We start from the raw sequence: 57,671 nt of genomic DNA, 5'->3' as shown, positions 1-57,671 counted from the left end.
GACACTCGAGGAGATCATCGACGAGATCGCAAAGGCCCATGAGAAGGGGCTGGATGTCGCCCGTGTCCATTCCGGCGACCCATCCATCTACGGCGCCACCGCAGAACAAATGCGTCGTCTGGATGAACTGGGCATCGACTATGATGTCACCCCCGGCGTGCCGGCGTTTGCAGCAGCAGCTGCAGCACTGAAAACGGAACTCACCATCCCTGAGATCGCCCAGAGTATCATCATCACGCGCACTTCCATGCAATCCTCGGGTATGCCGGAAGGTGAGGATCTGGAAACACTTGGTCGTTCCGGTGCCACGCTGGCAATTCACCTGAGTGTCAGAAACCTTGGCGAAATCTACCGGAAACTGGCACCGCTCTACGGGGAAGACTGTCCTGTCATCGTTGCCTACCGCGTTGGTTGGCCGGATGAAGCGTTCATTCATGGAACACTGGCAGATATCCGCGAAAAAGCGAAAGCCTCCAAGATCACCAGAACAGCTCTTATCTTTGTAGGACCAGCCCTGAAAGCAGGGAAGGAGTTCCGTGACAGCGCTCTTTATGACGCCAATCACGTACACGTCCTTCGCCCAAAGAAGAAGACCAAAGCGCCAGCATAAATGATCAAATCAGGAAGAAGCGGACCACCATTCTTCGCTTCTTTCTGCCACCACATGCGCAAATGATCCCATCACACGACCATTGATGTGGCCAAGAGGATCTAGTTTGTGATGCTCGGCATCCTGCGCCTCAAACAGTGACGACGCCTCTGATTTCACAGTCAGGGTCGAATAATGGAACTCATGGGCTCCCAGAGGGTTAAGCCATGGGAAGCCTGACTGTTTTGCATCCTCGGTTGCCTTCAGTTTCCGGTAGCCAAGTTTCAACTTTCGCTTTGCAAAACTGGTTTCAATCGGCAGCAGACCAAGCATCTCGTGGGACTGTCCGCCCTTGTCAGTCAGCCCGTCTCCCAGCATCATATAGCCGCCGCACTCACCGTAAATCAGCTTACCTGCACCCGCTGCCTCTCGGATCCCGCGCTTGAAAGTGTCAGCCTGAGAGAGTTGCCCGGCATGTAGTTCCGGATACCCACCACTCAGGAAGATCGCATCAGCCTCGGGAGAAGGGGTCTCATCACCGAGCGGAGAGAAGAACGAAAGCGTCACGCCTTGCCGTCGCCAGTCACTCAAAAGGTGCTCATAGCAAAACGCAAAGGCGATATCCTTAGCAATTGCAATATGTTGTCCAAGAGGAGGCAAGTGCGCAACGCCCGTCAGCTCTTTGTTTTCTCGGGCAGGAATTGCAAGCACCTTAGCAAGCCGCATTAGCGCGGGAATATCGACACTATCGCGCGCGACGTCTCCGGCAGCATTCAAGAATTCTTCCAGATCGGCCCGTTCGCTGGCTTGAACAAGCCCAAGATGGCGCTCTGGCAACTCCAGTTGTTTTGAACGGTAAAATGCCCCCAGAACAATCACGCCAAGCGGCTCCAGCGCGAGCCGCAATATGCGCTCATGACGCGCAGACCCAACGCGATTGAGGATGACACCGGTGATATGGCAATGCGGATGAAAGGTCAGAAAGCCATGCACAAGCGCCGCGACCGATTGCGCCTGAGACTTGCAATCCACCACCAGAATAACAGGTAAGCCCAGATGAACCGCCAGCTCAGCAACAGAACCAGACCCATCTGCCGCGCCATCAAACAGGCCCATCGCGCCTTCAATGATCACAACGTCCGTGTGTTTTTCCTGCTCCGTTGCATTGAGTGAAAGCTGAGTCAGTGACATCGCCCAGGCATCATAATTGAGGCATGGATGCCCGGAGGCAGCACTATGGAAGGCAGGATCAATGTAATCAGGCCCCGACTTGCCAGAGGCAATCCGAAGTCCGCTATTGCGAAGAGCGCGCAGCAGCGCCAAGGTGATCGTGGTTTTTCCCGATCCTGAAGATGGTGCTGCAATTACGAACCCCTTCGCAACGGTCATTAGTCAGATCCCTCTTCCAGTTTAGTGCCTTGCGATGTGCGCGCAAGAGCTGGCTCAATCCAGTTCAACTGCTCCCGCAGGCTTACAACATGGCCAACTACAACAATGGCAGGCGGCTTGAGACCACTCGTGGCTATATCCTGAGCGCAGGAGCCAAGCGTTGTTTCTAAAACATGCTGGTTCTGCTGCGTTGCATTACAGATCACAGCGACAGGTTCTGATCCGCTGCGACCACCATTCATCAGCTTCTGTGTGATCAGCGAGATATGCTTCATAGCCATATACATCACGATCACAGGGGAGCCTTTAGCAAGAGCATCCCAGTCAAGCTGGTCCGGCGCAACCCCATTCTGGTCATGACCTGTCAGGAACGTAACCGCTTGATTAATCCCGCGGTGCGTTGAAGGAATGCCCGCATAAGCCAATCCACCAACGCCCGCTGTGATACCGGGAATAATGCGGAACGGTACACCAGCATCTACCAACGACAGAGCTTCCTCACCCCCACGCCCGAAAACAAACGGGTCTCCTCCTTTAAGGCGCAGCACGCGCTTGCCGGATTTGGCAAGCTCCACCAGCTTGATGGAGATACTTGACTGCTTGGGAGAAGGCTTGCCGCCACGTTTGCCAGCGTAGATGATTTCCGCATCATCTCTGGCAAACTTCAAAATGCGTTCATCCACCAGCGCGTCATAAACAATGACATCTGCTTGACGGAGGCCGTTCAAGGCATTCAGGCTCAGGAGGCCGGGATCACCGGGACCTGCGCCAGCCAGCCAGACCCAGCCAGCTTCTAGCGTCGGAAGATCGAAATCGGGGAGGGAGAGATCAAACAAATGGTTCTCGTGGGTTACGTGATTTTGCGAGGCAATTTAATGGGAATCCTATCGGAAGTCCAAAGTGTTCTACTTGGTATCTCCCGCTAAATCTGTATAGTCCCCGGATGGCTGAAACTGGGCAGAAAAAACTAAGAACAGGATGGACGACTGGAGCCTGTGCCACCGCCGCCGCAAAGGCAGCGTATGCCGCTTTGTTGTCCGGCGAATTCCTTGATCCGGTGAGCATCACCCTCCCGCGCGGTGAGGCGCCATCCTTCGCGCTTGTCTTCGAAAATCTGGAGGAAAGTGCAGCAACTGCAGTAATCATCAAAGATGCAGGCGACGATCCCGATGTAACGCACGGTGCGCGCATTCAGGCAAAGGTAACATCAAATCCTTCGGTCGAAGGGATTCGGTTTCTTGCCGGTTCCGGAGTCGGCACGGTCACCAAACCGGGCCTACCGATCCCCGTTGGTGAGCCAGCCATCAACCCAGTCCCCCGAAAGATGATGGTAGCTGAACTACAAAAGCTTGCCGATGCCCACGGCGTATCTCTGGCTTTGGATGTTGAAATTTCCATTGAAAACGGCGAAGAGCTTGCACAAAAAACAATGAACCCCCGCCTCGGTATCGTTGGCGGCCTCTCCGTCCTCGGAACAACCGGTATCGTACGCCCGTTCTCCTGCGCTGCATGGATTGCTTCGATCCATCGCGGCGTTGATGTGGCACGCGCTACAGGGCTGACCCACGTTGCAGCCGCGACTGGCGCAACCTCGGAAGATGTACTGCGCGCTTACTATCCCGATTTGACAGAGCAAGCCTACATCGACATGGGAGATTTTGCCGGAGGTTTGCTTAAATACCTGCGCGCCCATCCGGTTCCCAAACTGACGATCTCCGGCGGCATTGCCAAGCTGACAAAGCTTGCACAAGGAGCCATGGATCTTCATTCAGCTCGCTCATCTGTCGACTTTGCTGCCCTCGCAGACGTGCTGCAGCAAGCTGGCGCATCAGCTGAGCTGCAGCAGGAAACAAGAGAAGCCTCTCTGGTCTCCTACGTTGCGCAGCGGGCAGCCGCTGAAAATCTTCATATAGGAGAGCTCATCGCACAAGGTGCAAAACGCGCCGCCTTAAAAATCCTCCGCGGTGCTCCGGTGAGCGTGGAGATCATGGTGACAGACCGCCAGGGGCAGATACTCGCTCATGTTCCCGCTGACGAACCTGCCGAGCTGGAGCCGCGGTAATGCCTGTCCCCCATAAAATACTAGTGCTGGCTGGCACGCGGGAGGCAAGAAAGCTGATTGAGCGTCTCGCGCTTATGAGCGAATACGAGGTGATTGCCTCCCTTGCAGGAGTGACGAAGCACCCTGCCGATCTGGGGGAGAACACGAGGGTTGGTGGCTTCGGCGGGCCAAATGGCCTTGCAGACTATCTTCAAGCTCAAGGCATCGCCGCAGTTGTTGATGCCACCCACCCATACGCCGCCCAAATCTCCCGCAATGCGGTTGAAGCGACAGAGTGTTCCGAAACTCTATTGCTCGGTTTTGAGCGAGCACCATGGGAGAAGACTTCAGGAGACATCTGGCATCAGGTTAAATGCGTCGAAGCAGCTTTGGAACTGATCCCAACCAAAGCAAAGGTCTTCTTTGCAGCGGGCACGAAGGTTGCCGCGCCACTCAAGCAACGACCTGACATCACATTCATCATCCGCACCTTGAACGCTCCGACTGACGCGGTTGCCATGCCTAACGCACAATACATTGAGGGGCTGCCCAATGCAGATTGGCGTGCAGAATATGAGCTTCTCAAGAAACAGAATGTGGATTGGGTGATCAGCAAAAACAGCGGTGGAACAGCCTCCTACGGGAAGATCAGAGCTGCTCGAGAGCTGGGTCTTCCGGTTGCCATGATTAAGCGCCCGGAAAACCCTTGTTCCATTCAGTGTGCCTCGATCGACGCGGTCCTCGCAAAACTGCAGGCAATCCTAAACTAACCGCTATCAGCGCTCTGCTTAGTCTTCAGAGCGTTGATAAGGCGCAGTTGTCATGCGATCAAAAATCCCGTCTTTTCTTATGAGCCAGTGATAAAATGCCCCACAGATGTGGAGCAGAACCAGGAACGTAATGAAGAGGCCGATAGCGGCGTGCAAAAGCAGAACATTGTTCGCAGCAGTCTGGTCCTGTGCGGCAATGCTCGGAAGATTAAAGAAGTCAAAAAATGGCACCTGTGCGCCAAAGAGAGACACACCGTACCAGCCGATAAGCGGATTCACGATCAAAAACAGATAGAGCGCCCAATGAACTGTCGCCGAGAGAATGCGTAGCCCTGCTGGAAGTGAGGCTGGCACCGGAGGAGGAGGGGTTATCCAGCGCTGGATCAGACGTAATACAACAAGTACGAAGATCAGAACACCGATACTCTCGTGATAAAAGTATAATGTATTCTGGAGGTCTCCAGGCCCGATCGTTGCCATGGTTATGCCGATTGGAACTGTTGTGAAAACCAAAATGACGACCAGCCAGTGATAGGTCTTCGACATTGCGGAGTATCCGGCAACTTGCTCGCTCATACTCGTTTCTCCTGACGCTTACGAAGGTTCGTGAAGAGCCCCTGCAATCTCCTGATCGACAGATTAATCAAGGTTCGTTACCACTAGACTTACCTTAGGTGATGTGGGCTGTGAACTCGGTAAAACAAGGGGGGCTGATGGATAGGGGCCATACAATGCCAGCACATTTGGACGAAAAATCGAAGGGCTCTCAGCTAATCTGCGAACAGCCATCAACCCAGCCTTCTGGCATATTGTCTAAAGATGAATGGCAGGAAGTCTTGACCGCCTCTCATGAGAGGCGCGCACCAGATCTTCAGGGCTATGGCAGTGTGTTCGCACCTCTTTGCATGGCGGAAAAGCAATTTGTCGTCGGCCAGCTTGGCCAATCAGTTGATGGCCGCATCGCCACCGTAACCGGAGACTCCAACTACGTAAGTTGCTCTGAAGCGCTGATCCACCTGCATCGACTTCGGGCTCTGTGTGATGCAGTTGTGGTTGGGGTTGGGACTGCTGTCGCTGACAACCCTCAACTAACGGTCAGACACGTGAACGGACATCACCCCGCGCGTGTCGTTATTGACCCTTATGGTCGGCTGCCAAAAGACAGTACCCTACTGCAAGACGCCAGTGCCCGCCGGATTGTCATCACCCGCAACGACGCCCATGCACGCTATCCCGAAGGTGTCGAATGTGTTCAGCTGCAGCCGGATGCAAAAGGCAGGTTGTCTTGCGCTGATATTCGCCATGCATTGCGGGAGTTTCGCTGCATTCTTGTGGAAGGCGGAGCGTGGACCCTGTCGCGCTTTATCGAGCTAAAGATGATCGATCGCCTGCATCTCATGATCGCACCACTGATCATCGGATCCGGCCCGCGCGGACTGCAGTTGCCAACCATTGATTATCTGGCACAGGCTATCCGCCCTGATGTCATCTGGCACCCGCTCGGCGTTGACATGCTCGCGGACTTAAGTCTGAGAAACTAATCCTTGCAGAAGGTGCAAAAGCAATTCCTTTCGATAGAAAGTGCTTTTATAAACTTGCGTGTATTTCCGAATAAGGACACACGCATGCCAGAGCTCATCAGACGTACCACCCTCCTCGAAGCTAAAGGTCAAATCGAAGAGGTTCAGGTGCGTGTCGTTCATGATGACGGGCGAGCGCACGTCACCACAGATCCAGTCTGGGTTTACGGCGATTCCATTGCCGTGCTGGCGTTCGATCCTCAGGCAAAGACTGTTTTGCTCGTCAAACAGCTCCGTGTTGCGCCCTACATCACCGAGGAAGAAATCATTCTGGAAGCTTGTGCAGGTGGCATTGAGATCAGCGATCTGTCGATCGAAGAGGCATGCAAGCGCGAAGCGCAGGAAGAGTTGGGCTGCGAACTAACGAACCTCTCCAAAGTTGCCAACGTTTTCATCAATCCAGCACGTCTGGCAGAACGCGCGCACCTCTTCCTGGCTGAATACACCGCTGGTGGCCAGAATATCGATGGCCGTAATCTGGATGAAGATGAAGATATCGAAGTTGTAGAGCTTTCATTCGCTGATCTTCGCAAGCTTTACGACGAGCAAAAAATCCGCTGCCCACGTCTGTTTATGCTCACACAAGCACTGATCTTGAACAAGGTTGGTCTGTAAAGACCTCCGGCAAACCAGTGGGTTGGCATGGCCTCAAAGAGGTGGAAGGCCAACAATATCCAGATGCCCGACTTGCAGCTGCGAGGTCCCCTGATCAACCGCATCTAAGCGGAACGCCAGCCAATCATCCACAATTGCAACGGGCACCCCGACCTCGCGCGCAGCCTCAGCCCATGCATTAAGCAGTTCCAGCTGCAGAGCACGGTCTTCTGGCGCGCACACCCAGTCTGAGCGGCCGGTGAAGCAGGTATAACCCGCCTTGAGTAGGCGCTCGTGGGCATGAAATCCACCAAGCGGTCCCAGTGCAGAGCCAAACCCCTTATCGCTTGCCTGATGTTGATTGAAGGCGCGTTGTATAAGCCGGTCTGTCGGGTGGTGAGGCTCGCTGAACAAGATGCCGTTATAAGACAACCCGGCCAGAAACGGGAGCTGCAGCTGCCGCATGCGAGCAACAAAACTGTCCAACCAGTTTGCGCTGACAAGGTCGAGAAAGGCCGACGTAACCACCCCGTGATGCCCCTCAAGAATATCCAGCGCCCCCGTGTCGGTCAGATCGCAAACAACCGTCTTGGTCCGGGTGTCAGGGAAGGGGCGGGGAGCCGCCTTGGCAACTCGCAAAAGCTCTGGGTCATTGTCGATCAGCACCCAAACCTGCTCTCTGTTCGGCCCAATATGTTCGGCCAGATCTTGTAGAAAAGACCCTGTCCCCGCAGCAACATCGATAAGGCGGAGTGGCCCGTCTTCAGGTGCATGCTCCACCAGCCAGTCACAGAACATCTTCATGATGTCCTGATTACGTGCGCGCCGGTCAGCTTTGCGTCGAAGGAAGAGCCATTCTGAGGAAAATTCACTCAACGGTGCGCCTCCAATGTGCAAGAAAACGCTTTCGCGCTATCGCTCCAGTTCGGCAAGGCCCGCGCTGCGGAAAGGGCACCCTCGGCCAGTTTGGACCGCAAGTCATCACGGGTCAGCAGTGTTTCAATGGCCTTGCCAAGAGCAATAGGATCTCCCGCTCTCACGTGAAAACCCGCCGTTGGCGGAACTGTTGAAGTCACCGCACCATCGCCGCTTGCAATGATCGGAAGGCCATAACTCATGGCCTCGGCAAAAGCCATTCCGTAGCCTTCGTAGTAAGTCGGCAGCACAAAAATGTCTGCAGACTGGTAGAAATCCGAGAGTTCAGCTTTTGGAATACCCCCGCGAACCTGGATACGCTTCCCAAGATCATGACGCTCAATCTGCCCTCGCACCTGCTGAGCATACTCCAGATCGAAACGGGTCTCGCCAATCATATCCAGATGCCAGTCAAGGTGCTTCAGCTGTCCCAAAGCCTCCACCAGATCCAGCTGCCCCTTGCGTGGAACAAGCGAGCCGACACACAACAACCGAGTGGCAGCATCCGGCCTCCGCGAGGAACGCGCGACCTCTGAAACATCCGGACGCTCAATACCCGGTAAAACAACACTGATCTTGTCAGCTGGCACCTTCATTTGGGAGACAAGTGCCTTCTGTGTCGAAGGGCTGGTCACAATCACATGCTCTGCATGTTGTAGAGCGTCAGTCTCAGAGGCTCGCAGGGCTTTTGCGAGTTTTGGATCAATGCCACTTTCCAGAAACAGCGGGTGATGCACCAAAGCAATCAGGCTGCAGTACTCAGTGATCTCTTTCGCCAACTCGGGCAACACCCCCAGCGCCAAACCGTCCACTATGACCAGCGCCCGCTCTCCGACCTCGCCAAGTGCCTCAAGTGCCAACAGTTTGTCCGCTTCCGATGGGGCGGGATAGTCTCCTTCAAGCGCAATGAGCGAAATATTCCACCCGTTCTTTTGCAGCCCCCGAATGATCTCACGGTCATATCGGTAGCCCCCCGTCGGAGTGTTCAGGTCTCCTGGGAACATGAAGTAGCAGGACTTTCCCATAGTTGTTGCGGTCTGTTCGATTGAAGGATGCAAGTTATTCATGAGCCTCGGATGCTGTGAGCGGTGCCTCATAAGAAGCCCGCGCAATTGGGTTTTCCGTAATCGTTACCCGCACCTTGCTCAGTTCGCGCGGCTCGCGGCCAAGTTTATGCAGATAAGCCGCATCGCACACGCGCTGGTAAATGTAGCTGCAAAGAAAATCGACGGTGGTGTTGTGGCCCCTGAACTGAGGCAGGTCATCAAGGTTTTTGTAATTGAGAGGCTGCAGGATTTCGCCAAGAACCTCAAGCGCATTGCCAATGTCGATGACAATTCCGTTCTCATCCAGCTCTTCGGCAAAAATAGCGACGTGCACGTGTGCAGTAAGTCCGTGAAGCTGCGAGGCTGGACCAAAAACCTCTCCCTTCAAGCTGTGCGCAACCATAATATGATTGCTGATCTCAACTGAATACATCTCAAAATCCTTGCAAAACTAAGAGTAGACAATGGGTTGGCAAAGGGTGTCCCTCTTGCCTGAAAGAACATCCCCCAAGCTTTGTGGAGCGTCTTCAAACTCGATGGGAGCTGCAAGCAAGATATCAAGCACGTCGTCTTGAAGCAGGGAAATGGCCGCCTCCATCCGCCTGCGATGCGTCCAGCGCGGCCTCATAACTGGGGCAACCTGACCAACCTGAGAGGAGACGAGGCTCAGTCGCTGGCTGTGAAATCCACCGCCTAGATAAAGACCGGAGGCTTGTGAGCCAAACCAGGACGCCTCCACAATTCTGGCTTCCTTTCCAGCAACTCGGAGTGCCGTGTTCAGCCCGGCTTCCGAAGCACTGCAATGCACCACAACATCCTGATTTCTCGGAGCATCTTCCGGCAGTGCGAACGCGCAGGAAAGCGCATCCGTGATGTCCTGCCGTTTGGGATTAACGTCAACAAGCGTCACCTGAACGCCGGGCGTGCGCGCGCATAGGTAGCCAACAAGCGCGCCAACGGTCCCTGCACCAACCACCGCAATACGAGCACAGGGCAAAACACCTGCGTCCCAAACGATGTTCAGAGCCGTCTCCATATTGGCGGCCAGTGTGGCGCGGGTACTGGGCAAATCTGCGGGAATTGGATAGAGCGCATCGGCTGGGAGCAGAAAGCTACACTGATGGGGAAAGAGAGAAAATACCCGCTGCCCCGCCTCTAAATCTGCTGTTGTTTCAATCACTTCAGAAACATTTGCATAACCGTATTTGACGGGAAAAGGAAACGTTCCTTCCTGAAATGGAGCCAGCATCCGCGCGCGCTCACTCACCGGCACATCACCACGAAAGATGATCGCTTCGGTGCCTCGGCTAACCGCTGAAGCGTGGGTCTTTAAGTAAACACGGTTACCAGTTGATTTAGAGAGCTTTTCCTCTCTTATTTCAATGGTTTGAGGCGCAGTGTACCAAAGCGCTCTGGCTATTTCAGACAAAAAACGCGCTCCCCCGATCGCTTAGTTTTCACAAGTATACTCCAAGGAAACGTGAACAAAGGAAACTAGCAGAAATGTAGGTGCCATAAAAAATAATCATAATTTGGGTAGTACATGACTGAACAAACCCCGGTTCCTGAAGAGAATGCTCGTACCAGTCTTGTTGGTCTGCTGCTCTCTACCAACATCATTGATAAGTATGAGGAAAATCAGCGCTTATACTGGCGTAGGCTGTTTTTCGGGGCCCTGGTTCTCGTATCCCTTGCAGTGCTCATAACCTTGATGCTTCTGACGTTGTTCACCACTGGCTTTACAATCTCAAAACTCGTGATGTTTCTTGCATTTCTGGTCACCTTGCCGCTGCTTGTCATTGGCTTTTGGCATGCGTTCATTGGCTTGCTATTGTTGAAATTCTCGGAAGACCCCGTAGGTCATGTTTACGCAGGCACACCTCTGGAAACGTTCGACCGCAGCCCCCCCTTCAAGGACAAGCAAACAGCTTTGCTCTCATGTGTCCGAAATGAAGATTTCCCACAAGTTGCTGCCAAACTGGAAGCAATGCTTCAGGAACTGGACCGTCTGGACAAGCTCAATGGCTTCTCGCTGTACATCTTGAGCGACAGCAGCGAGCCTGTGCACATACACGAGGAAATGCAGGGTTTCACGGCGCTTAAGGCCCGCTGGGAAAAACGGATTGACGTGCACTACCGCAGGCGTGAGCACAATGTGGGCTTCAAAGCAGGCAATATCGAAGACTTCTGCCGCAACTGGGGTGATCACCATGACTATGCGATCACATTGGATGCAGACAGCTTCCTGTCGGCAGAAGCCCTGTGCAATCTTGTAAGCAAGATGAATGCAAATCCTCGTTTGGGGATCTTGCAGACCCTAATGCCGGGCCTTTCCACCAGTTCGTTCTTTGCCCGTGTCTTCCAGTGGGGCATGCGTCTGGGCATGCGCTCCTTCACGCTGGGGGCCGCGTGGTGGCAAGGACCTGCCGGTCCGTACTGGGGCCACAACGCTATCTTTCGTATAGAGCCTTTCATCAAACACTGCCTGCTGTCGCCCTTGCCGGGAAAGGACGCTCTGAGTGGACCAATTCTCAGCCACGATCAGGTTGAAGCAACCATGATGACAAGTGCCGGCTATGAGGTCCGTGTCTGGCCGGTGGAAGACGGCAGTTATGAAGAAAACCCGCCCCACCTGATTGAGTTTATTCGCAGAGACCTACGCTGGTGTCACGGAAACCTGCAATACAGCAAATTGCTCGACGCTCCGAACGTGAACCGGCTGGGCCGTCTTCAGCTGTTTCTTGCAATTCTTATGTTTGCCAGCTCTCCTGCATGGCTCCTCTTTATAGTGATGGCCATTTTGACTGGCTCACTCTCTGCGTCGGGAGTGGCACCGTTTGACCCGTTCTACGGAAGTATCCTGTTCATTGTGATCATAACCATGATCTTTGCGCCCAAGCTGGTGACACAGTTTCATATACTAACATCCAGTAAGGAACGCCGCAGCTACGGCGGGTTCTCAAAGGTCGCCCTCAGCGCATTCTTTGAGTTGATCTATGCCATTTTGCTCGCACCCATTATGGCGATCGCGCATACCATTTTTATTGTGCAATTGTTCGCAGGTAGAAGGCCCTACTGGGGTGGGCAAGAAAGACAGCCGCATGGTATTCCTTTGCAAGTGGCTGTTCAAAAATTCTGGCCTCAGACGCTCTTTGGTCTCTGTAGCGCTTTCTGGATGACAGGATATTCGCTCTCGAGCACATGGCTTCTTATTCCGGTTATTCTCGGACCATTGCTGGCAATCCCTTTTGCGATGATCACATCGAAGCCAACGCTGGGGAGATACTTCAAACATTCCGGGCTCTGGGCATTGCCCGAAGAAATTGATGTGCCACAGGAACTGGAAACTCTCGATAGTGCGCAACGCAGAGTGGCTATGGAAACAGCAAGGGCAAAGCGATTAGCTGATTTCGAGTAACGACACACCTGCAGGCGCAAGCGCTTCAGGCTACCGAACAAAAAAAGCCGATTGCGGGATGTTCAAATGCGCAATCGGCTTTTGTATTTTAAGGTGTCTGTTGTGTCAGGAAAGACTAGGAAGCAGGCTCTTGCTTTAGCTTTCTCCAAGGCTCACTCTTGAACCACCCAACGAGGTAGGCAACCGCAATCAAACCAGCGAAGCCAAGTAGGTTCGCCAATGCATCCCCGGCAACCGTACCGCTCAAACCCAGCTCATTGCGGAGAATGGCGAGCGCCTGACCAAGAAAAATGCTGGCCAGGAACACAGCAAGAGATTGCTGGCCGACCTTCTTAATGGTGCGTATGATCTTACCACGAATACCACCTACAAGCAGGCGTTGGCCACTGACACCTACAGCCACCCATGCCACATAGGCAAGAGCAAGGAAGTGGATGAAACGCAGAATACCCATCTCGGTTTTCGCGGTCAGTAAGCGGATCTCGTCGGCGATTGCCCGCAATTCCGGCACTTCGTTGAGAATACCATGATAAGCGAATGGAACGGTCAGAATGATGATCGCAGCACTAAGGAACATCAAACGTTTCTTGATCGGAGGTGCCGGGATCCAGCCTTTGATGAATGCAAAGCCCGTAAAGAACAACAGTTGCCATGCAAACGGGTTAAAGAACCAGCGGCGATCAGACCAGGGTTCTGCGGGAAGGTCGACCAGTCGAAACGTCGCAAGCAACCAGAATGTCAGGATAAGGGCTGCAACAGCACCTCGCCCAACCTTGTAATAGGCAATCATCATAAGCGGCATCATCGCCAGGATCACCAGATACATCGGTAGAATGTCAAACAGGTTTGGTACGTAGGTGAGCGTCAGAAGGCCCGGTAACTGCAACAAAGGGTTCGCGAAGAAAGGCCACAGGTTTAGCCTCCCCACGTAATCATAATCTACCCAACCACTGTCATTCACGAAGGCTAGCAAACCTGCAACAGCTAGGAACAGCCCAATATGAGCCCAATAAACTTGCCAGACACGATAAAGAACGCGCGCGCTCCCCATAGCAAGCCCATGCAATTCAAACACGCGCCCAAACGCGATTGCTGAGGCCATTCCAGAACAGAACACAAAGATCTCGGTGGAATCAGAAAACCCAAATCGTGCAGGAATCCAAAGCGTCCACTGGTTGCCCGGCAGGTGCGCTATGAAGATGATAAACATCGCGATGCCTCGAAAAAAATCGAGGCGAGGATCTCTTGGGCGGCTGGCCGGTTTCATGGGGGGCGCCGATGTGTCTTGTGTGTTCACGGTATCTCTGAAACTATAGTTGATGAAACCCTGCTTCGAAATCCCACGAAGCCGGACCTCAGTTTATCCTGTACGAAATCGTAGGTGGTCACTTTGCATGAGGTTTGTGGCTTCCATCATGCGGTTTGCCTGAGCCATGCGGGTTTCGCCATATGTGTCTGGCCCGCCTCTCAAGCGCGTGCGCTCGTCAATCATCCGCTTCGCTTCCTGGCACAGGCCTGCGCGCAAAGCAGCTTCGATCGTCAGCCTCTCAAATACATCCCGTTGCGCATGACTGCCACCAACAGTACGTAGCAATGGGCGGGCTTCTGCAAGGTGATGATAAGCGCTGAAGAAATTTCCATTCTTGAATTGCATCAGACCAGAGGCTGTGGGTGAACCGGCAACCTTGGTCACATGGCCCATCTCGTTGCTGTCTTCTTCCCCAAAGGTCCTCATACGCGCCAGCAGGCGATCAGAGGCCTGACGGCGATTGTCGCCAAGCAGCGCTAGCATGTAGTGCAAGTCTGCGAAAACATTGCAGGAGTCTTCAATATGCTTCTCACTGATGCTCGCCAACTCCTCCCAGCGGTTTCCAACCTTGAAGCCCTCAAGCTCAAGGCGCACCAGCATCGAAGCCGCATTGGAAACATCGCGGTAGTCGTCCGTGTGGTCCTTGCGGAATTTCTGGTCGTAAAGCTCGAAAACGCGCTCCACATTGCCACGGTCCAGATGTAGCAGCGCCAGATGCCACCAGACATGGTAGCCAAAGTTGTTGCAGTGTTCCCAGGCTTGCGGCTGGTCATCAAGCCATCTGATGCCTTCCTCGGCCTTGCCTGTCATGTCCAGCACGTGCGCAACCGCATGCAAGCCCCAGGCATCATCTTGTTGAAGGGCAACGGCTTCTCTGCCGATCCGCTCGGCCCTCTCAAAGTCTCCGCTCTCTTCCAGAGCGAAGGAGTAGCAGCCGTGCACATATCCCTTCGCCACATGATCCTCTTCGTAAGAGGAAAGCACGCCCTCAATGGAAGACCGCATGCGCGAAGGCTGTCCGAGAACAAAACGGATAGCGTGGATGAGCTTCAGGATGAATGCATCTCGTGGATACTTCAAAAGCACATCATCAAGGCGATCCGCAGCTTTGCCAGGAAAACCCTGTAGCCAGTCGTTTAGCGCCTCAATGACGGTTTCCTCGCGGCCTGTAATCTGATGATTTTTGCGGCATTTGTTTGCGACAACGTAGGCTTCAAATGCAGTTGCAGTCATTTCTCGTCTGCCCAGCAGAAGGCAGAACAGGCCGCGTGCCGCTTGGCCAAGAGCAAAATCAGGGTCGGCTTCCAGTGTCTTCGCAAGATGCTCAGGCGTTGCCGCACTGTGTGCGAGGAACGCAAGAACAGTGTTGTTCCAGTGTTCTATTGCGCTCTTGTCGGAGAGCGTTACCGCGTATTCAAACTGGTCATCAATGCGCATGGATGCGACCCGTGGTTACGGCGACCGGTAACTCGTGCACAACGTATTTTCTCCCGAAAAAAGCTATTGGGTACGCACTACGCTACGAACGATACAGGTCTGCCTGGAAATCTGTTGCACAGAACCCTTTCAAAACTGGCGATGACGTTCAACACACAAAAAGGTGTTTAATATCAGCAAGCTTTGCCTATGTAGAAAATATAGTTCAACCTCATGAATAAATAGAAAACAATGTTCTTGTTTTTAAGAATAGGCGCATAATAGGAAGAATTTTATTCATAAAATACTACTACTATTATTGGTATTTATAAGTAAAATTTTATATATTAACACTCTTTATTATTGTACTTCGTAGTTCCTAGGCTGCTTTCTGTTTGTAGATTAGGGTTGTGTTCACCGTTTCTTGACACTCCTGCAAGCCTGAACGGTGTAATCTCCTGTCTGCAACAAAGACCAAGTACGTGGCGAATTCATGGCGGATACGCGTAGCTATCAACAAAGAACAAGTGATCAACAGCTTCCAGCTCCACAGGTAGTAATCGTTGGTGGAGCGCTGCTTGTACTGGCGGGCGTGGCATTGCTCGGGCTTGAAAATAACGGATGGCGTGTTTCCGTAGGCGCCCTGATCGGAGGTCTGGCAGGCGCCGCACTATACCACACCAGCTTCGGATTTACCGCTGCTTGGCGCCGCGTTGTCACTCAGCGAAGAGGGCAGGGGCTGCGTGCCCAATTCTTGCTTATCGCATTGGTTTGCTTGATAAGTTTTCCTCTCCTGCAATACGGATCCAGCATCGGTTTGCGTACCGGAGGCTTTGTGTTTCCATTTGGAGTGGGAGCCGCCGTCGGTGCGTTCATGTTTGGTATCGGCATGCAGCTGGGTGGCGGGTGCGGCTCCGGAACCCTGTTCACCGTTGGAGGCGGTTCCTCGCGTATGGTTATCACGCTTGCTTTCTTCATTCTGGGCAGTGTAATCGCAACAGCCCACCTTCCTTACTGGAATTCTCTTCCTCAATTACCAGCGTTTTCGCTCCTGCGCGATTTTGGGGTGGTCCCGGCACTGCTCATCACACTTCTCCCACTCCTCGCTCTTGCCATATGTTCGGTGTTTCTCGAGAAAAAACAATGGGGTGAGCTGGAGAAATCCCGCAGGACAACCTCCTTTTGGCAGGGCGAATGGGGCTATGTTCTGGGTGCGTTGGTATTGGCGTTGGTTTGCGTTCTTACGTTCGTTGTTTTGCAGCGCCCATGGGGCGTGACCTCTGGCTTCGCCCTGTGGGGCGCAAAGTTTTTTTCCGCCCTTGGTATCCCGGTAGAGACTTGGCCTTACTGGCAATGGCAGGTCGGTGCGATCCAAAGATCGGTCTTCGCCGATGCCACCTCCGTGATGAACTTCGGAATCCTGCTGGGCGCTTTGATCGCCGCAGGGCTGGCGGGTCGGTTCAACCCAATTAAGAAGATCAGCCTCAGAGATGCTGGAACCGCGGTCGTTGGGGGCCTACTACTCGGCTACGGCGCGCGCCTTGCCTACGGATGCAACATCGGCGCTTATCTCGGGGGAATAACCTCCGGCTCGATTCATGGTTGGCTCTGGCTTGTTTTTGCCTTTGCCGGTTCCATGTTTGGAACCCGCCTCCGATATGTGATCGGTATGGACCCGGCGCCAATCAACGTAAAATAGCAATCCACCTACGGAACAACTAAAATCCCAATTAAAAATAAGAGAGCATACGCAACAGGCTGTTCAACTCCCGCTCTTAAACTCCTCTCATTAAGAGAAGGAATGAACTATGAAATTTCTGACGGGGATGTTCGGTTTTGTTGGAACGCTCATGTTCGTGATGGCCGCGTTTTACCCATCTCAGGCCCAAATCACCGCAGAGCAGGCGCAGGAGGGCAAAGTCCTTCCGCGCAACGGCTGGCGTGTCATCGAAACCACGAAAACAATCGATGAGCTGCTGGAGTCTCTGAAGCAAGTCATTCGTGACGAAGATATGCTGCTCGTCAGCATGGCGAGTGCGTCTCGTGGTGCGAAAGCCAATGGCTTTGAAATTCCCGGAAACTACGTGATCGGCGTGTTCCGCAATGATTTTGCAAGACGCATGCTGGCGTCCAGCGTTCAGGCAGGCATCGAAGCGCCCATCCGCTTCTATCTGACGGAAGACACAAACGGTACAGCAACGCTGTCCTGGAAGACACCAAGCTTCGTCTTCCAGCCGTATCGTGATGCGGCCTCAGTGGATTTGATCTCGTTAAGCGAAGAACTGGACGTGGTCTTCCAGCGCATTGCCGATCGTGCCACAGGCAATACCTGAGGCACGATCAATTATCCCGCTCTTAGAGCTTGCCGTCGTAGGCCCGCCGGTCAATGCGGCAGGCCAGAATGGTAAAGGTATCACGCTCCAGCGCTGCTGCCGCTTCACGCTCCAGAGACGCGGCATCATCCACCCAAACACCATGACCACCATAAGCATCAGCGAGTGCTGGAAAGTTCGTAGCAGAGAAATCAACGCCCAGATTAGGGTTCTGGTTGGCGCGCTGCTTCAGCTCAATCAGAGCCAAACTTTCATCCACCAACACGCAGACAATGAACGGCACCTGCATGTCGCGCAGAACTGCCAGATCGCCAAGTCCCATCTCCAAACCGGCATCTCCCACGAACACAACAACCGGATCCTCCGGCTTCGCCATCTTATGTCCGATGCCAAGCGGCAGCGCACATGCCATTGTACAAAGCGCGGAACTCTGCAACATGGTACGAGGCGACACGCACTCCCAAATCTGACTGACCAGAATGCGATGCGCTCCACTGTCAGCGGTGGCCACCGTTGCATCCGGCAGCACATCACGAAGGGTTCGGAACACAGTCGCCGGCCCCCAACCACTTTCCTCAGCTGCAAAGTCAGCCATCAGACTATCTCTGGCAGGTGTGATCCGATCTCGAAGCCATTCGCTCTCATCCGACACAATGCCCGCTTCCTCCTCCGGCATCAGAGAAAGCAGCGTCGGCTTGATATCGCCTTCCAATGTGTGGCTCACATGATGCATGCCGTGGCTGCGTAGAACAGGCGTCAGCTCAATCACAGAGGTCTTGATGCTCCACGGGTTGCGCCAGTTCACACGCATCTCAATTGGGTCATACCCAATCAACACAATCAAATCCGCATCGGCCAGCAAAGGCATCAGGCTCTGGTCAGCCTTGGGCGACAAGCCTGCACCGCCAAGTGAGAGCCGATGCCACTCAGAGATAAGCCCCTTGCCCTTGTAGCTGGTAATCAGCGGAATCTGGTAGGCCTCGCAAAAATCCTCGACCTCTCGGCCAGCATTCGCATTCACCGCATCAACACCGGCAATCGCGATGGGGCGCTGAGCCGAACCCAGCAGCGCGCGCGCCTGCTCCAGCACTTCGCCAGACGGCACCTGATCCGCACGAATGCCATAATTCGGGACTTTCTGCGTTTCCGTGCACTCGCTTTCTGCTACCGAGATCGGCACATCAATATGTACAGGTCCCGGCTGACCGGACATGGCAATGGAAATCGCCTTATCCATCATGGCATTCAACGCCCCCGGGGCTGCTTTGAAGCTGGCCTTCACAATTGGCCGCAGCAGCTGCTGGTGGTCCATCACCTGATGGGTGTAGGTTTCTGCTTCTGCACCGTCCACGCAGCCGGTCATAAAAATCAGCGGAACCCGATCCTGAAAGGCATTGGCAATCACGTTGACCGCGTTGGTCACACCCGGCCCGAGTGTTGCCAGCAAAACAACTGGAGCATCAGTGCCTTGGCGGGCAAGGCCATGCCACGCCCCCTCAGCCATAAAGCCACCTGCGTTTTCGTGCTTCACCAGCGTGAAGTTCAGGCCTGCAAGGTTCAGCGCATCCATAAGAGCCAGCACTTCACCGCCCGGAATACCAAAGGCATACCGGCTGCCAGCCTGATGCAGTTTTTGAGCAATAAGATCAGCGCCACGCATACTTATATGTCCCCCACTGAGATGATGCCACGAGCCGCGAGATCGTCAATATCTTGCTTTGATTTCTTTAGGTGTCTGGTGAGCACATCAAGACTGTCCTCCCCAAGCGTTGGCGGAGCCTTCCGGTATGTTACCGGCGTCTTGCTATAGTTGATCGGGTTGCCAATCAGATTGACCTGCCCATCATGAGAATGAGTATGCGGCAGGGAAATCTTCATGTTTCGGTAAACCACCTGCGGATCACTGAACACCCCTGCCAGATCATTCACCGGACCGCACGGCACGCCAACAGCTTCCAGCTCACGCGCCCAATGCTCGGCCTCTTGTTTGATGGTGTATTGCCGAAGCTGTGGCACCAGCTCTGTGCGGTGACGCACGCGGTCTGCGTTGGTCGCAAAACGTGGGTCGGTGCTCAACGCCGGACAGCCAAGAACCTCGCAGAACCGCTGATACTGCGCGTCATTGCCTACTGCCACCATAAAGTCCTTGTCCGCAGCGGGAAAGGTCTCATAGGGCACGATGGTTGGATGAGCATTGCCAAACCGTTTCGGCACGTTGCCGTCCGTCAGAAAAGAGAGCCCTTGGTTGATAAGCCAGGCCACCTGACAGTCCAGTAAGGAGATGTCGATGTATTGGCCTTCGCCGGTTTTCTCACGGTGGTGCAGGGCTGCCAGAATGGCGTTGCAGGCATACATGCCGCACATCACATCAGCAATGCCAACGCCGATCTTCGTCGGGCCGCCTCCGTCTTCCTCTGGCAGTCCGGTCAGGCCCATAATCCCGCCCATAGCCTGAATGAGCGCATCATAGCCGGCACGATGCGCATAAGGGCCAGTCTGCCCAAATCCGGTGATGGAGCAGTAGATCAAGCGGTCGTTCTGAGCGCGTAGATCATCATAACCCAGCCCTTTGCGGGCAAGGTCGCCAACCTTGAAGTTCTCGATAACAACATCCGCCGATGCCGCCAGCTCCTTCAGCATCTGCACCCCTTCTTCCGAGCGCATGTCGATGCCAAGTGAATGCTTGTTGCGGTTGGAACTAAGGTAATAGGCACTCTCGTGGGTGTCGGTCCCATCTTTCCCTTTCAGGAAAGGGGGGCCCCACTTACGGGTGTCGTCGCCGCGCTGAGGGTGTTCAATCTTGATGATCTCGGCACCCATATCTCCCATGAGCTGGGTACAGGTTGGACCTGCCAAAATGCGGGAAAGGTCAAGCACCACAAGACCATCCAAAGGTCCCTTGGCGCCAGAGGACTGGTGCTGTTCACCGTCTGCTAGAGAATTCAAACCGTCTAATCCATTGGTATTGAGGCAAGATTGGTCGCAAGTGAGGGTGACTGACCCTCTCGCTTGCAGCAATCCAGCAAATCTTGGAGAGACGTTAAAACACGCATAAAAAGCCTACCACCTCAAACTGAGAAAGACACGGCATCGTGATGGCCCGTGAGAGGTGTAAGGAGTGTCGTGATGGGGCCGTGGGTCCTACCAGTGTTTGGTGTTGGCAAGATCCAGCCAGGCACGGCGGATCCAGTTGGCTTTCATGGAGTGCCCGCCATCATGCAGGCAAAGCTCCAGTTTCTCGCCATGGGCCGACCACACATCGCACTGTAAATCACCAGCGGTAATCGAGGTGGGCGTAATTCCATAAAGACCCGCCTGCCGCTTCCATACATCAAGGCTGTCAAACACATCGGATTGGCGCCAGTTTGCACCAATTGCACGGCCCACCATCGGGACGGTTTTATCGTCAATGCCGTGGGTGTGGTAAAGGTTGGTCAAGGGAGAAGGGCAGGCAGCAGGGATCGGATCCCAGAAGGCTCCTGCAATGGGTGCAAAGCCAGCGTAGTTCTCGCCCTGGTAACAGGCAAGGTTCCAGACCATGGAACCGCCCATGGAAAAGCCGGAGAGCATGATTTTGTCCCGATCAATCGGGAAGCGCTCGGAGATATCATCGACCAGCTCGTCAAAGAACTTGAACTCGTCACGATCCTGACTTGGCGATCCCGGATAAGACCATGAACCGCCAACCCCTTGTGGCACAATGAGAGCCACACCAAGGTCGTCTGCCAGAGAGCGAAGCGCATGGTTTTGAACGGTCTGATCGGCTTTGCCCTTCCAGCCGTGGAGGTAGATTATGGCGCCAATGGGTTCGTCATCTGCAGGTGAATCCGGAAGTGCAACGTAATACTGGCCGCTCTCGACTTCACAGGGAGAGCTTACACCGCAGCTCGCTTCCTCTGCCATTGTGGCATTGGGAACCAGGCTGGAGACAACCATAGTCGTCAATGTGATTGCACCTGTAAGTAGGCCCATGCGCATTCCATTTCTTGCTGCTATCCCGGATTAAGCCCATTGAATTTCATGGAGAATTCCAAGGAAAGCCGAGAATATTCTTCAATATGCTAACATACGCTTCAGAGCCGGTCTTACTCTCAAAACTTGTGCCGTCATTTACGACCTGCGCAAGTCGCCCTAGTGCCATTCCCCTTCTGTGGGAATGTGCAGGGTATTGCCGCAATGCTTGCAGTGAACGGCGTCATTATCGTGACGATTAAGGCCACAATCAGGACAGGCGTATTTTACCTTGGAAGGGCGGAAGATGGTCTGGATCAACCGCAGGAACAACGCAACGCCAAACACCATGATGATGATGGTAATCGTGCGGCCAACCGTATCTGTCATGGTAATGTCGCCATAGCCGGTTGTGGTCAGCGTTGTGACTGTAAAATACAGCGCGTCCATATAGGAATTGATGTTCGCGTTCACCTGCGCCTCAATCACATAAACAACCGCGCTCACCATGAAAACGAAGACCAGCAGGTTCATTGCCGAGTTGATGATCTCTTCATGCTGACGAAACCACGAAAACGTCTCCCGCAAGTCTTTGACCACATGATAAGAGCGCAGCAACCGCAGCATACGGATCACTCGCAGGAAGCCGAGGTTCGTAATAAAGGCTTCTGCAAGCAGAGACAGGATCACAATCAGGTCTGCAATGGCCGTACTATCCATGGCAGCCCTCATCGGACGCTGCGCAATGGCAAGGCGAAACCCGTAATCAAGCAGCAAAACAAAGCCGATAGCCCAGTCAACGCGTGGGTAGCTTTCAAGCTGGGGAAGCGTTGCAGACAGCACGAAGTAGAGAATCGTGACCACATCAAAGATCAATAGGCCAACACGCCAGGAGCGCCCAATTGTGGTCTGTCCGAAGTAGAGACGTCGCAGCGCGCCTCTGAAATCGGCTTGTGCATCTTGCATAAATTACCCCTGTGTCAACAATGACTTACTATCAAATATGCGTGACTCTGAACAGCCGGACAAGCGCTCCGCCCATGCTCTCATTGTCGAATATTCTGTCCCTTAAGAGCCAATTGGGCCGTTCCGAGGCACCCCTTGCGCATTCCCTTTGCGAGTTTATCTAAAGGTTCTGTAAATGATTAAAGGCTTTCTGCTGTAATTTCGCTATGATGAATACCAAGGCTATTCCAGTGCCGCCTCCTCCAGGGTACTTGGAGGAGTGGCGGACCACAAACCACACCTGTCTTGTGACCGGCGCAACCGATGGGATCGGACGTGCGTTGGCCATTCGCTTGGCTGATGCCGGGCAAACGCTGGCCATCGTGGGCCGTTCTGAGGAAAAGGTGCAAGCCGTCCTCAGCGACATCAACGATGCTGGCCCAAGATACCCGCACTGCGGCTTTGTCGCAGATCTTTCGTGCATCGCAGAAGTTGACCGTCTCGCAAAAGAGCTTTCCCAAAAGCTGCCGGATCTCAACCGCGTTGCCTTATGCGCCAGTGCGATGCCCGGGTTCCGTGGCATGACAGCTGATGGGGTTGAGGCTGGGTTCTCTGTCAACTGTCTGAGCAGGGTTCTGCTGCTGGACAAACTCACCCCACTGCTCAAGAAGCAGGAGGAGCCGAGAGTGGTCTCCTTCGCCAGTCCCGCAACGCGGTTTGAACCTCCAGATCTGAAGGTGCTCAACGATCCTGACGGCAACCTCAACAACTGGGATCGCAACGCCGCCCACACCAACTATAATCTGCTCTTTGTGGCGCAGTTGGCAAAAAGGCTGAAAGACACACAAGTGTGCGTCAACGCCTTTGGCCCCGGTTTGGTCCCCACCAGACAGGTGAACGGCTACAGTGCTATGAGAAGGCTCTGGTTCAGCCTGCAAAACACACTCATAGGCCGCACACCCGCTTATGCGGCACTGCCTGCAATGCACATGCTGCTCTCGCAGGATTTCGCAGAGAAAACCGGCGGGTTCTATGAATGCTCCAAAAAAATACCGCTTGATGAGTCTTTCCTGAACGAAGAAATACAAACGAGACTCTGGGACGAAACCGCTCAGCTTGTGCAGCTGGCTCAGGCAAATCAGAGAGAAAAAATTTCCTGAAACCTCTTTTTGTGACACCAGTCACGGCTTTTCAGCTGAAAAGTGAGAGGAGGACTCTACCACAAAATCTGTCTGGAAATTTCGGTTGCCATGAGACCTTGGCAGCAGACGCTCGAGCTATGTCTGCCCCCATCAAGGATTGAGTCACTTCCCTAAGGTAAGGTTAGGTAAGTGCTGCCAGCAGTTCTCACTGTGTAAGAGTAAAAAATGAAAAATAAAATAGAACTCTATGCCGGTCCTGATCGAAGCTCGACGTCATCTCTGCGCCAGGCTGTCCTATCATTCCTGACGCTCGCTCTTGGGACCGTCATGATTGCAGGATCAGTCTCCGCGCAGGAAACACCTCCGCCTCCGGGTGTGATCGTCGAACCGGCGCGCATGGAAGTCATTGAAGAAGAGCGCGTGTTTGCCGGGCGTACAGAATCTATCAGTCAGGTCGATCTGATCGCCCGCGTTGGTGGATTTCTGGAACCGCTGGAATTCAACGAAGGCCAGACCGTCAAACGGGGTGATCTGCTCTTCGTAATTCAGCAAGAACCTTACGAGTTTGCAGTCGAGCAGTCCCGAGCCACGCTGGAAAGCGCTCAGGCAAGGGTAGATCTGGCACAGGTAGACTTTGACCGTAAGCAGCAGTTGGTCAACAGAGACACTATCTCAGTGTCAGAGCTCGATACCGCCCGCGCCAATCTGAAAGAAGCCAACGCCACACTGGCTCTCCGGCAGGCAGACCTGGAACTGTCGCAACTGGATCTGAGCTACACCGAAATTCGCGCCCCGCTGGATGGCCAGATCGGGACCGCAGTGTTTCAGGAAGGCGCCTACGTCAATGCCAGTAGCGGAACTCTGGCAACCATCACGTCTCTGGACCCCATCCGTGTTGCGTTCCCCGTTCCACAATCACTGATTATACAGGCCCAGCGCGCCAACAACCTTAAGACAGACGAGCTTCTCATCAGGCTGCGCCTTTCCGACGGAAAATACTATGAGCAAAACGGCAAGCTGGAGTTTCTTGAAGCTGAAGCAAATCCTGGCACGGACACAGTAACGACCTACGCAACTTTCGAGAATCCGGACCACGTCCTTTTTGATCAGCAACTGGTTGATGTTGTTGTCAAAGCCAAGGATGCCGCGGCGGTTCTGGTCGTCTCCCAATCCGCCTTGCTGCTGGATCAGGAGGGCCCTTATGTTTTGAAGGTCACTCCGGAAGACGTGGTTGAGCAGCAGCGTATCACCGTGGTCGACCAGATCAACGGCCTCGTTGTAGTTGGCAATGGGTTGGATGACGGCGATCTGGTCATCACCTCGGGCATTCAAAAAGTGCGTCCGGGGATCAAAGTCAATGCGCAGCTGGCAGGTCAGTAAACCATGATCTATGACGTCTTTATTCGCCGACCGCGGCTGGCGATGGTGATTTCGATCCTCATAGTCGTGGTCGGCATGATCTCGATCTACTCAATTCCGGTCTCGCAATACCCGACGATTGCACCGCCAACCGTGCAGGTGAGTGCCACCTACATTGGTGCTGATGCGTTGACGGTGGAAGAGAGCGTGGGCCAGCTCATTGAAGGGGCTGTGAATGGCGTAGATGGCATGCGCTATATGAAGTCCTCGTCCTCCAGCGATGGCACATATAATCTGACAATCTATTTCGACCTGACAACCGACCCGGATATCAACTCGGTGAACGTGCAAAACCGAGTGAGTACGGTCGAGAGTCAGCTCCCGCAAGAGGTACGCGATCAGGGCGTCAACGTCACAAAAAAAGCAGGCGATCTTCTGCAGGCGGTGTCCTTCTATTCGCCGGAGCAGACCCACGACGGCCTCTTCATTTCCAACTACGTCACCATCAACATTGTCGATGAACTGAAACGTATTCCCGGTGTTGGTGACGCAACTGTTTTCGGTGCGCAGGATTACTCCATGCGCATCTGGCTGGAGCCCACCAAGCTCAGATCCCTGAACCTGACGGCAGAAGACGTCATTGCGGCAGTCCGCTCACAAAACAGGCAGGCTGCTGTGGGGCGCATCGGCGCCGCGCCGCTGGCGGAAGATCAGCAGCTCCAGCTGACCGTGACTGCGAAAGGGCGTTTGAACACGGTTGAGGAGTTCCAGAACATCGTCCTGCGCGCAAACCCTGATGGGTCCATCGTGCACCTGAAGGACGTGGCGCGCGTAGAACTGAGCAGCGCCTCCTTTGACGTACTGGCCGAGTTCAACCAGCAACCAACTGCCATGGTCGGGATTTACCTGTCCCCGGGTGCAAACGCAGTAGCCGTGTCCGAAGCGGTCAATGAGCGTATCGAAGTCTTAGCAGAACGCTTCCCGGAGGATCTCACATACGTTTCAATCTTCGACACTTCGCTCTTTGTGAATGAGATGATCTCGAAGGTGATCCATACACTGCTGGAAGCATTCGTGCTCGTTACCATCGTGGTCTTTGTCTTCCTCGGTAGGTTCCGCGCAACGCTGATACCGCTCATTGCGGTGCCCGTATCCATTATTGGGGCGGTCGCGGTGGCTTACATAATGGGCTACAGCGCCAATACCATCTCGCTGCTGGCACTGGTGCTTGCCATCGGCATTGTGGTGGATGATGCGATCATCGTGGTGGAGAACGTTGAACGCATCATGCATGAGGAGCCCGACCTCACACCGGCACAGGCAACCTCAAAAGCTGTTGGCGAAATTGCAGCCCCCGTACTCGCGACAACGCTGGTGCTGCTGTCCGTGTTCGTCCCGGTGGCCTTCTTGCCGGGATCATCGGGCGTGCTCTTCAGAGAGTTCGCTGTGTCGATTTCCGCAGCAATGGTCATCTCCACCATCAACGCGTTATCGCTGTCTCCGGCACTTTGCGCAGTCTTGATGAAGTCGGAGAACTTGACGGGCGTTATGGCCAAGGTCTCCAAGAAAATCGATGACATCGGCCACGGCTATGCAAACCTCATCAAGCGCATCGCAAAGATGTCCTTGCTCTCAATTCCCGCAGTTGTTCTGTTCGCACTTTTTGGCTTCTTGATCGTCTCCAACACACCGGATGGTTTTGTTCCGGATGAAGACAAGGGCTACGCCATGGTACTAGTCAACCTGCCTCCTGGTGCTTCTCGTAACCGGACTGAAGAGGTGATGATAAGAGCGGATGACATCATCCGTCAGGACCCGGCAGTTGACTCCACAACGATGATCTCTGGGCTTGATCTGCTTGCCGGTGGTGGTTCTTCCTCAAATGCAGGTGTTTTCTTTGTTAAACTGAAAGACTACGAGGAACGCCCCACGCGTGACTTGTCCTCTTTTGCCTTTGTCTATCGCATGTACGGAGCCTTGGCCGGAATTCCGGAAGCAACCTTCTTCCCGGTTAACCCAGCTGCCATTGATGGCCTTGGAAGCGTAGGCGGGTTTGAGTTCATCATGGAGGCTCTGGAAGGTCAGGACCCAACGGTACTGGCGCAGATTTCCCGCTCGCTGACGGTTGCCGCCAACGAAGCACCTGAAATTGCGTCCTTCTTCACCACCTTCAATGCAAATACCCCGCAGTTGAACGTGCAGCTGGACCGTGAGCGTGCACAGGTGCTCGGCCTGAACATCGCAAGCGTGTACAATGCACTACAGGCCACGCTGGGCGGCTACTATATCAACGACTTCAACCTCTATGGTCGTACGTGGACGGTGAGGCTGCAGGCAGAAGAGGAGTATCGTTCCGGTGTTGAGGACATTGACTCCATCTTTGTCCGTTCAGACACAGGCGAGATGGTTGAACTTTCCGCCGTCCTGCAAACAGAGTTGTCTCGCGGCGCGAATAACATCACCCGCTATAACAACTACCGTGCCGTATCCTTTAACGGGAACGCAGCACCGGGTGTAGGTCTGGGTGAAGCGCTGGATGCAATGGATCAGGTAGCAGCCGATTCTTTGCCAAGTGGTTATGCCTATGAGTGGACCGGTCTGGCACTGGAGCAAAAGGAAGCGGCGGGACAAACGGCTATTGTGCTTGGACTGGCATTCCTGTTTGCCTACCTGTTTCTTGTGGCTCTTTATGAAAGCTGGAACACACCAATCCCTGTTCTGCTTTCCGTTGCCCCGGCATTGGCAGGTGCGTTGCTGAGCCTATGGGTCTTCGGTCTGGCGTTCGATTTGTATGCACAGATCGGCATGGTCATTCTGATTGCGCTGGCGGGCAAGAACGCGATCCTCATGAACGAGTTCTCGCTTGAAAAGCGCATTGAGGGCATGGGGATCTATGAATCAGCAATCGAAGGTGCTCGCTTACGGTTCCGTCCTGTGATGATGACATCTCTTGCCTTCTCCGCAGGTTTGGTGCCGCTGGTAATCTCCACTGGACCGGGCGCTGGCGCGATGGTCGCCGTGGGTGTTCCGGTGTTGGCAGGTATGCTGTTCTCGGCAACCATCGGTATCTTCCTCATCCCGACGCTTTACGTCAGCTTCCAGTGGATGCGCGAAAAGGCAGGGTGGACCATTGAAGAAGGTCAGGCCGCAAAAGGCACCGGCGGTGAACTGGCGAAGGATCGCGATCAGGAAAAGCCATCGGAAAGCTGATCATCACTCAAGACAGTTGAGAATGAGAAAGGCGTTTGAGGCGCCTTTTTTGTTAGACCATGCGCAAGAGCGCAAACCAGTAAAATGCCGCGAGACCGGAAATGGCATGACTGGTAGACACCGCCACCCACGATCGACGGTACTGGAACATGATCCCCCAATAAAAACTCACCATAAACGTCAGCAATACGGCCAGCTGGGAGTAGGGCAGGTGGATAATTGAGAAAGCCACAGACGCAGCAAAGTTTCCCCAAAACATAGAGGAAAGCCGGTCTGGCCCCAACGCTGCCGTCACCGGAACCTGCATCCCGCACCTTACGATAAACTGCTGGATAGGGCACATCACCAACGCATAAAAGACAGCAAACGCAAACGCTGGCCAACCCATCGAAGGCCCCTGCACCTGATGGGTGAGAAAATACAGAGTGAATGTTCCCTCTGAGGGGTACACAAGGTACCGCACCGTCGCCATCACAAAAATGATCGGGATGGTCATCAAGATCCCGTAGAGGATCTGGCTCGGCAGGTGGCTGAACTCAAGCCCGAACACACGGGGCGGCAGATAAAGGTTCTTCATGATGTAAAATAAAATGGCTGCCAGAATAAAGTTCAGGCTCAGGCTGTAAACTGACATGGCAATAAAGCCATAGCCATAATCATCAAACGTATTCTTGTAGAGGCTGATGAACAGCGCAAACGACGACATGGCGATCATATTCGCCACCAGCAGCACAGCATAGGCCTGCAAGCGCCGCGACCGGATTTTGATCTCTTCCAGAACGCGGGAACTGCTTTGCTCCAGCTGATGCGCCGCTTGCCGTGCAAAGTAGCGAAACAGCAGGGAGTTGGTTTCCGTCGAAGTCGGTAGCGTGCCATACCGGTTCCAGCTCAGCGCCGCAACAACAGTATCGCGCTTGGCCCGCACGGTTGCAATGTAACACTGCGGTCCCATGTGAGCGCGAATAAAGGCAAGTTCCCCGGCCACATCACCCGCCTTCAGGTGACCAAGCACTGTATCCGCCCCGTCCTGATCGTGTTTGATGACCTCCAGATCACCTTCCAAAATGATGAAAAACCTGTCAGCACTTTGGCCCTGTACAAAAAGATCTTCCTGCGCTTTCAGCGAGTAGAACTGCGCGCAATCCAACACCTCACGAATAACCGGATGGGTCGGCAGACCAAGGTCGAGAAGCCGCTGATGCAGTTGCGTGCGGTGTCGTGGGATATTGCCGTAGCTCACCTCAAGCTGCGACTTTGCAGGTTTGGGAGGCTGTTCCTCATCGCGCTGGTACAGGAAGCGCATCAATGGGCCTTCTTTCGGTAAATTTCTTTTCAGATAAACACTGCAACTAAATTTACTGCGCTTGCCTTACTCTGCATGCACTTTGGCAAATCATGGTAATTCTGCGCCAATGGGAAACCTCAAATTCCCCTCAACTCTAAAGCTTAAAGTGGCATTCCCAGAAATAGTTCGGCAAGATTGCAATGCTCTGGGTAAGGTCTGCTGGCATGAGGAAAGATGGTCAGCACTTGCTGGGGGCGATTTGTTCTGGTCCTCACTTGGCAGCCAACGAAAAAAGCCAGAGGAATGAATCCTCTGGCTCAGGTAAAGGGTCGTTAGCCCTTGGGAGGAAGTTGTGCTTCATGCGCGGCCTGCCGAAGGTGTCCGAACATACATTGCAAGAAACAGCAAAGTTGCAAATCCCACACTAGCCCGACCTGCTTATGCGGAGCTGACGCAGAGCATCCGTGTCAGATCGCCAAATAGGCTTGCCGAAGGTCTTCGTTATCAAGCACGTCCTGCGCGGTGCCATCAAACACCACTTCGCCCATATCTAGAATGACTGCACGGTCTGCAAGGTGCAGCGCTGCAACCGCATTTTGCTCCACGATAATCGTCGTGATGCCCAGCTCCTTCACATTCTCCAGAATGCGCTCAATCTCCTGCACGATCACCGGAGCCAGTCCCTCATAAGGCTCATCCAGCAGCAGCAACTTAACATCGCGAGCCAAAGCCCGCGCCACAGCCAGCATCTGCTGTTCTCCACCCGACATCGTCACCGCTTCTTGCTTGGCACGTTCCCCAAGCCGCGGGAAGTGATCATAGAGCCGCTCGATGGACCAGCCATGCGGCTCTGAGATTTGGGCCAGCTGAAGGTTCTCTTCCACAGTGAGACCCGGAATAATCCGGCGATCTTCCTGCACCAGTTGAACCCCATTTTGAGCTGCCAGATAACTTGGCATCTCGTGGAGAGGTTTATGGTCCAGCCAGATTTCGCCATGTGTCAGCTGCGGGTCGCTGGCACGGGCAATAGCCCGCAGCGTCGAAGTCTTCCCGGCACCATTGCGCCCCAGCAAGGCAAGAATCTCACCTTCACGAATATCAAAGCTAACGCCCTGAACAATATAGCTTTCACCGTAGTACGCATGCAGGTCCCAAGCCGAGAAATACGCCGGAGCCCCGCCTTTGGAGCGAACCGGCGTGACACCGGGAGCCGTGGCTCCTTTGAATTGATCTTCCAGAATGCTCATACGTGCGCCCCTCCCAGATAAGCTTCCTGCACACGCGGATCGCCCTTAATGTCCTCAGGCTGCCCCTCGGCAATTACTGTGCCCTGTGCCAGAACGCTGATTTTGCTGGCTAGCGAGAACACCACATGCATGTCATGCTCGATGACAATCTTGGTAATACCCCGCTCACCAATTCGCTTCAGCAGATCAATGGTGTTGTTGGTATCCGCACGGGACATCCCCGCCGTCGGTTCATCGAGCAGCAAAAGCTTTGGGTCCTGTACAAGACACATCGCCAGTTCCAGCCGCCGCTTGTCGCCGCGAGAAAGCGCGTCTGCGTTCATGTCCTTCTTCTCGGCAAGCCCCACGTCCTCAAGCATATGCATGGCCTTGTCGCGGATCTCTCCCTGCCCATCCACGCGGGTCCAGGCGTTCATGGTGAACGCCCCATCCCGCTTGGCCAGTGTCGGGATCATCACGTTCTCCAGCAAGGTCAGATCGCCAAAGATCTCCGGCGTCTGAAACACCCGTGAAACGCCTGCCTGATTGATTTCATGAGGCTTGGCACCAATAAGATCTTTGCCCAGAAAGGTCACCGAACCGGTATCCGGGATCAAGCGCCCCACAAAGCAGTTGAGCAAAGTCGATTTGCCAGCCCCGTTCGGTCCGATGATCGCATGCACATTGCCTTGCTCAACGGAAAGGTTCACGTCATCGAGAGCTTTAAGGCCACCAAAGCGTTTGTTCACGCCCGTAACACTAAGAATTTCCATGGTCGCCCCTCTCTATTCCGCTGCATGCGCGGAGGCTGCACTATGCGAATGACCCGCGCGTTTGGTAGGCTGTGAAGGCCTGCGGCGGAACAGTTTGCCGATCCGGTTAAAGCCCTCCATGATGCCACCGGGCAGGAAGATCACGATGACCATAAACAGCAGCCCAAGCGTCAAATGCCACCCTTCACCCACAAACAGGCTCGCGATACTCACCACCGGCCCCTCCATAAAGTCGGGCAGGAAGGAGAAAATGGCGTGTAACGTCTGCTCGTTATAGGCGGAGAAGATGTTCTCGAAATACTTGATGAGGCCAGCACCAAGAATAGGCCCAAGCAGCGTACCCGCACCGCCAAGAATGGTCATCAAAACCACCTCGCCAGATGCCGTCCACTGCATGCGCTCGGCCCCGGCAAGCGGATCAGTCACAGCCAGCAGACTGCCCGCAACACCTGAAAAGATGCCGGAAATAACGAAGGCTGCAAGCGTATAAGGCCGTGTGTTGAGGCCCGTATAGCTCATCCGGTTCTGATTGGACTTTACCGCCCGCAACATCATCCCGAACGGACTGCGGAAAATACGCTGTGAGATGTAAAACCCGATGATGAGCAGCGCAGCACAAAAGTAAAAGCCCGGATACCCGGTCATCTCAATGCCAAACAGGTTGGAAATGAGCGGACCGGAAGCAGCCGATGCCCCATCGAACAACCGTGGATCAGACTGCAACACCCGCAATCCTGTCTCACCATTGGTGATCGGGGTTAGCACCGAATACGCCAGATTATAACTCATCTGCGCAAACGCCAGCGTCAGAATGGAAAAGTAGATCCCGGACCGGCGCAGCGAAACATAACCAATGGCAACAGCAAAGAGGCTGGAAAACACCACGGAGAAGAGCAGGGCCGGGAGTGGGTTCATGCCCAGCAACTTAAAGCTCCATACCGCAGCATAAGACCCGATCCCCAGAAAGGCAGCATGACCGAAGCTGAGATAGCCAGTCAGGCCAAACAGAATATTGAAGCCCAACGCGAAGAGCCCGAAGATGGCAAACTTCTGCAAAAGATCCGGATAACCGGCCCCGATTGGCGCGAGCCAGATCGGCATAGTCAGGATCGCTGCGGTGAAGAGCACGAACATGAGCAGGTCGGAGCCTGGAGAAAACTTGGTCATCATTGGCTCAGGTCTCCATCACGCCCTTGCGGCCCATCAGTCCACGCGGACGAACCAGAAGGATAATAACTGCAACAAGATAGATAATGATCTGATCGATCCCCGGCAGAATGGTCTTCACCTCGTTCATGCTTGCAAAACTCTGCAGGATACCCAGCAGAAAGCCCGCCGAAACCGCACCGGGCAGGGAACCCATGCCGCCCACAACCACCACCACGAAGGAGAGCACGAGGAAGTCCATGCCCATGTGATAATCCGGCGGCAGAATCGGCGTGTACATAACGCCTGCAAGCCCCGCGACCACAGCCGCCATTGCAAACACCAACGTAAAGCGCCGCTCAATGTTGATGCCTAGGAAGCCAACTGTTTCACGGTCCGCCATCCCGGCGCGCACAACCATGCCAAAGGTGGTGAACTGCAGGAACGCAAAGACAGCGCCAATCACACTCAGCGAGAAGAATAGGTACACAATGCGCCACTGCGGATAAACAACTGTGCCCGGATCAAACCCCATAAGCACACCCAGATCCATCGCACCGCGCACCATATCCGGCGCCGCTTGCGGAATAGGGTTGGCTCCAAAATAGGATTTGATGATCTCTTGCAGCACAATCGCCAGCCCAAACGTCACAAGAATCTGCTCTGCATGTGGGCGCTTGTAAAAGTGGCGGATCAGACCCCGTTCCATCACATAGCCAACCAGCAGCATGACGGGAATAGCAAGCAAAATCGACAGCGGCACTGAGTAGTTCAGCATGGCAGTGCCCGTATCTCCGAGCCATGCTTCAATGTAGGGCACGCGCGTTTCCAAAGGCGTTCCCCACGCCGTAGTCTTGGTTGGGTCCACAACAACCTGCTCAAGGCCGATGAGGTGGTTGAAAGCAACGGCACAGAACGCGCCAAGCATAAACAAGGCCCCATGGGCGAAGTTCACAACTCCAAGCGTGCCAAAAATCAGCGTAAGCCCAAGCGCAATCAAGGCGTAGGCACCGCCCTTATCAAGGCCGTTGAGAATTTGAAGAACGATGGCGTCCATCCGCTCTTCTCCCTTTTAATCCGTGAGAAGGTGCAAGGCATCCACTGCGGAACAGCAGCCGTTCGTGCAGGAGCCATTACCCGGCTGCAATGACAGCGCAGCCGGGTAAAAGATGCAGTTAGACCTTGTAAGGCCCAAGCTCGCCGCCAAAGATCTCCGGATCATACGTGACCTGAGAAGCGGGAGTAACTTCAACAACTTCCAGAAGGTCAAACTGGGAGGTTGCGTTCTCGTTCCCTTTCACGACCAGCACATCCTTAAAGCACTGGTGATCGGCGCCGCGGTATAGTGTCGGGCCGTTACCCATGCCGTCGAATTCATGATCTTCCAGTGCCTTGATAACTTCTGCCGGATTAAAGGTGCCCGCCCGCTCACACGCATCTGCATAAAGCAAGGTCTGCACATAGCAGGTGTGTGCTGCCTGAGAAGGCGGGAAGCCATACTCCTGACCGAACGACTTAACAAAGGCTCTGGACCCTTCGTCCTGCAAGGACCAGTTCCAGTTGGTCGTGCCATAGATGCCTTTGATGTTTTCGCCCGCACCCTGAGCCATCAGGCGGGAATACAGCGGAACAATGATCTCGAAGTTCTTGCCGTTCACAAGCTTGTCGCGCAGACCAAACTGCACAGCCTGTGTCAGCGAGTTGATCATGTCCTTTCCGTAGTGGTTCAGGATCAAAACATCTGCGCCGGAATTCAGGACCGGAGCAATGTACTGGGAGAAGTCACCGGCACCCAGTGGGGTGCGGACTTTGTTGACGGTTTCCCAACCAAGGCCTTCCGTGGTGTTGGCAATCGACTCTTCCTGTGTCCAGCCCCAAGTGTAATCAGCTGTTAGATGATAAGCGCGGCGGTCCGTGCCCATTTCCTTTTTCAGCACTGGCCCAAGAGCCGCCCCAGACATGTAGGCGTTGAAAAAATGGCGGAAGCCATAACGACGTCTGTCCTTACCGGTGGTGTCGTTGGAGTGGGTCAAACCGCACATGAACACGACGCCCATTTCCTGCGCCAGAGACTGCTGCGCAATCGCCACGCCAGAAGACGAACCGCCAGACCACATGACAACGCCGTCTTTCTCAATCATGCGCTTTGCTGAAGCCCGCGCCGCGTCAGACTTGGTCTGCGTATCACCTGTAACGTACTCAACCTTTTTGCCAAGAATCCCGTTACCATTGAGTGAGAGCGGTTTCATAGTACTCAGCATACCGCCATCACCTTCACCATTCAGATGTTTGACAGCCAGCCGGTAGGCGCGCAGCTCGTCAGCACCTTCATCTGCATACGCCCCTGTCTGTGGCACGTTAAATCCAAAGGTGACGGTTTTGGAGTTGGTCGGGTCATTGCGGAAATTGGTTTCAGCCCATGCGCTGCGGCTGATGATGGTTGGCGTTGCCAGAACCAGTCCACCCGTTGCACCTGCCTTCAATAGCCCACGTCGATTCATTGGCCTGCGAATAATGCTCATGAAATCCTCCCGACTGAAAAATGCCCAAAATACCGTGCTTGAGGTCCCGTCCTCCTAAGAACCTACCGTCGTCCCTGTCCCTTGTTCACGAGAAACAGTTACGTCAGCTCACGCAAAGGAAAGCCTAGTTCGGAAGTAGAATGAATCGCAATTCGACTTATGTTTTTTAAACTAAAGGTTGATGCAAAGTAAGAATGTACTATTTTTCGTAGTTCTTTTGTGGTGCGTATGTTTTGTGGGGTGTTGCAGCGCAAAATGACTTGTCTTGTGTAATTTTAGATTGGGGAATATGCGTCCCTAATCCAAATAATACTGAATTACTGTAGTGAATAGAGCGAGATATCAAAATAGGATGGAGACGGATGTTTATTATATGAATGAAACACAAACATAAGTTATAGTCACGCAATATATGCAACTGCTAAGGGAATTTTGTCTCGGACTGCAAAGCGACGTCTCGACAGATGAACGCAAGTCAGCTGACTGGTTTGAGAGAATCTGTCCAGCATCCAGTACAGCAGAGCCCGCTTGACCGGTTCAACGCTCTGCGAAACCTCAAGCGTCAAATGTGCCGGTAAAATTCATCCAAGACCTCAGGTATAATCACTATGATGATACTCTGAGAGTAACCGGGTGCTTCAAACTCCGTCTAAGAGGTACAGTGCTACCAAACGCGATCATCGATAGTTTCTCTCATTAAAAACCCGCACCAAACAATCCCAGTCTTCGCTTCCTTCAGTTGTTACGTAGGGATTTATTGGGGTCACGAAAGAAAAAAACGAGAAAAGGCTTACCTGCGCTAATCGGATAAGGAAAATTCCAATCGCCACAGCGTAAAAGTCCGGATGTGGTCATTTAGCAATTGTATCTATATTTTTAGAGCATTTGACGAAAATCAATGTTCCTGCATGAGTACTGCTCTTTTCTAGTATATGAGCGGTGTCTATCAATAAAAACAGTACTCCAAATGTTTTTATTTATTGCAGTTAGATGAAGAAATTTCAGCTTTAGAATGAGGTCGAGGTACCTATGAAATTAACTGGGATGACAGATGTAGCGGTACGCATTCTGATGCTCATGGCTGTCAACCGGAATGACAAGTGGACAATTGACCGCTTGTCCGAGGCAACCAACAGCGGGCGTCCTCAGGTCGCCAAGGTCGTTCAGATTCTCAACCGAAAAGGCTACATCAAATCTCGACGAGGGCGCTTGGGGGGACTGATGCTTGCCCATGCGCCAGCTTCCATAAACATCGGCAAACTCATTCGCAATGTGGAAGACAACTTCGCGCTGGTGGAATGCTTTGCCTGCAATCCAGCCAAGCCGTGCCCGCTGTCCGGCGTCTGCCGCTTCAAAGGCAAGCTGAAGCATGCGCTGGGGTCATTTATGGAAGAACTCGACTCTGTAAACCTGAATCAAATTATTGAAAACGCTGATGAAATTAGAGATTGCGTCGGTACAGGTTTTGAACGGAAAATTGAGCCTCCCACCGAAATAAATGCAATTTAAGCGTATTCAAGCAACTTGCTAGAGTGAGCATTAACCGACAAAACTCATAGTTTGCTAATGCTCACGGCTGCTTAAGACAGTTTCGCGACAATTCCCCTTCGTTCAGATATAGGATCAATGCCCCATCAATCATGGGGTTTTTGTTCATCTGGCGAGTTGTAAATTGTTCGGCGCAGGCATTTTTTTATGAGACGAGTCCGGCACTCAATTTCTCTGAAACTGGCAATCATCTCTGTCGTCGCTATTGCTTTATCCTATTTTGCACTGACATTTCTTGTTGTAATTCAATGGAAAAGAACGCTTCAGCTTCAAAGCGAGCAACTCTCCCAGATCGCCGTAAGCCAGTTCTCCAATACTCTGGAGCGGGATGTTGCGCTGGTTCGACAGACAATTCAATCTCAGCTATCGGAAACCGCATCCAGCCTGTCTGCCATTGGTCAGCGCGGTGATATCGTCACCGCCGCCGAAATGCGCGTCTGGCCGGGTGACGTTAATCTCCTGTCACTGGTGCAGGAAGGAACGCCGCTAGACGCCATTATCCTCTTAAACCATCGCGGGCAAATCGTTGGCGCCTCCAAGCGCGCCGATCCGGGGCTCATCCAGAAACAGCTCCTCAAAACCGACCTTAAACAATCGCTGAACATCGTCTGGACCCCGCCGAACGATGACGGTCCCGCCGTCAGATATACACTCCTCCCTTCAACCCAGTTTGGGCCGTTGTTGCCGGGAGAACCGGACGCTGGCGTGTCGCAGGTTCTCTACTCCGAGCTTGTTGATCCGGGCACGGAATGGCGCGGCGCTTTGTTGGCGCAAAGGTGGTTCCCCTTCAACTCCACCGTGATTGACGAATACAGCGAGATCTCAGGCGCCGAAGTTGCCATCTTCTATCAGGACCGGCTGGTTGGAGCGTCGCCCAACGCGCCGGTCGAAGCACTGCAAAATCCCGGAGACCTGCGGCGGCTCAAAATCCTGAACACGGCCTTTGAATACTGCGACAACGGCCCTTCGCCACTCATTGTCTGCGCATTCAAACCGTTGGAAGCGCTCCTTGATGCCCAGGAACGCCTGCGCATTGTTGGGGAGGAAACCAGCTCTCAAACCTTTGAACGGCTTATCGTTTTAGGTTTTGCAGCTTGTTTTATCATCTTCATTGTCGCCTTGTTTGTCTCTCGTAAGATGTCCCAGCCGCTGCAGCGCATTGCCGACGCCCTTTCTGATGTGGCAGGCGGCAACTTTGATATGCGCGTGGAAGGCACCAGAAGAATGGATGAAGTGGGTGAGATCGCCCGCGCCGTGAAGGTACTGCAAGCCTCCGCCCGCGAGCGCGATAGCCTGCGCCTCAGCATCCAGCGCAAGAACAAGGAACTCCGCAAGCAAGAACAGGCATTGGTGAAGCAGAATACGCTATTCGACGCTGCTCTCAACAATATGTCCCACGGACTCTGCATGTTCGATACGCAAAAAAAGCTGATCGTGTACAATCAGCGCTTTGACGATATCTTCGGCTGCGAGCAAGGTATCGCAAAAGTTGGCATGACATGGGACGAGATGGTCGAGTTCATGCCACTTGCACAGGAGTTCCGCGATGACCCGGGTGATAACTCCGTGGCCCAGCAAGACTGGCCCAGCTCCGTACGCAGCACCTTCACGCTCACCCTGCAAAGTGAGCAGGTTATCCTGATGACGCTTGAACCGCAGATTGGCGGCGGATGGGTTGCGATCTTTGAAGACATCACCGACAGGCAGCGCATCAGTGATCACTTGAGCTATTTGGCGACCCATGATGCCCTTACCAAACTGCCTAACCGTCTGCTCATGAACGAGCGCCTGCAGGAAATGAAACAGGCCGCACTTGAGCAGGACGAACACTTCGGCATTTTGTGGATGGACCTTGATGAGTTCAAGACCATCAACGATTCACTGGGCCACGCCGTTGGCGATAAACTGCTTGTGCACGTGTCAAAAATCCTGCGCGAGCAGGTCACAAACAAAGAAATGGTCGCCCGTCTGGGCGGTGACGAGTTCGCGATCCTCTCCAAGCTGCCCGCCTCCCGCGAGGAACTGGAGGATCTCGCTAAAGAGGTGCTGAAAGTCGTGGCCTCACCATGCTTCCTTGAGGGGCACGAGATTGTGGTTGCCGCCAGTGTCGGCATCGCCATGTTCAGCAAGGAGCACCAGAACGTGGATGAACTCATCCGCTTTGCAGACCTTGCCTTGTATCAGGCCAAAAACGATGGCCGAAACACCTTCCGCTTCTTCGAAGATGACATGGCGGCCAAGATCAAACAGCGCCAGACCCTGATCACCGACCTCTATCGCGCCACCGCAAACCGTGATCTGGAAGTCTACTTCCAGCCGCAGGTAACACTGGCAACCGGCGAAATCTCCGGGTTTGAAGCACTGTTGCGCTGGAACCATCCACGCTACGGCTTCATCTCGCCATTCGAATTCATCCCTCTGGCTGAGGAAACCGGCCTCATTCTGGAAATCGGTGCATGGGTGCTGGATGAGGCCTGCTCGCTGGCGGCAGGTTGGCCAAAGCGCGTCAATCTCGCGGTCAACCTCTCACCACGCCAGATCTACTGCGAGCAGCTCCTGCCCGTTGTCGATGATGTGCTGAAGCGCACCGGCTTGGACCCTGGACGTCTGGAATTGGAAGTCACAGAGACCGTGCTGCTGGCTGATCACCTGCGCGTGCGTCAGACGCTGGCAAAGCTCCAGAAAATGGGCCTGAAGATTTCGATGGATGACTTCGGAACTGGCTACTCCTCACTCAGCACGCTGCGCCGCTTCCCGTTTGACCGGATCAAAGTCGACAGATCCTTCGTGATGAGCATGAGCAAGGATGACGATGCCCGCTTCATCGTAAACTCCGTGATCGATCTGGCGAACAGCCTCGGCATTGCAACCACTGCAGAAGGCGTGGAAACCAAAGAAGTTGCAGAGCAGCTGAGAAAGAGCGGCTGTACCGAGGCGCAAGGCTATTACTTTGGCAAGCCAGCCCCGCCCAATCAGGCCTTGTTCTGGATGCTGGAAGAAGCCCGCGGCATCTCCCTGGAAGATCAGGTCAACAATTCAAAGCTGACGAAAAAGGCAGCCGGTTAATCAGCCGGTTCCAGCGTGGCGGCTTTACCAGTCTGCATTGCAACCTCATCCCATGGCTGGAAGTTCAGGATGCGCCCGTAAGTGGCCTGTGCATCGACAAAAACATCTTCAACGCCAGCAATAAAGCTGTGCGACCCGGCGACGTACGCCATGTCAAATTCAGTCAAATCCGGCAGCAAGGCCTGCAGCTTATCTGCTGCCTGAGCGCCTTGCAGGTCTGCAAAGACAGGTGACACACCACGGCGGTTGAGCCATGTAAACACCTGCTGAAACTGGCCCTGCTTCAGTGATTGATCAAGCAGCAGTACCTTCTCCCGGCGTGGCTGCCCCATGACGGAGCTCAGCGCCATCGCCCAAATCGGTGCAAGGTTGTCTGGCCCTGCAACCATGATCAGTCGTTCATCATCATGGCCAAGAAACGAGGAGCCATAAGGACCGGTGATCCCGACACGGCCCTTCACGTCCCCCTTTTTTTCCAGCATCTCGAAAAGATCCGGCGTGTTGGCGCGCTCAATGAGGAAGATCAGCGTATTGAACTCGGTGCCTGCATCCAATGCGAAGCTGGCAAACAGGTTCACGCGTTCCAGACCGCGAAACTCAACATGATAATACTGACCGGGACGCCACGAAGTGGGTTTGGTAAAACTCAGCCGCAACTCGAAAAGATCGTCAGACACCCGCCGCAAGGCAGAAACATGCCCTTTGAGCGATTGTAGTTCAGAGGAGGCAGGCAACCGAATCTCCGCATCACCCGCCACCTTGGCCTTGCAGGCAAGAACAGTGCTTTTCAGCCGTGTCCCGTTAGAGTCGATAGTGCCGGAAACCACAGTAACGCGTGTGCTCTCGCATTGGGTCTTTCCGCAGTCGCACTGCAAAGCAAACCCACCGCGCTCAGCAGCCTGCAAAAGAGTCTCACCAGGTTCGGCAGCAACCCTCTCGCCATTGATAATAAGACTGGTCATGGGCCCCCAAGCTGCTCCATAAATGAGGTCTGAGTATCTAAGGTTGTGCAAGCTATATAACTACACGCCGAATTCCAAGAGGAAATCGGAGACATTTCTGACATTACTACAACATGAGGGGGTGATAGCCACCCGACTCTAAGTGGCTATTTTTGCTAGGTTACCCCTTGTCGAACGCCGCAATCACAAGGTGACCCGGCACGGGCTCACCCTGTTCGTAGCGCACGATGATCGAGGTCAGGTCAAGAATGGAAAAACCGGTTTTTTCCAGCAAACCGCGAACATAGCTCTCCGCATGCGCAAACCGGTGGTACTTGCCAACCATAAAGTTCTGATCGCCTAAAACGTCTGCCGGAAGTGTCTCGGAAGAAAACGCAAAGACACCCTTTGGCTCAATGTTTTCCGCAACACCGGCAAAAAACTCTTCCAGCTGGCCCATATAAGGCAGCACATCAGTCGCAACGATAAGGTCCCAGCGCTCCTCTTCGTCAACTTTAAGGAATTCAACCACTTCCCCGACATAAAGGTCGTCGTAGATTTCCTTTTCATCGGCAACTTCAACCATGCCCTCGGCAATGTCGACGCCGGTTTTGTGTGGAACGAGATCGTGTAGGGCTTCGCCAGAAAGGCCGGTACCGCACCCAAGGTCCAAAAGGCGCTTGAACGGACCAAGCTCTAACTTCTCAATCTTGTCACGCACCATCAACGGTACGGAGTAACCAAGCTGATCAACCAGCACCATGTCGAACACTTCCGCATGCTGGTCAAACAGCGTACTCACGTAAGCATCCGGTGCTTTTGCCGGTGCGCTCCCTTTGCCCATTCTGGCCAATCGAACCGCCGCGCCACCATGATCTTCCGGATCCAACTCCAGAACGTGCTTGTAGGCCTCAGCAGCCTCATCAAACTTGCCTGCTTTTTCCAGGTCGAGCGCCCGGTTATAGGCTTCGGCAAGTGCTTCATTGTCTAGGTTTGTCATGATGACAGGTGAGCCGCTGTATAATTGAATATGTGGGTTCTCCTTACACAAGAACAACTCCAAAAGCTATGCAATACAAAAGGTTTTCTTGCCGCATCAGAGTAAATAAAAGCGATCACCCCGATTAAAATACGCAGTTCCCTTTTAAACGAGAGGTGAGGTCAAGCTGGTAGAACCAAGGCCGTTGAACAATGAGGCCTGCATGGAAGCCGCGCTACCCGAACTAATTGAGATTGAACCATTTACGACAATCACAATTGCTATCCTTGTTTTGTTTGTTGGGCGCGAGCTCGTGAGGAGGAATGTAACTCTTCGCAAGCTGACGATTCCTGATCCACTGGCAGGCGGTCTACTCTGTGCGATCATCGTCACCCTGCTAACAGTCTGGTGGGGAGTCGAAATCCAGTTCTCGACAGCTCCGGTTGATTTCTTTCTGGTTTACTTCTTCGCAGCAATTGGTCTGCGTGCAAAAGTGAGTGATCTCCTCACTGGCGGAAAGCCACTTGTGATTCTGATTATCATCGCCTCGGTATTTCTGGGCCTGCAGAACTTTGTCGGCATGGGGGCGGCAAGCTTCTACGGCTATCCGGTTCACACAGGCATTATCGCGGGTTCGGTTTCGCTGTCTGGTGGGGTCGGCACAACGCTGGCTTGGGCTCCCATTTTTGCCTCTGAGTTGGGTGTCGCCAATGCGCAGGAAATTGGGATTGCGGCGAACACCGTTGGCATCATAGCTGCTTGTGTTATCGGTGGCCCGATTGCCCAGTACCTCATGCGCAGACACAAACTGACAGGATCCCTCAGCACGGATGAGACTGTAGGGCAAAACTTCAAAGATGATGGCAAACTGAACCTGCATTACTATGATGTGCTGGGTGCTGTGTTCTTCACAAACCTAGCAATCTTCATTGGGTATATGATGTATCTTGCTCTGGAAGAAGCGGGAGTCGTCATCCCGGTCTTTGTACCGGTTCTTGTTGCAGGCATTTTCATAAACAACATTGGGCGCATGCTGTTTCGCAACTACGATAACGCTGGCCGCGAAAAAGGCATGGCTATGATCTCCGATATCAGTCTCGGTATCTTCTTAAGCATTGCATTGATGACCATGGACCTCTTGGCTGTATGGGAGTTCATGGGGTTCATCGCATTGGTGATGTCCCTGCAAATTGGGCTTGCCATCGTCTATGCCCTCTTTATCGTCTTTACGTTTATGGGCAAAGACTATGATGCTGCGGTCATTTCAGCTGGGTTCGGCGGAATAGCGCTCGGCTCCACTGCAACTGCGGTGCTGAACATGACGTCTGTCACCCGTCAGTTCGGAGCCTCACCCAAAGCATTCCTCATTGTGCCACTGACTTGCGGTTTCTTCATCGACCTGATGAATACATGGGTGATTTCAAACTTGTCGGGCCTTTGAGCCGCAGATACTATCTGCCTGATCCCACCACCTAAAGCGTCAAGGCCGCACAAGCAGGTACCGCGAAATGGTCGCGTGCGGCCCGGCTTCATAATGCATCAGCTCCATCGTGTCCGAATTGACTAGCCTCCCGCGCATAGTACCCGTATCCGGATGCTCCACGAGCGTAAGTGAGGCCCCATCCCAACCAATCATTCCGATCACAGGCTCCATGGATTTGGAGACTTCCGAACGCCCATCGTGATCACGCCCTGATCCCGGGCTCACCTGCCAAAAGAATACGCCTTCCAGGACAGGCCCGGTCTGCTCTTCTATGCGCAAATGAGAAGGCCCGCTCTCCTGGCTTTGAATGTCCCGATGCCAGTAAACAGCATCCTTCTTGATCACCACCCATTGCCCCTCCAGATCCGGATACTGCGGTGGTGGGGTTCCATCAATTGCAAAGGCGACAAGCGTGGCACACCCCACCATCAGCGCAACAAGTGCCGCCTGAACAGCAAGTCTCCAGTGCCCCATTTCTGCCTCCCAACCTTATGTGGAACTCTAGCGCACCACATCTCTTGCCGTTCCAAAATCCCCGAGATTTGGCGTGGTAATTCAGATCAAAGAAAACTCCATGAAGGGATGCGGGACCCTTAAACTGAAGCCTCTCACAAGAAAGGGATAGCCAACCTCAATCTGCGAACATATAGTGAACATGATTCTTTGGAGACACCGGCAATTGGCTTTGACGATTGCCCAAAGGGATATTGAGAATGACAAGAATTGCAGTGATCCTCACCCAGGGTTTTGCGGACTGGGAATATGCATTAATCGCAGGAACAGGCGGCCCCTTCTTCGGCATGGAGGTGGAGTTCTTCACCCCGCAAGCTGGCGAAGTGAAGTCTCAGGGCGGACTTCCGGCAATCATCTCGCGCAGGCTGGAGGAAGTCAGGGCGTTTGATCCAGCCGTTGTCGTCGTTATTGGCAGCAGCATCTGGGAAACCGACCAAGCGCCGGACATCGCAGATCTGCTTAGAGCGCACCACCAGCGCGACATCCCGATCGCCGGGATCTGCGGCGGAACGCTGGCTCTGGCAAGAGCAGGCCTGCTGAATGAGGTGGCGCATACCTCAAATAATCTGGAGTTCCTGCAGCAAAATGCGAAGGGCTACAACGGGGCGGGGCACTACCGTTCAAGCGCGTCAGCTGTTGCAGATGGCCATGTGATCTCCGCGCCGGGCACCGCACCGGTTTCTTTTGCCGCTGCCGTGTTCGAGGCCGCTGGGCTAGAGGCAAGTGCCCTACAGCAATTCAAGACCATGCTATCTGCAGAACATGCCGCACAACCTGTCGCTGAGGTTGCCTGACAAAACTTCCGTGGGTGCCTGAGGGGAGGGGCGGTCCATAGGCGGCACGACAAAGAAAATGGCTGGGCAAGCACGTTGCTCTACCCAGCCATCGGTTACGTCTCACTAGATCCAGCAGGATTAGTTCAGGCCAAATCGGTTCTCGAAGACCTCGATCTGTTCCTGACACTCAGCAGAAACCGAGCCTTTATTTTCACTCAGGCAAGTGAGAATGCGGCCACCGCCAACGGTTGTGTCGGAGCACTGCGCTTGGATATCCGGTGCGCAGATGGCCAGCGCCTCATTTGCATTTGCAAACAGGAAGTCCAACGCATCGGCAAAGTCATCAAAGGCATTCGCACATTGTGGGCTCACCCGGTCTTCGTAGGAATAAAGGCAAGCAAACAAGCGCCCCTCACCGGGAGTGACGTTTTCGCAATGCTCTTTGATTTCCGGCTCACACGCTTCCAACACACCTTGGGAGCCATCCTGAGAAAGGGCAGGCTGGCTAAAAGATAAGGCGAAGAGCGCAATGCCGAAAACAGCAGTACTGATCAGCTTGATCATGAGAGTTCTCCAGACTGGCAAAAATTAAGGACTAACAACCACATAAACGGTCGCACCGTTCTCAACGATAGGCCGGTAATAAACGCCGCTACAGTTGTAGTAGGTGTTGAAAGGGGTACATCCCGCAATGGATTGACGCGCATTAACGCGCCGCGATGTTCTGCGGGAGGTACGCCGTGATGTGCGCCGCGCTGTGTTGCGCACCTGGTTCTGGGCGTTGGCAGCGCCGACCGAGAAGAGAAGAGACACACCTGTTGGCATCTCGGAAAAATCAATCTGGCTCGTATAGCCAACTGAAAAAGCGATTACCGTTCCTGCAAGTAACTTCATCCGCATGATTGTATTCCTTGATTATCTCGGCAAAACACGGGCTGGTTGATGTTTCATTGCGTAAATCGGGTTCTCATTCGCGCGGTTTTGCTCCTGCGTGGATGCTTCAAGATAAGTGTTAGGGTTTTCTTTCACGGCCAGTTCGCGTTTTAGGTGTGATAAGCCAGAAGCCCTATCTCCCAGCATTGCTTCAAGTCAGCCTCAAGCCTTGATGACGCAAAAATCTCAGATTTGGCAAAAGGTTGAGGGGTCTCGTTCAACCCGTTTTCACTCGAACGCTCAGAGATGAAACGTAGAGATTTTGTGGCCTTGCACGCTGGGCCGCACAAAAATCAGCTGTCACTGCTTTTGGTCTGGAGCTGCTTAAGACGGATGCCAGCGCACAAACAACCTTGCCCGAAATCGAGGCTTGGGTGGAAGTCGCCTGAAGTGCCTGCAACCTCAAATGGAACGGTCCCACGAAGGGTTTTGAGTGTACGATCTGGTAACAGTGAAGAGATTGCAAAGCGGGAGAACGAGTATGAGGACACTGTGGTCGGTGCTCAAGGCCAAAAGCCCCACCAAAGGCAAAGGCGGCAAGAAATAGCACGACACCCCGCCATTAACCGCCAAGGACCTACCCCAAACGCAAAACTGCGGCGCACCCTAGGCAAAGTGCGCCGCAATCATAGTACGTATCCCTACGCTTCCAGCAAGGCCTGACCGAAGACCCGAAGGCCTTACTCCGGCAGGATTGTCAGGGTCACCTTGCGCTCAGGAACAAGGAAGGTGGAGGCCGCGGCGACCAGATCCTCTGGTGTGATCTGCTTTAGCAATCTGGTGTAGTTCCGGTAACGTTGTAACCCTTGCGGATAGCTCACCGCCTGACTTGTCAGGTCAAACCAGAGCCCGTTGGTGTGCTCTGCGCTGTTCATGCCTTCCAGAATAGGTTTCCGCGCACGCAGCAACTCATCATCGCTGATATTGCCCTTCACTTTCAGGTCTTTGACAATATCCTGATACACCTTCTCCGCCAGCTTCACATCATCCACTTTGAGAGAGCTGGACAGACCGATATAGCCATAGCCATCAATTGAGTTGGAGTTCATGTTGAACGCATAAGGACTGTAGGCCGCGCCCATCGATTCACGCAGTTCGTCACGAAGCCGAAGCTCCATAACACCCTGAAGCAGCTGCAATGTGTAGCTCTGCTTCGCATCCTCATCATCATTGGTCTTCCAGTAGTACTGCAACAGGGCTGCATCTTTGTCCCCTTCGTGGGTCAGGGATACCGCCTGTGGTTCTGGAAACTTGATGCCGTCAGAATAACGATGCTGCGGCGCTTCATAGGAGTATGGCAAGGCGCCAAACGTGCTGGCAACCGCATCAATCGCAGCCTCCGCGTCAATGTCTCCAACAATACCAATCTCGATCGGACCGGTCCGAGCGATCCGCGCAATAATCGGCTTCAGCTCCTCATAATTCCGCTTCAGAAGTTCTTCCTCAGGGCCTGCACCCCAACGCTTGTCGCCGCCATGCAAGATCCGGGAGAACTCACGACCACGCACAGCGTCCGGTGAACTACGCGATCTTTTGTAGGTCTCTTTCAGGCTCTTCTGGTAATAAGCCTCGCCTTCTGGACGATAAGCCGGATCAGTCAAATACGCCGCGATGACCTGAAGCTGCAGCTTCAAATCCACTGGGGTCGTGCCATACGCACCCGCGATGCCGTTCTGTCCAAACGAAAGGTTGGCGCCCACCTGAGAGCCTGAGAGCACTTTGTCCAGATCGGTCACCGAGTACTTGCCAAGGCCGCCAACCACAAACGCGCTTCTGAAGAACCCGGCCAACCCGTCCTTATCGGCAGGCAGATCCTCAAGGCCACGGCCCGTGCGTAGAGAAACAAACACCTTGCCCTTGTCAAAGTCGGTCTGCTTGAAGTTCAGCACAACACCATTCTCAAAAGTGTAGGACTGGATATCGCCAAAACTGCTGGTGGTTTCATGGGCAACTTTGCCTTTAGGACCAAAGCTTTCATAGTCAAAGTCCGCAAGAGATTTGGCTTCAAACTCTGCAACAGGTTGTAGTTTGCTCTCCTCATAGACGGAAAGAATGGTCTCCTCCGCATTTGGAAAATCCTTGGCAGAGGTCATGAAGATGTTCGGTTGAGCACCTTTCCAGAGGTCCCGAAGCGCTTGCGTGACTTCATTGGCCTTCAGATCGGAAAAGTATGCCTTAAAGAGAGCCAGATCATCCTTTGCGGATGTGGTGACGCTTGAGCTGAGCACATCACCCACCAATGCACCTGCAATAGACCTGTTTGGAATGGTCTCTTCCGCCTCAACAGCAACTTCCAGTGCGTTGACCCGGTTTATCAGCTGACGATCAACTTCTTCCTGCGTCACGCCATAGGCCAGTGTCTGCCGTACCTTTTGCTCCAGCTGTGCAAGACCTTCCTGCCATTTGTCACTGGCAACTGTCGCACTGGCAACAACCGTATCCGCAAAGTCCTCGCTGTAAGCACTAGTGCCCGCAGCCACGAGCGTATCCGGTGAGGCGAGGGCGGTATCACGCAACCGCTCCTGCATAATACCAAGCCCGATGCTGCGCAGGATATTGAAGGCACGGCTTTCGGAATTGTCGACTTGCAATTGGGGTGGCTTAACCAGATAGATGCTCACCGTGGTTGGCAGGGAAGGCTCCACGAAAAGCTTGGCCCGTGGGGTCGCTGATACCTGCAGCGTGCCGTAATCAGGCACAATATTATCCAGCTCATCTGCGTTGGCAGGGCGCTTCCAGTCAGAAAAGTGCTTGCGAACGGCAGCGTCAGTCGCTTCAACGTCAATATCACCCGTCACAACCAGAACCGTTCTGCCCGGTGTGTAATAGCTGTCGTAAAAGTCCTTCAAGCTCTCATGGTCAACATTATCAATGCCTTCCATGGTGCCCACTGTAAGCCGGTTCCGCTGCTTGACGCCGGGATAAAGGAAGGCGAACCGGTCAAGCATCACATCAAAACTAGGCCCATAATTCCCACGAATTTCAGAGGCAAGCACGCCACGTTCACGGTCAATCGCGTCTTCGGAAAGCGTGAGCTCGCTGGCCGTCTCCCGCATCAAAAACAGCGCAGTGTCCAACAACTTGGGGTCTGCGGAGGGCAGGGACAAACGGTAGTCTGTGTCATTCAAACCAGTCGTCGCGTTGGTTCCGGCACCAAAGGCGAGGCCGGCGCGCTCCAACAAGGCAACCATCTCACCTTCCGGCACATTCTTAGACCCGTTAAAGGCCATATGCTCCAGAAAATGCGCCAACCCCGGCTCTTGCCCCTTTTCAAGAGCAGACCCTGCAGCAACCGCCAAACGAACCTCAATCTGGTTCTTCGGCGATTGACTGGGAACCATCACATAGAGCAGACCGTTGGGGAGTTGGCGCGAAATAATCCGGTGGTGCAGCTTCAGATCCGTCTCGGGAAACCAGTGGACCTGCTGATTGGCAGCAACCTGCTCATCCACGTTGGTTTGAGCCGGCGTGCCCACATCCTGCGCAAAAACCGGAACAGAAAAGGCCAGTCCGGTCCCGAGCAGTGCTGGCACGAGAAGGTGTCGGATTATTTGCATTTTAGTTTCCCTGCATTCCGCCCAAAGTGTCGTTGAGCTTTTGCAAAGGTGCCCGATCTGTACTGACCAACAAGAAAGCATAGCCCGTGTTCCAGCGCAGACGCCTGACAGATTCCATTGAAATCTGTGATGGAGTTGGTTCTAAGCTGAAACCGGGAGACTGACAGATCTTCACCTCGAAAAAGCTAACTCAGCGTAATTCTCATAAACTTCGCAATATTTTTTATGCTTTTGCTTCATGTTGCTTTTGTGGCAAACGCGAATTGAATATGCAGATCATAAGGAGAATCTGTCAAATATATTAAATCACTAGTTGTGCTTTGATTGGTGACGTTGCTTCGATGAAAGGCGACTGACACATGCGTGTGTCAAAGGATATGCCTTTCAAAAACAATACAAATCTCATTTCTCAGTTTCTTCGTGTGGCGCCCGAACAGCTCGGTTTTTCCGGGCCCGAAGAAGCAGAAATGAACAGCTGTTTGGGGAGGCATGAGCCAAGTCGAGATAGGACTAATGACCAAATATTGGTTAACGAAACCTAGACAAAATTTAATCTTTGGCTTGTTGAGAGGAAAACGCCCGGTGAGGCCTCTCAGCAAAAAACGCAGAGCCGGGGCCCTGCGTTTTCTCACAATATCATCTCAGGCTATGCTGAGGCTTACAGCGGCAATTCACTGACGCCGCCGTTGGCCGCAGACCACTCCAGCGGATTGTTGAGGAACTTCTCAACTTCATTCACTTTCTCAGCTGAGAAGTAGTCGGTCGTCCTGCAAACGCGCAGGATATCGTGCCATGTGGCAAGGTAGTGCAGGTTTACACCATGCTCTGCCAGCTTGCCCTTCGTCTCCGGAAAGATGTCGTAGTAGAACACCACCAGCGTGTCGGTTACTTCCGCCCCCGCGGTCCGTAGCGCTTCACAGAACTTGATCTTGGAGCCGCCATCGGTAGTCAGGTCTTCCACCAGCAGCACGTTCTGCCCTTCGTGGATGTCACCTTCAATTTGTGCATCACGGCCATACCCCTTTGGCTTCTTGCGCACATACTGCATTGGCAGCGCCATCTTGTCCGCAATCCATGCTGCAAACGGAATACCCGCAGTCTCGCCACCTGCAATCGCGTCAAACTTTTCAAATCCCGCATCCCGTAGCAGCGTTGCCACGGCAAACTCCATCAATGTGCCACGAATACGAGGATAGGAGATCAGTTTACGGCAGTCGATATAAACCGGGCTCGCAAAGCCGGACGCCAGAATGTAGGGCTCTTCTGGACGGAAGTTCACCGCTTTGATTTCCATGAGCATTTTTGCGGTGAGTTCCGCCATCACGTCGCGGTCAGGAAAAGAATTGGAAAACATTACTGTCCCTTAAGTCACTTTAGGTGGTCTGGAATACGCAGTGGTGGCCTTGGGATGGCACCGCCCGAATTCGCATAAAAAAAAGCAGCTTGCCCCGGTTATATTTGGTGCAAACTGCTTTGAAACTTTCTTTACGTCTCAACCTTCCAGAATATATCAAATCCCGGATTGAAGAGGGTCACCGGCCCATCCGGCGTCGGAATGTTTGGCGGGTAAATCACCTTGTGGTTGGTCTTCACCAGATCAACCGTCTCTGCGTTGGGCTCAACACCGTAAAACGCAGGGCCATTGAGAGAGGTGAACCCTTCAAGCTTGTCCAGTGCACCTTCGTCCTCAAAAACATGCGCCAGACAGCTCATGGTGTTAAGCGCAGAGAAGATGCCGGCGCAGCCACATTCGCACAGCTTGTTCTGGTCAAGGTGCGGAGCGCTGTCTGTGCCAAGGAAGAACCGGGCGTCGCCCGAGGTTGCCGCAGCGCGCAGCGCCAGACGGTGCTTTTCCCGCTTCGCCACAGGCAGGCAGTAGAAGTGCGGTTTGATGCCACCAACCAGAATGTCGTTACGGTTGATGATCAGGTGGTGGGTGGTGATCGTCGCCGCCAGATTGTCGCCGCCAGACTTGGCGTAGTTGACGCCTTCTTCCGTGGTAATGTGCTCCATCACCACTTTCAGCTTCGGAAACTTGCGGCGGATCGGGTCCAGCACGGTTTCAATGAACACCGCTTCCCGGTCAAAAATATCCACGTCTGAAGTGGTGACCTCGCCGTGAACCAGAAGCGGCAGGCCAATCTCTGCCATGCGCTCCAGAACGCCAGCCACCTTATCAAAATCACGTACACCACTTTGCGAGTTGGTCGTCGCGCCTGCTGGATAAAGCTTCACCGCAGTCACAAGACCAGACTTGGCTGCCTGCTCCAGGTCATCCGCATCCGTGGTCTCGGTCAGATAAAGTGTCATCAACGGGGTAAAGTCGTGGCCCTCTGGTATAGCTGCGAGAATACGATCCCGGTAGCCAGCTGCATCTTTGCTGGTGACAACAGGCGGTACCAGATTGGGCATGATGATCGCGCGGCCAAAATTCGCGGAGGTTGAGGGCAAGACAGCTTTCAGCATCTCACCATCACGTAAATGCAGGTGCCAGTCATCAGGCCGTCTAATGGTCAGGCGGGTCTCGGTCATCTTCATGCTCCGTGTGGTCGAAAGGCTGTGCGACATCGGTTTACTGCCCAATGCCACCAAATCTCAAGGCAAAAGTGATGTTTTTGAGCATCTCGCACAAATACGTAACTGAGGCAACGAGCTCTTCGGCGGAAACGCGCAACGTAAGAACACCCAAACACGGGGCTGGGGACTACGTGCTATCCACATCTTCCTGGGCGCGAACCGCGTTGCACAAACCCTTGGCGAATCTACCTGTCAATTCTCGCAGATCGCCAAGCCCTAAATTTGTATGGATTGAATTGCTTGCTAGATTATCATAATGTTCTTCTTATGTACTAAATTAATTCGTTATTTGTTCTTGCTGACGCTGGTGAGTCCTTACTGTAACCGGCGCAATTTGATCTCTTTCAAATGAAAATCATGTCCTTATCAGATCCTATGCCTTCTACTCATACCGGCAGCCCCACTCCCAAGGAGAAGACCCGCTCCTTGCCCTCACGCGTGTCCCCTGTTCACCACGGCGCAGGTGAGCAGGGGCGCGTGTACTTTATCGAAGAAGTGATCCGCTCGACCGTGCTTTATGATCTGCTGGTGGTCCTGCGCGACGCCCAGCTCCCGGACGCCTGGCTTGCCTCGGGTGCAATCTACCAAACCATCTGGAATGCTCTCACCGGCAAAGACCCCGACCATGGCATTAAAGATTACGACCTGATCTACCATGACGAGGCTGACACATCCTACGAGGCCGAAGACCGCGTCATCACCCAACTCACCAAAGCCTGCGAGCCTCTGGGGCTCCCGGTCGAAATCCGCAATCAGGCCCGCGTGCACCTGTGGTTCCCCAAACATTTCGGCATAGACTATCCCAAACTCGGCTGCTCCTTGGAATCGCTCCTCTACTACGCTTCAACAACCCACTCCGTCGCCGCCCGCCTGCACGACGATGACCGCCTGCAAATTGAGGCCCCGTTTGGGTTGGAACCTATATTCCAGATGCAGATGCTTCCCAATAAAGTCCTGCCAAACAAGGAAACCTTCACCCGTAAAGCCAATCGCTTGGTCAAAAACTGGCCAGAACTCACAGTGGTGCCTTGGTAGGGTGCACCAAAGAACTCCTTTTACGATGGCTAACTGCCAGCTTCTCCAGCAATTGAGGCTGGTTACCAGTCAAGTACCTGCAAGAATTGAGAGAGCTGACGAGATGCTTCATCAGTACTCCGCAAATTGATCCTCAAGAATATTGAGTAAGGCCCAACCAGCCAATGGATTATCTTATTGGAATAATTTATTAGTTAGAAGTAGCAGGTCTTTCTCTGAGTCCCACGGGCGGCTTCCGGACAAGGATCTACATGAATTTGATATACTGAGCAGTCCTATAAATCGGGTATGGGTTGCTGGCTGCTCAGTACTGAACGGGTGCAGGCGTTATCAAAGCAATGCCAAAATTACGGCGTCACTCAGCTTTGGCGAGTGCGAATTTGGAATACTTAGATCAGACAGTGCTTGCAGATCCTCAACGGACCAGCGAGGACGACCGCAAACGCCTTCTTGAGCTTGCCCTGAGATCCAACTCGCATTTGATTGCCGCAATGAAGGGCATCAGATCCTTGCAGCTGCCGGATTGGTGCGTCTCCGGTCCCTCCATCGCATGGCCACTATGGACCGCACTAAAAGGCGTCCCAGTGCTGGCAGGCAACCATCAGCTTTACATCACCTACTACGATCCATCCGAGCAGGCTCTGGAAAAAGAAGCCACCTACCTGCGCCACATTCGCCAAGTCCTGAGTACAGGCCCTTATCAGGTGCACCTGTGCAATCAAGCTGGCCACGTCGTCCACCACGACAGTGCCAACCTGAGCAATGGAATCCCGGTCACTTGCACTGCTGAGGCGCTGGTGAGAGATCCGGTGCAAACCTATGCGCTGGGCGTCCGGCTTGAAGCCAATGGCACTTTCACGGTCCTGGCTCCCTATGGCCTGTCCAGCGTGTTTGCAATGAGGATGGAACGCAACACCGGCTATTGTGATGAAGAGCACTTTCTTTACAAACTGCACCGCGTGGAAGCCATGTGGCCCGACGTTGCTTTCAGGTAGCAAAGTCCTAGGGAAGCTCGCGAACCGGCAAATACCCGTTTTCAATCAGATGCACCATCAAACCAACTGGAAACGGCAGCACGACTGCATTTTCATAATCGCAGGCAGAGCTCGGTGAGCCATCCGGGCACACGAAGTTCTGAAAACCCTCCTCGTCTCCCTTACTTTTCTGCGTAGCTTCCGCAACTGCTTGCATCCCTTCACCCAAACGAGCACGTATTGCTGCCCAACCTGCAAGAAATCCGTTCTTATGCCACAGCGTAGCGTCCGCTTCAGCCAGACTCTCCAGATACTCCAGTTCTTTGCGGAAAACGGGCAGGTAAGCAGAATCGTGGTTCACGCTCAAAATCTCGTCGAAAGATAGCTTCTCAATGTAAAGCGGCGCAAAACTTCCCGCATAGGAGGCGAACAGATAGTGGAAGCTGTTATCAGTGCTCACGAGTTCAACCGTGCCATCTCCGTCAAGGTCATCAAAACTGTAGCCAGAGACGCCATCCAGCATGGCCGCTTGAATCATAACCCAGTTTCCATCTGGGTCCTGCGTGATAATGGACTGCTCAACGCAACAATGTGCCCCGCCAGTGAAACGCTTGATTACCACCTGAGGAAACTCGGTTTCATCGGTTAGACGGATGACCTCGACACTCTGACCATAGTCAGGGAAGTAGCTTGGTTCTGTCTCAAACGAAAAAAGCTTGTCCGCTCCAAGCCATCCGGCAACCTGTATGCTGGTGTTCTGCGAGAACTTGTCGGTCGTGTCGCTCTGTTTTGTAGCCAAATCGGCATTGATGAAAAGCTTCTCAAGTTCCAGCGAAAAATGTGTCTGATTTTTGAACTCGCCGAACGTCAGATTTTTACTAGGCCAAACCGTTTCCACATATCGGCGCCCGCGAGATAAGTAGGCATCTTCAGGAAGCCCAATCGAAAATTTTTCCCGCGCCAGACGAATACTCTTAAAGGCTGCCGGGCCAACCACCACAGCAAACCAGCCATTCTCAGAGCGTGCGACGCGTATCTTGTTCTGATAGGGCGACCCTTGCAGCGCTTGCTGAAAACCTTCTGCCAGATCCACAGCTTCGCTCGCATCTTGTTTGCTGGCCAAAACAAGCCACGTCTGGCCGCTAGAAAGGCTCAACGTTACGGTTGCATTGCCAAGAGTTGGCGTAACAAAAAACGCAAGTAATAAGGCTGAAAACACCCTGAGAAAATACATGCCCCAACTCCAGAATAAACTCTGTCACCCCTGCGTCAAACACTGCGCAGCATAATATGCAATCCCACAACCAGCTACGAATGCAAGCAGTTTGACCGTATCACTTCAAGGAATTCCGCGCCCTCCGACAACCAGATGGACTAATCAAACCGGCGGATGTCAAAATCCACTGTCTCTTGCAAAAAATCGATAAACCCATCTACCTGATGCTCCGCCGTCAATCGGCCTTTCTCAGAGCTGGCATTTGTGGCGTTGCCTACGTTGCCATGCGGGTTCAAGTCCGAAGCGATCCAGCCATAAGAGGGTAGGCCCGTCGGGCCCAACCGGGCATTCTCATCAAGGTCCTGTGCGGAGGAACGGAATTCCTGCGCATGCTGCATATCGACAAGATCGGCTCTAAAGTGCAGCATCAAAGAGGTTTCTTCATCTCCGCCGTGCAAACCGAACTTTAGCTCCTCCGGACTGAACAACCCTTCAGGTGCGCCAAAGCTAGACCAATGGCATTTACCGACCAACATTTTGCTGCGAATGCGGAGCTCCCGAGCCACAAGTCCGATCAAATCTAGATTGCCTCCATGAGAGTTGGCAATAATCATCTTCCGAATGCCGCAGGCGGCAACGGAGAGACCGATGTCAATCCAATGCCTGGCAGCTGTTTCAGCCTTCAGGGACAATGTTCCCGGTGCATGAATATGCTCATCAGACTTCCCGATGCTCTGCAACGGCAAAATACGAAAGTCCAACGTGTCCGGAGCGCGTGCACATAATGTCTCGAGCATGCCCTGATTAATGTAAGTGTCCACACCGAGCGGCAAATGTGGGCCATGTTGCTCAACAGCAGCTGTTGGCAAAATCGCAATCGTCCTTTGAGGATCGATTTTCTCAAAGTCAGTGGTTTTAAAATCCATCCAATAGCGTCGAGGAAACATGGCAGGTACCTTAAATTCCAGTCGCCTTCAAAACATAAGCGGTCGTTGGAGTGCAAGCACGAGGGGGGTGTACTATGCCTTGCACAGCCCTCGGGTTTTTCGGTCAATCACCTTCAGGTGGCGTTGCCTTGAGGCCACAGTAGAACTGTCCATGTTATAGTGGGCGGCATATCTGGTTTTCACCCATGGGCTACAAAGCAACCGCACTCCACGCAAAATGGTCTTCTTGCCAGGAGTACCTATAAGAAAACTAAGCCATCTTGGAGCGCCGCAGGTGGTAAAAACGGCAAGTTTCTTAATGTTCTGCAAATTTGGTTTGACTGCACCTTGTTCAGTCAGCTTGAAAGCCACTCCCGGCACCAGCACCCGGTCCAGCCATCCTTTAATCATCGCAGGCAATCCATACCACCAGGTCGGATAGATAAAGATAAGCGTGTCGCATCTCTCTAATGCTTCAATATGATGCTCAATGCCCTGCCGATTAACAGAAGTGTCCAGGTAGCGATCCAACTCACCTTTTGTCAGGACGGGCTGAAACTCATCCTTATAGAGATCAATGAGTTCATAACCGACTTGCTGGGATCTGAGCCTCTCTACCACCTGTTCCAGGATGGCCTTACTGAAACTCTCTGAGTTCGGATGGCAATAGATGATAAGGGCGTGCATGTTCCGGTCCGGTTCAAATCTCTTATATTCACCGCCTCCTGCAGCTTGTCGTGCAGGAGGGTAGGGTACAATGTACCCCAATCACTATGATCACACGAAACCCATCAAGTGTGTAATCCTCTCTAACTCAGCCGATATTTTCCGTATCCCAACGAGTTGATTGGGATAACTCAAGAGACTATCGGTATCTCGAAACTTTCTGACAGCGTTTGCGAGGAAGCTACCTGAAATTACCTTGCTGCGGATCGCCCAAGTCCACAATATCAGTGACCATCAGGACCGCGCGTGTGTCACCCCTATTTTCTACCCAATGCCGAACATTGGAATTTTCGTTGATCACTTCACCGAGCGTATGGATGACCGGCACGCCGCACTCATTGCTGTATTCAACAAACTCACCCTCTGTGACCAACGCGAGAGCAGGGCGGTTTTCGTGGCCATGTAAGAGGACATGACCACCCGGCTGAACCGTGATGCTCCGTGTGCGTAAATTGTGGTTTGGAATATTGACCTTCTCTTTGCCGAGATCGATTGCATCAAGCACTTCAGTCTCCACTAGGTAGTTTTCCGTCGGAGCATTGTCGTCGATTGCTGAGCCATCTTGTCCGGGAGGGCACTGTCCAGCATAGGCGAAGGGGAGCGACATTCCGACAAACAAGAGTGTCGTAGCAAGATGTACGGTGGTTCTCATGCAGATCTCCAATGTTAAGAGCAAATCATAACAAAAGAGAGCAACCTGCGTGCGCGCAACTAAGAGCATGCTAAAGCTGGGTTGAAGTAGGTGCATAAGAAGCAGCCCAAATGTTTTACTAGGCGGCAGTTGGTTCCTTATCCTCCCAAGTCGCCTCTTCACACTCGGCTGCGCGGGGGGATAGATCCCGCGTTTGCGGTGATAAGTTTTGATAGCAGGGGAACAAGTTCCATCACTCTGGCTGTTCGGCGCGTGCTTCCCTGCGGTGCTGCAGAAGACGCGCAAAGGCCTTCAATTCGACCACAATTTGCGTCCAAATCAACATACCAACGCAAATAAACGCAGATTTGCTCAAACTAACGCAAACCAACGCAAACGCCTCACCCTCTATAAAGGGAAGGGGCAACTCCGCCCGCTTCAGGCTTAGCCTCGCTTCAACGGCTGCTCTTGCGCATCCCGGCCAGAGCCCCCATCTAATATATAGTTTTCAAAGAACGCGGATTGCTCCGAAGTAGTATTGTCTGCAAACGTGGGCTCAGATTGAAGCCTGATTTGATCGCGGTCTATTCCTGTAATGTTCTCCTTGAGACTTCATTAGGTGGAAGATGGAGCGCGAAACCGGCCTCTCAGATTCGACGGAGTTGCATCGCCTAAAAACCTCTCGCAAGGGCAGTTTTGCGGCTTTGATTTGTCCCCACAGGGCGTGGGTATAAATCAAACGGCGGGTTTCTGCGGATTAGGTATGTTTTACACATAGGTTGGTGATGTTTTTGCGTTTTTTCGGGTTTTTAAGGTTGACGGTTAGAGGGC

48 protein-coding genes (1 of these 48 running past the window's edge) are annotated in these 57,671 nt (G+C 53.4%); 17 read left to right on the top strand and 31 right to left on the bottom strand.

Translation table 11 applies throughout. From position 1 onward, the window contains the following. Window positions 1–610, top strand: the 3' portion of a protein-coding gene (gene cobM, locus IE076_RS04980) for a precorrin-4 C(11)-methyltransferase (RefSeq protein WP_189435691.1). The gene continues 170 nt to the left of window position 1, outside the view; 610 of the gene's 780 nt are visible here — the last part of the coding sequence; its start codon lies off the left edge, out of view; its stop codon occupies window positions 608–610. Between the two features lie 9 nt (window positions 611–619). Here the strand turns inward: cobM and IE076_RS04975 are convergent, their stop codons facing one another. Continuing rightward, window positions 620–1,978, bottom strand: coding sequence for a cobyrinic acid a,c-diamide synthase CobB (locus tag IE076_RS04975; RefSeq protein WP_189435690.1), 1,359 nt, complete (start codon window positions 1,976–1,978; stop codon window positions 620–622). Continuing rightward, the gene (gene cobA, locus IE076_RS04970; RefSeq protein WP_189435689.1) at window positions 1,978–2,814 is read right to left on the bottom strand and encodes a uroporphyrinogen-III C-methyltransferase; all 837 of its coding nucleotides are present in this window, start codon (window positions 2,812–2,814) and stop codon (window positions 1,978–1,980) included. The genes IE076_RS04975 and cobA overlap by 1 nt, the downstream gene beginning before the upstream one ends. Before the next feature lie 107 nt (window positions 2,815–2,921). Here cobA and IE076_RS04965 point away from each other — a divergent pair, with 107 nt between their 5' ends. Together IE076_RS04965 and IE076_RS04960 are read left to right on the top strand one after the other, a co-directional pair. Next, on the top strand, window positions 2,922–4,040 hold the full coding sequence (locus tag IE076_RS04965; protein ID WP_189435688.1) for a cobalt-precorrin-5B (C(1))-methyltransferase: 1,119 nt from the start codon (window positions 2,922–2,924) through the stop codon (window positions 4,038–4,040). Then, on the top strand, window positions 4,040–4,789 hold the full coding sequence (locus IE076_RS04960) for a cobalt-precorrin-6A reductase (protein ID WP_189435687.1): 750 nt from the start codon (window positions 4,040–4,042) through the stop codon (window positions 4,787–4,789). Before IE076_RS04965 ends, IE076_RS04960 begins: the two co-directional genes overlap by 1 nt. An 18-nt stretch (window positions 4,790–4,807) precedes the next feature. Here the strand turns inward: IE076_RS04960 and IE076_RS04955 are convergent, their stop codons facing one another. Beyond that, entirely contained in the window at window positions 4,808–5,365 is a 558-nt protein-coding gene (locus IE076_RS04955; RefSeq protein ID WP_189435686.1) for a cytochrome b, read from the bottom strand. Between the two features lie 155 nt (window positions 5,366–5,520). On the opposite strand from IE076_RS04955, the gene IE076_RS04950 reads away from it, so the two are divergent. Next, window positions 5,521–6,330, top strand: coding sequence for a RibD family protein (locus IE076_RS04950; protein WP_244649609.1), 810 nt, complete (start codon window positions 5,521–5,523; stop codon window positions 6,328–6,330). Window positions 6,331–6,414: 84 nt separating this feature from the next. Continuing rightward, entirely contained in the window at window positions 6,415–6,984 is a 570-nt protein-coding gene (locus tag IE076_RS04945; RefSeq protein WP_189435684.1) for an NUDIX domain-containing protein, read from the top strand. Between the two features lie 33 nt (window positions 6,985–7,017). On the opposite strand, the gene IE076_RS04940 is transcribed toward IE076_RS04945, so the two are convergent. From IE076_RS04940 to IE076_RS04925, 4 genes are read right to left on the bottom strand one after another with little or no spacing between them, the layout of a single operon-like run. Continuing rightward, on the bottom strand, window positions 7,018–7,839 hold the full coding sequence (locus IE076_RS04940) for a class I SAM-dependent methyltransferase (protein WP_189435683.1): 822 nt from the start codon (window positions 7,837–7,839) through the stop codon (window positions 7,018–7,020). After that, entirely contained in the window at window positions 7,836–8,945 is a 1,110-nt protein-coding gene (locus tag IE076_RS04935; RefSeq protein ID WP_209008872.1) for a glycosyltransferase family 4 protein, read from the bottom strand. The genes IE076_RS04940 and IE076_RS04935 overlap by 4 nt, the downstream gene beginning before the upstream one ends. Then, a complete protein-coding gene (locus IE076_RS04930) occupies window positions 8,938–9,357 on the bottom strand; it encodes a 6-pyruvoyl trahydropterin synthase family protein (RefSeq protein WP_189435682.1) in 420 nt (139 codons plus the stop codon). The genes IE076_RS04935 and IE076_RS04930 overlap by 8 nt, the downstream gene beginning before the upstream one ends. A gap of 18 nt (window positions 9,358–9,375) precedes the next feature. Further along, complete coding sequence (locus IE076_RS04925) at window positions 9,376–10,353, bottom strand: zinc-dependent alcohol dehydrogenase (protein ID WP_189435681.1); 978 nt, start codon at window positions 10,351–10,353, stop codon at window positions 9,376–9,378. 114 nt (window positions 10,354–10,467) lie between these two features. On the opposite strand from IE076_RS04925, the gene mdoH reads away from it, so the two are divergent. Then, window positions 10,468–12,342: a glucans biosynthesis glucosyltransferase MdoH gene (mdoH, locus tag IE076_RS04920; protein ID WP_189435680.1), complete on the top strand. Its 1,875-nt coding sequence runs from the start codon at window positions 10,468–10,470 to the stop codon at window positions 12,340–12,342. A gap of 115 nt (window positions 12,343–12,457) precedes the next feature. Here the strand turns inward: mdoH and IE076_RS04915 are convergent, their stop codons facing one another. Together IE076_RS04915 and IE076_RS04910 are read right to left on the bottom strand one after the other, a co-directional pair. Beyond that, window positions 12,458–13,609 (bottom strand): OpgC family protein, encoded by a 1,152-nt coding sequence (locus IE076_RS04915; protein WP_189435679.1) that lies wholly within the window; start codon window positions 13,607–13,609, stop codon window positions 12,458–12,460. A 93-nt stretch (window positions 13,610–13,702) separates the two neighbouring features. Beyond that, complete coding sequence (locus IE076_RS04910) at window positions 13,703–15,088, bottom strand: tetratricopeptide repeat protein (RefSeq protein ID WP_189435678.1); 1,386 nt, start codon at window positions 15,086–15,088, stop codon at window positions 13,703–13,705. Window positions 15,089–15,560: 472 nt separating this feature from the next. On the opposite strand from IE076_RS04910, the gene IE076_RS04905 reads away from it, so the two are divergent. Further along, window positions 15,561–16,766: a YeeE/YedE family protein gene (locus IE076_RS04905; protein WP_189435677.1), complete on the top strand. Its 1,206-nt coding sequence runs from the start codon at window positions 15,561–15,563 to the stop codon at window positions 16,764–16,766. Between the two features lie 109 nt (window positions 16,767–16,875). Continuing rightward, window positions 16,876–17,400 carry a DUF302 domain-containing protein gene (locus tag IE076_RS04900; protein ID WP_189435676.1) on the top strand — a complete coding sequence of 175 codons (525 nt, stop codon included), beginning with the start codon at window positions 16,876–16,878 and terminating at the stop codon, window positions 17,398–17,400. Between the two features lie 22 nt (window positions 17,401–17,422). Here the strand turns inward: IE076_RS04900 and IE076_RS04895 are convergent, their stop codons facing one another. The 4 genes from IE076_RS04895 to IE076_RS04880 all read right to left on the bottom strand — a co-directional run bounded on the left by IE076_RS04895 (window position 17,423) and on the right by IE076_RS04880 (window position 22,317). Next, window positions 17,423–19,060, bottom strand: a complete 1,638-nt coding sequence (locus IE076_RS04895) for a thiamine pyrophosphate-binding protein (RefSeq protein WP_189435675.1) — start codon at window positions 19,058–19,060, stop codon at window positions 17,423–17,425. A 2-nt stretch (window positions 19,061–19,062) separates the two neighbouring features. Then, window positions 19,063–20,346 (bottom strand): CaiB/BaiF CoA transferase family protein, encoded by a 1,284-nt coding sequence (locus tag IE076_RS04890; RefSeq protein WP_189435674.1) that lies wholly within the window; start codon window positions 20,344–20,346, stop codon window positions 19,063–19,065. A gap of 195 nt (window positions 20,347–20,541) precedes the next feature. Then, entirely contained in the window at window positions 20,542–21,372 is an 831-nt protein-coding gene (locus IE076_RS04885) for a CE1 family esterase (protein ID WP_209008871.1), read from the bottom strand. Between the two features lie 159 nt (window positions 21,373–21,531). Beyond that, the gene (locus tag IE076_RS04880; RefSeq protein ID WP_189435672.1) at window positions 21,532–22,317 is read right to left on the bottom strand and encodes a potassium channel family protein; all 786 of its coding nucleotides are present in this window, start codon (window positions 22,315–22,317) and stop codon (window positions 21,532–21,534) included. 206 nt (window positions 22,318–22,523) lie between these two features. Between IE076_RS04880 and IE076_RS04875 the strand changes: the two genes are divergently transcribed. The 3 genes from IE076_RS04875 (at window position 22,524) to IE076_RS04865 (ending at window position 28,007) form a co-directional block, all read left to right on the top strand. After that, on the top strand, window positions 22,524–23,456 hold the full coding sequence (locus IE076_RS04875) for an SDR family NAD(P)-dependent oxidoreductase (protein WP_189435671.1): 933 nt from the start codon (window positions 22,524–22,526) through the stop codon (window positions 23,454–23,456). Window positions 23,457–23,663: 207 nt separating this feature from the next. Next, entirely contained in the window at window positions 23,664–24,818 is a 1,155-nt protein-coding gene (locus IE076_RS04870) for an efflux RND transporter periplasmic adaptor subunit (RefSeq protein WP_189435670.1), read from the top strand. Window positions 24,819–24,821: 3 nt separating this feature from the next. After that, window positions 24,822–28,007, top strand: a complete 3,186-nt coding sequence (locus IE076_RS04865) for an efflux RND transporter permease subunit (protein WP_189435669.1) — start codon at window positions 24,822–24,824, stop codon at window positions 28,005–28,007. Between the two features lie 52 nt (window positions 28,008–28,059). Here the strand turns inward: IE076_RS04865 and IE076_RS04860 are convergent, their stop codons facing one another. The 6 genes from IE076_RS04860 to IE076_RS04835 form a co-directional block, all read right to left on the bottom strand. Continuing rightward, complete coding sequence (locus tag IE076_RS04860; RefSeq protein WP_189435668.1) at window positions 28,060–29,310, bottom strand: cyclic nucleotide-binding domain-containing protein; 1,251 nt, start codon at window positions 29,308–29,310, stop codon at window positions 28,060–28,062. 449 nt (window positions 29,311–29,759) lie between these two features. Next, window positions 29,760–30,539: an ABC transporter ATP-binding protein gene (locus tag IE076_RS04855; RefSeq protein ID WP_189435667.1), complete on the bottom strand. Its 780-nt coding sequence runs from the start codon at window positions 30,537–30,539 to the stop codon at window positions 29,760–29,762. Next, a complete protein-coding gene (locus tag IE076_RS04850) occupies window positions 30,536–31,291 on the bottom strand; it encodes an ABC transporter ATP-binding protein (RefSeq protein WP_189435666.1) in 756 nt (251 codons plus the stop codon). Before IE076_RS04850 ends, IE076_RS04855 begins: the two co-directional genes overlap by 4 nt. A gap of 12 nt (window positions 31,292–31,303) precedes the next feature. Continuing rightward, window positions 31,304–32,425 (bottom strand): branched-chain amino acid ABC transporter permease, encoded by a 1,122-nt coding sequence (locus IE076_RS04845; RefSeq protein WP_244649635.1) that lies wholly within the window; start codon window positions 32,423–32,425, stop codon window positions 31,304–31,306. A gap of 40 nt (window positions 32,426–32,465) precedes the next feature. Continuing rightward, window positions 32,466–33,494, bottom strand: coding sequence for a branched-chain amino acid ABC transporter permease (locus IE076_RS04840; RefSeq protein ID WP_189435664.1), 1,029 nt, complete (start codon window positions 33,492–33,494; stop codon window positions 32,466–32,468). Window positions 33,495–33,612: 118 nt separating this feature from the next. Next, window positions 33,613–34,959 (bottom strand): substrate-binding protein, encoded by a 1,347-nt coding sequence (locus IE076_RS04835; RefSeq protein WP_189435663.1) that lies wholly within the window; start codon window positions 34,957–34,959, stop codon window positions 33,613–33,615. 1,029 nt (window positions 34,960–35,988) lie between these two features. On the opposite strand from IE076_RS04835, the gene IE076_RS04830 reads away from it, so the two are divergent. Both IE076_RS04830 and IE076_RS04825 read left to right on the top strand, forming a co-directional pair. Then, window positions 35,989–36,468, top strand: coding sequence for an RrF2 family transcriptional regulator (locus IE076_RS04830; protein ID WP_209008870.1), 480 nt, complete (start codon window positions 35,989–35,991; stop codon window positions 36,466–36,468). 186 nt (window positions 36,469–36,654) lie between these two features. Beyond that, window positions 36,655–39,573: a putative bifunctional diguanylate cyclase/phosphodiesterase gene (locus IE076_RS04825; RefSeq protein ID WP_189435662.1), complete on the top strand. Its 2,919-nt coding sequence runs from the start codon at window positions 36,655–36,657 to the stop codon at window positions 39,571–39,573. On the opposite strand, the gene IE076_RS04820 is transcribed toward IE076_RS04825, so the two are convergent. Next, the gene (locus IE076_RS04820) at window positions 39,570–40,535 is read right to left on the bottom strand and encodes a 2Fe-2S iron-sulfur cluster-binding protein (protein WP_189435661.1); all 966 of its coding nucleotides are present in this window, start codon (window positions 40,533–40,535) and stop codon (window positions 39,570–39,572) included. The two genes, IE076_RS04825 and IE076_RS04820, sit on opposite strands and share 4 nt — an antisense overlap. 160 nt (window positions 40,536–40,695) lie before the next feature. Further along, window positions 40,696–41,514 carry a class I SAM-dependent methyltransferase gene (locus IE076_RS04815; protein ID WP_189435660.1) on the bottom strand — a complete coding sequence of 273 codons (819 nt, stop codon included), beginning with the start codon at window positions 41,512–41,514 and terminating at the stop codon, window positions 40,696–40,698. Between the two features lie 202 nt (window positions 41,515–41,716). Between IE076_RS04815 and gltS the strand changes: the two genes are divergently transcribed. Beyond that, on the top strand, window positions 41,717–42,934 hold the full coding sequence (gene gltS / locus IE076_RS04810) for a sodium/glutamate symporter (protein WP_189435659.1): 1,218 nt from the start codon (window positions 41,717–41,719) through the stop codon (window positions 42,932–42,934). Window positions 42,935–42,973: 39 nt separating this feature from the next. On the opposite strand, the gene IE076_RS04805 is transcribed toward gltS, so the two are convergent. Next, entirely contained in the window at window positions 42,974–43,450 is a 477-nt protein-coding gene (locus IE076_RS04805; RefSeq protein ID WP_189435658.1) for a hypothetical protein, read from the bottom strand. A gap of 239 nt (window positions 43,451–43,689) precedes the next feature. Here IE076_RS04805 and IE076_RS04800 point away from each other — a divergent pair, with 239 nt between their 5' ends. Beyond that, window positions 43,690–44,283 carry a DJ-1/PfpI family protein gene (locus tag IE076_RS04800; protein ID WP_189435657.1) on the top strand — a complete coding sequence of 198 codons (594 nt, stop codon included), beginning with the start codon at window positions 43,690–43,692 and terminating at the stop codon, window positions 44,281–44,283. A 120-nt stretch (window positions 44,284–44,403) separates the two neighbouring features. On the opposite strand, the gene IE076_RS04795 is transcribed toward IE076_RS04800, so the two are convergent. From IE076_RS04795 to pyrC, 5 genes are all read right to left on the bottom strand, one after another. Next, window positions 44,404–44,829 (bottom strand): cysteine rich repeat-containing protein, encoded by a 426-nt coding sequence (locus IE076_RS04795; RefSeq protein ID WP_189435656.1) that lies wholly within the window; start codon window positions 44,827–44,829, stop codon window positions 44,404–44,406. 24 nt (window positions 44,830–44,853) lie between these two features. Then, the gene (locus tag IE076_RS04790; RefSeq protein ID WP_189435655.1) at window positions 44,854–45,165 is read right to left on the bottom strand and encodes a hypothetical protein; all 312 of its coding nucleotides are present in this window, start codon (window positions 45,163–45,165) and stop codon (window positions 44,854–44,856) included. Between the two features lie 713 nt (window positions 45,166–45,878). Beyond that, window positions 45,879–48,755: a M16 family metallopeptidase gene (locus IE076_RS04785; protein WP_189435654.1), complete on the bottom strand. Its 2,877-nt coding sequence runs from the start codon at window positions 48,753–48,755 to the stop codon at window positions 45,879–45,881. 658 nt (window positions 48,756–49,413) lie between these two features. After that, a complete protein-coding gene (locus IE076_RS04780; protein ID WP_189435653.1) occupies window positions 49,414–50,109 on the bottom strand; it encodes an orotate phosphoribosyltransferase in 696 nt (231 codons plus the stop codon). 131 nt (window positions 50,110–50,240) lie between these two features. Then, window positions 50,241–51,287: a dihydroorotase gene (pyrC, locus tag IE076_RS04775; protein WP_189435652.1), complete on the bottom strand. Its 1,047-nt coding sequence runs from the start codon at window positions 51,285–51,287 to the stop codon at window positions 50,241–50,243. Between the two features lie 402 nt (window positions 51,288–51,689). Between pyrC and IE076_RS04770 the strand changes: the two genes are divergently transcribed. Together IE076_RS04770 and IE076_RS04765 are read left to right on the top strand one after the other, a co-directional pair. After that, on the top strand, window positions 51,690–52,367 hold the full coding sequence (locus IE076_RS04770) for a nucleotidyltransferase family protein (RefSeq protein WP_189435651.1): 678 nt from the start codon (window positions 51,690–51,692) through the stop codon (window positions 52,365–52,367). 380 nt (window positions 52,368–52,747) lie between these two features. Further along, window positions 52,748–53,362, top strand: coding sequence for a nucleotidyltransferase family protein (locus IE076_RS04765; protein WP_209008869.1), 615 nt, complete (start codon window positions 52,748–52,750; stop codon window positions 53,360–53,362). A gap of 7 nt (window positions 53,363–53,369) precedes the next feature. On the opposite strand, the gene IE076_RS04760 is transcribed toward IE076_RS04765, so the two are convergent. The 4 genes from IE076_RS04760 to IE076_RS04745 form a co-directional block, all read right to left on the bottom strand. Then, window positions 53,370–54,575, bottom strand: coding sequence for a hypothetical protein (locus tag IE076_RS04760; RefSeq protein WP_189435649.1), 1,206 nt, complete (start codon window positions 54,573–54,575; stop codon window positions 53,370–53,372). A gap of 140 nt (window positions 54,576–54,715) precedes the next feature. Beyond that, a complete protein-coding gene (locus IE076_RS04755) occupies window positions 54,716–55,504 on the bottom strand; it encodes a creatininase family protein (RefSeq protein ID WP_189435648.1) in 789 nt (262 codons plus the stop codon). 72 nt (window positions 55,505–55,576) lie between these two features. Next, window positions 55,577–56,170, bottom strand: coding sequence for an NAD(P)H-dependent oxidoreductase (locus IE076_RS04750; RefSeq protein WP_189435647.1), 594 nt, complete (start codon window positions 56,168–56,170; stop codon window positions 55,577–55,579). Between the two features lie 220 nt (window positions 56,171–56,390). Continuing rightward, window positions 56,391–56,861, bottom strand: coding sequence for a cupin domain-containing protein (locus IE076_RS04745; RefSeq protein ID WP_209008868.1), 471 nt, complete (start codon window positions 56,859–56,861; stop codon window positions 56,391–56,393). Window positions 56,862–57,671: the final 810 nt, after the last annotated feature.

This window comes from Pseudovibrio japonicus (genome assembly GCF_014651595.1).
In the GTDB taxonomy this organism is placed as follows: Bacteria; Pseudomonadota; Alphaproteobacteria; order Rhizobiales; family Stappiaceae; genus Pseudovibrio; species Pseudovibrio japonicus.
The sequence above is the reverse complement of the archived record's forward strand: the minus strand, read 5'-3'. Positions and strand labels throughout refer to the sequence as shown.

Coding starts and splice junctions, on each gene's coding strand:
- IE076_RS04975 (WP_189435690.1), bottom strand. CDS start 1,978: ATGACCGTTGCGAAGGGGTTCGTAATTGCAGCACCATCTTCAGGATCG.
- IE076_RS04965 (WP_189435688.1), top strand. CDS start 2,922: ATGGCTGAAACTGGGCAGAAAAAACTAAGAACAGGATGGACGACTGGA.
- IE076_RS04960 (WP_189435687.1), top strand. CDS start 4,040: ATGCCTGTCCCCCATAAAATACTAGTGCTGGCTGGCACGCGGGAGGCA.
- IE076_RS04955 (WP_189435686.1), bottom strand. CDS start 5,365: ATGAGCGAGCAAGTTGCCGGATACTCCGCAATGTCGAAGACCTATCAC.
- IE076_RS04950 (WP_244649609.1), top strand. CDS start 5,521: ATGCCAGCACATTTGGACGAAAAATCGAAGGGCTCTCAGCTAATCTGC.
- IE076_RS04945 (WP_189435684.1), top strand. CDS start 6,415: ATGCCAGAGCTCATCAGACGTACCACCCTCCTCGAAGCTAAAGGTCAA.
- IE076_RS04935 (WP_209008872.1), bottom strand. CDS start 8,945: ATGAATAACTTGCATCCTTCAATCGAACAGACCGCAACAACTATGGGA.
- IE076_RS04930 (WP_189435682.1), bottom strand. CDS start 9,357: ATGTATTCAGTTGAGATCAGCAATCATATTATGGTTGCGCACAGCTTG.
- mdoH (WP_189435680.1), top strand. CDS start 10,468: ATGACTGAACAAACCCCGGTTCCTGAAGAGAATGCTCGTACCAGTCTT.
- IE076_RS04915 (WP_189435679.1), bottom strand. CDS start 13,609: ATGAAACCGGCCAGCCGCCCAAGAGATCCTCGCCTCGATTTTTTTCGA.
- IE076_RS04910 (WP_189435678.1), bottom strand. CDS start 15,088: ATGCGCATTGATGACCAGTTTGAATACGCGGTAACGCTCTCCGACAAG.
- IE076_RS04905 (WP_189435677.1), top strand. CDS start 15,561: ATGGCGGATACGCGTAGCTATCAACAAAGAACAAGTGATCAACAGCTT.
- IE076_RS04900 (WP_189435676.1), top strand. CDS start 16,876: ATGAAATTTCTGACGGGGATGTTCGGTTTTGTTGGAACGCTCATGTTC.
- IE076_RS04895 (WP_189435675.1), bottom strand. CDS start 19,060: ATGCGTGGCGCTGATCTTATTGCTCAAAAACTGCATCAGGCTGGCAGC.
- IE076_RS04885 (WP_209008871.1), bottom strand. CDS start 21,372: ATGGGCCTACTTACAGGTGCAATCACATTGACGACTATGGTTGTCTCC.
- IE076_RS04880 (WP_189435672.1), bottom strand. CDS start 22,317: ATGCAAGATGCACAAGCCGATTTCAGAGGCGCGCTGCGACGTCTCTAC.
- IE076_RS04875 (WP_189435671.1), top strand. CDS start 22,524: ATGATGAATACCAAGGCTATTCCAGTGCCGCCTCCTCCAGGGTACTTG.
- IE076_RS04870 (WP_189435670.1), top strand. CDS start 23,664: ATGAAAAATAAAATAGAACTCTATGCCGGTCCTGATCGAAGCTCGACG.
- IE076_RS04865 (WP_189435669.1), top strand. CDS start 24,822: ATGATCTATGACGTCTTTATTCGCCGACCGCGGCTGGCGATGGTGATT.
- IE076_RS04860 (WP_189435668.1), bottom strand. CDS start 29,310: ATGCGCTTCCTGTACCAGCGCGATGAGGAACAGCCTCCCAAACCTGCA.
- IE076_RS04855 (WP_189435667.1), bottom strand. CDS start 30,539: ATGAGCATTCTGGAAGATCAATTCAAAGGAGCCACGGCTCCCGGTGTC.
- IE076_RS04850 (WP_189435666.1), bottom strand. CDS start 31,291: ATGGAAATTCTTAGTGTTACGGGCGTGAACAAACGCTTTGGTGGCCTT.
- IE076_RS04845 (WP_244649635.1), bottom strand. CDS start 32,425: ATGTTCGTGCTCTTCACCGCAGCGATCCTGACTATGCCGATCTGGCTC.
- IE076_RS04840 (WP_189435664.1), bottom strand. CDS start 33,494: ATGGACGCCATCGTTCTTCAAATTCTCAACGGCCTTGATAAGGGCGGT.
- IE076_RS04835 (WP_189435663.1), bottom strand. CDS start 34,959: ATGAGCATTATTCGCAGGCCAATGAATCGACGTGGGCTATTGAAGGCA.
- IE076_RS04830 (WP_209008870.1), top strand. CDS start 35,989: ATGAAATTAACTGGGATGACAGATGTAGCGGTACGCATTCTGATGCTC.
- IE076_RS04825 (WP_189435662.1), top strand. CDS start 36,655: ATGAGACGAGTCCGGCACTCAATTTCTCTGAAACTGGCAATCATCTCT.
- IE076_RS04820 (WP_189435661.1), bottom strand. CDS start 40,535: ATGACCAGTCTTATTATCAATGGCGAGAGGGTTGCTGCCGAACCTGGT.
- IE076_RS04815 (WP_189435660.1), bottom strand. CDS start 41,514: ATGACAAACCTAGACAATGAAGCACTTGCCGAAGCCTATAACCGGGCG.
- gltS (WP_189435659.1), top strand. CDS start 41,717: ATGGAAGCCGCGCTACCCGAACTAATTGAGATTGAACCATTTACGACA.
- IE076_RS04805 (WP_189435658.1), bottom strand. CDS start 43,450: ATGGGGCACTGGAGACTTGCTGTTCAGGCGGCACTTGTTGCGCTGATG.
- IE076_RS04800 (WP_189435657.1), top strand. CDS start 43,690: ATGACAAGAATTGCAGTGATCCTCACCCAGGGTTTTGCGGACTGGGAA.
- IE076_RS04795 (WP_189435656.1), bottom strand. CDS start 44,829: ATGATCAAGCTGATCAGTACTGCTGTTTTCGGCATTGCGCTCTTCGCC.
- IE076_RS04790 (WP_189435655.1), bottom strand. CDS start 45,165: ATGCGGATGAAGTTACTTGCAGGAACGGTAATCGCTTTTTCAGTTGGC.
- IE076_RS04785 (WP_189435654.1), bottom strand. CDS start 48,755: ATGCAAATAATCCGACACCTTCTCGTGCCAGCACTGCTCGGGACCGGA.
- IE076_RS04780 (WP_189435653.1), bottom strand. CDS start 50,109: ATGTTTTCCAATTCTTTTCCTGACCGCGACGTGATGGCGGAACTCACC.
- pyrC (WP_189435652.1), bottom strand. CDS start 51,287: ATGACCGAGACCCGCCTGACCATTAGACGGCCTGATGACTGGCACCTG.
- IE076_RS04770 (WP_189435651.1), top strand. CDS start 51,690: ATGTCCTTATCAGATCCTATGCCTTCTACTCATACCGGCAGCCCCACT.
- IE076_RS04760 (WP_189435649.1), bottom strand. CDS start 54,575: ATGTATTTTCTCAGGGTGTTTTCAGCCTTATTACTTGCGTTTTTTGTT.
- IE076_RS04755 (WP_189435648.1), bottom strand. CDS start 55,504: ATGTTTCCTCGACGCTATTGGATGGATTTTAAAACCACTGACTTTGAG.
- IE076_RS04750 (WP_189435647.1), bottom strand. CDS start 56,170: ATGCACGCCCTTATCATCTATTGCCATCCGAACTCAGAGAGTTTCAGT.
- IE076_RS04745 (WP_209008868.1), bottom strand. CDS start 56,861: ATGAGAACCACCGTACATCTTGCTACGACACTCTTGTTTGTCGGAATG.